General features: G+C 71.9%; 47 protein-coding genes and 3 tRNA genes (1 of these 50 running past the window's edge). 16 read left to right on the top strand and 34 right to left on the bottom strand.

The window, feature by feature from the left end:
- The 17 genes from CRP51_RS08225 to CRP51_RS08145 all read right to left on the bottom strand — a co-directional run.
- On the bottom strand, window positions 1-428 hold the 5' portion of the coding sequence (locus CRP51_RS08225; protein WP_097230383.1) for a DUF485 domain-containing protein. Its footprint begins 4 nt before the window's first position; only the first 428 of its 432 coding nucleotides appear in the window; the start codon lies at window positions 426-428; the stop codon falls past the left edge of the window.
- A 245-nt stretch (window positions 429-673) separates the two neighbouring features.
- Window positions 674-1,867, bottom strand: a complete 1,194-nt coding sequence (gene tuf / locus CRP51_RS08220; protein WP_097230382.1) for an elongation factor Tu — start codon at window positions 1,865-1,867, stop codon at window positions 674-676.
- Window positions 1,868-2,037: 170 nt separating this feature from the next.
- Window positions 2,038-4,161, bottom strand: coding sequence for an elongation factor G (gene fusA, locus CRP51_RS08215; protein WP_097230381.1), 2,124 nt, complete (start codon window positions 4,159-4,161; stop codon window positions 2,038-2,040).
- A gap of 39 nt (window positions 4,162-4,200) precedes the next feature.
- Window positions 4,201-4,671, bottom strand: coding sequence for a 30S ribosomal protein S7 (gene rpsG / locus CRP51_RS08210; RefSeq protein WP_049572475.1), 471 nt, complete (start codon window positions 4,669-4,671; stop codon window positions 4,201-4,203).
- A 2-nt stretch (window positions 4,672-4,673) separates the two neighbouring features.
- Complete coding sequence (rpsL, locus tag CRP51_RS08205) at window positions 4,674-5,045, bottom strand: 30S ribosomal protein S12 (protein ID WP_062207506.1); 372 nt, start codon at window positions 5,043-5,045, stop codon at window positions 4,674-4,676.
- 339 nt (window positions 5,046-5,384) lie between these two features.
- Window positions 5,385-9,284, bottom strand: a complete 3,900-nt coding sequence (locus tag CRP51_RS08200; protein ID WP_097230380.1) for a DNA-directed RNA polymerase subunit beta' — start codon at window positions 9,282-9,284, stop codon at window positions 5,385-5,387.
- A gap of 93 nt (window positions 9,285-9,377) precedes the next feature.
- Window positions 9,378-12,863 (bottom strand): DNA-directed RNA polymerase subunit beta, encoded by a 3,486-nt coding sequence (rpoB, locus tag CRP51_RS08195; protein ID WP_097230379.1) that lies wholly within the window; start codon window positions 12,861-12,863, stop codon window positions 9,378-9,380.
- Between the two features lie 485 nt (window positions 12,864-13,348).
- Window positions 13,349-13,735: a 50S ribosomal protein L7/L12 gene (rplL, locus tag CRP51_RS08190; protein ID WP_097230378.1), complete on the bottom strand. Its 387-nt coding sequence runs from the start codon at window positions 13,733-13,735 to the stop codon at window positions 13,349-13,351.
- A gap of 108 nt (window positions 13,736-13,843) precedes the next feature.
- Window positions 13,844-14,398: a 50S ribosomal protein L10 gene (gene rplJ / locus CRP51_RS08185; RefSeq protein WP_097230377.1), complete on the bottom strand. Its 555-nt coding sequence runs from the start codon at window positions 14,396-14,398 to the stop codon at window positions 13,844-13,846.
- Window positions 14,399-14,685: 287 nt separating this feature from the next.
- Window positions 14,686-15,612, bottom strand: a complete 927-nt coding sequence (locus CRP51_RS08180) for an SCO4651 family lipoprotein (protein ID WP_097230376.1) — start codon at window positions 15,610-15,612, stop codon at window positions 14,686-14,688.
- A gap of 152 nt (window positions 15,613-15,764) precedes the next feature.
- Window positions 15,765-16,481, bottom strand: coding sequence for a 50S ribosomal protein L1 (gene rplA / locus CRP51_RS08175; protein WP_097230375.1), 717 nt, complete (start codon window positions 16,479-16,481; stop codon window positions 15,765-15,767).
- A gap of 83 nt (window positions 16,482-16,564) precedes the next feature.
- A complete protein-coding gene (gene rplK, locus CRP51_RS08170; RefSeq protein ID WP_097230374.1) occupies window positions 16,565-16,999 on the bottom strand; it encodes a 50S ribosomal protein L11 in 435 nt (144 codons plus the stop codon).
- Window positions 17,000-17,156: 157 nt separating this feature from the next.
- The gene (locus CRP51_RS08165; RefSeq protein ID WP_170970467.1) at window positions 17,157-18,860 is read right to left on the bottom strand and encodes a VWA domain-containing protein; all 1,704 of its coding nucleotides are present in this window, start codon (window positions 18,858-18,860) and stop codon (window positions 17,157-17,159) included.
- A complete protein-coding gene (locus CRP51_RS08160; protein WP_097230373.1) occupies window positions 18,857-20,077 on the bottom strand; it encodes an AAA family ATPase in 1,221 nt (406 codons plus the stop codon). Before CRP51_RS08160 ends, CRP51_RS08165 begins: the two co-directional genes overlap by 4 nt.
- Before the next feature lie 234 nt (window positions 20,078-20,311).
- The gene (nusG, locus tag CRP51_RS08155) at window positions 20,312-21,100 is read right to left on the bottom strand and encodes a transcription termination/antitermination protein NusG (protein ID WP_097230372.1); all 789 of its coding nucleotides are present in this window, start codon (window positions 21,098-21,100) and stop codon (window positions 20,312-20,314) included.
- 42 nt (window positions 21,101-21,142) lie between these two features.
- Window positions 21,143-21,406: a preprotein translocase subunit SecE gene (gene secE, locus CRP51_RS08150; protein WP_245880473.1), complete on the bottom strand. Its 264-nt coding sequence runs from the start codon at window positions 21,404-21,406 to the stop codon at window positions 21,143-21,145.
- A gap of 81 nt (window positions 21,407-21,487) precedes the next feature.
- Window positions 21,488-21,560: transfer RNA gene (locus tag CRP51_RS08145), tRNA-Trp, on the bottom strand.
- Between the two features lie 176 nt (window positions 21,561-21,736).
- Here CRP51_RS08145 and CRP51_RS08140 point away from each other — a divergent pair.
- Both CRP51_RS08140 and CRP51_RS08135 read left to right on the top strand, forming a co-directional pair.
- Entirely contained in the window at window positions 21,737-22,987 is a 1,251-nt protein-coding gene (locus CRP51_RS08140) for a pyridoxal phosphate-dependent aminotransferase (protein WP_097230370.1), read from the top strand.
- 107 nt (window positions 22,988-23,094) lie between these two features.
- Window positions 23,095-24,114, top strand: a complete 1,020-nt coding sequence (locus CRP51_RS08135) for an adenosine deaminase (RefSeq protein WP_097230369.1) — start codon at window positions 23,095-23,097, stop codon at window positions 24,112-24,114.
- 150 nt (window positions 24,115-24,264) lie between these two features.
- On the opposite strand, the gene CRP51_RS08130 is transcribed toward CRP51_RS08135, so the two are convergent.
- From CRP51_RS08130 to CRP51_RS08095, 8 genes are all read right to left on the bottom strand, one after another.
- Entirely contained in the window at window positions 24,265-25,320 is a 1,056-nt protein-coding gene (locus CRP51_RS08130; RefSeq protein WP_097230368.1) for a UDP-N-acetylmuramate dehydrogenase, read from the bottom strand.
- 74 nt (window positions 25,321-25,394) lie between these two features.
- Window positions 25,395-26,867 carry an MFS transporter gene (locus tag CRP51_RS08125; protein WP_097230367.1) on the bottom strand — a complete coding sequence of 491 codons (1,473 nt, stop codon included), beginning with the start codon at window positions 26,865-26,867 and terminating at the stop codon, window positions 25,395-25,397.
- A 91-nt stretch (window positions 26,868-26,958) separates the two neighbouring features.
- Entirely contained in the window at window positions 26,959-27,555 is a 597-nt protein-coding gene (locus CRP51_RS08120) for a TetR/AcrR family transcriptional regulator (protein ID WP_245880445.1), read from the bottom strand.
- A 76-nt stretch (window positions 27,556-27,631) separates the two neighbouring features.
- On the bottom strand, window positions 27,632-28,087 hold the full coding sequence (locus CRP51_RS08115) for a MaoC family dehydratase (RefSeq protein WP_097230365.1): 456 nt from the start codon (window positions 28,085-28,087) through the stop codon (window positions 27,632-27,634).
- Window positions 28,084-28,560, bottom strand: coding sequence for a MaoC family dehydratase N-terminal domain-containing protein (locus tag CRP51_RS08110; protein ID WP_097230364.1), 477 nt, complete (start codon window positions 28,558-28,560; stop codon window positions 28,084-28,086). Before CRP51_RS08110 ends, CRP51_RS08115 begins: the two co-directional genes overlap by 4 nt.
- Window positions 28,561-28,718: 158 nt before the next feature.
- Window positions 28,719-28,883, bottom strand: coding sequence for a 50S ribosomal protein L33 (gene rpmG / locus CRP51_RS08105; RefSeq protein ID WP_097230363.1), 165 nt, complete (start codon window positions 28,881-28,883; stop codon window positions 28,719-28,721).
- Between the two features lie 94 nt (window positions 28,884-28,977).
- Window positions 28,978-29,050: transfer RNA gene (locus CRP51_RS08100), tRNA-Met, on the bottom strand.
- A gap of 47 nt (window positions 29,051-29,097) precedes the next feature.
- Window positions 29,098-29,170, bottom strand: a tRNA-Thr gene (locus tag CRP51_RS08095).
- Window positions 29,171-29,357: 187 nt separating this feature from the next.
- Here CRP51_RS08095 and CRP51_RS08090 point away from each other — a divergent pair.
- From CRP51_RS08090 to CRP51_RS08080, 3 genes are all read left to right on the top strand, one after another.
- Window positions 29,358-30,566, top strand: coding sequence for an amidohydrolase family protein (locus CRP51_RS08090; RefSeq protein WP_097230362.1), 1,209 nt, complete (start codon window positions 29,358-29,360; stop codon window positions 30,564-30,566).
- A gap of 51 nt (window positions 30,567-30,617) precedes the next feature.
- Window positions 30,618-31,274, top strand: a complete 657-nt coding sequence (locus CRP51_RS08085) for an NAD(P)H-binding protein (RefSeq protein WP_097230361.1) — start codon at window positions 30,618-30,620, stop codon at window positions 31,272-31,274.
- 679 nt (window positions 31,275-31,953) lie between these two features.
- The gene (locus CRP51_RS08080) at window positions 31,954-33,105 is read left to right on the top strand and encodes a sialidase family protein (RefSeq protein WP_170970502.1); all 1,152 of its coding nucleotides are present in this window, start codon (window positions 31,954-31,956) and stop codon (window positions 33,103-33,105) included.
- 111 nt (window positions 33,106-33,216) lie between these two features.
- On the opposite strand, the gene CRP51_RS08075 is transcribed toward CRP51_RS08080, so the two are convergent.
- Genes CRP51_RS08075 through CRP51_RS08055 form a run of 5 tightly spaced genes read right to left on the bottom strand, consistent with a single transcriptional unit; the run spans window position 33,217 to window position 39,836 of the window.
- Entirely contained in the window at window positions 33,217-34,152 is a 936-nt protein-coding gene (locus CRP51_RS08075) for a dihydrodipicolinate synthase family protein (protein ID WP_097230359.1), read from the bottom strand.
- Window positions 34,149-35,168: an oligopeptide/dipeptide ABC transporter ATP-binding protein gene (locus CRP51_RS08070; RefSeq protein WP_097230635.1), complete on the bottom strand. Its 1,020-nt coding sequence runs from the start codon at window positions 35,166-35,168 to the stop codon at window positions 34,149-34,151. The genes CRP51_RS08075 and CRP51_RS08070 overlap by 4 nt, the downstream gene beginning before the upstream one ends.
- Before the next feature lie 17 nt (window positions 35,169-35,185).
- Window positions 35,186-37,231, bottom strand: coding sequence for a dipeptide/oligopeptide/nickel ABC transporter permease/ATP-binding protein (locus tag CRP51_RS08065; RefSeq protein WP_097230358.1), 2,046 nt, complete (start codon window positions 37,229-37,231; stop codon window positions 35,186-35,188).
- A complete protein-coding gene (locus CRP51_RS08060) occupies window positions 37,228-38,187 on the bottom strand; it encodes an ABC transporter permease (RefSeq protein ID WP_097230357.1) in 960 nt (319 codons plus the stop codon). The genes CRP51_RS08065 and CRP51_RS08060 overlap by 4 nt, the downstream gene beginning before the upstream one ends.
- Complete coding sequence (locus CRP51_RS08055; RefSeq protein WP_097230356.1) at window positions 38,184-39,836, bottom strand: ABC transporter substrate-binding protein; 1,653 nt, start codon at window positions 39,834-39,836, stop codon at window positions 38,184-38,186. Before CRP51_RS08055 ends, CRP51_RS08060 begins: the two co-directional genes overlap by 4 nt.
- 221 nt (window positions 39,837-40,057) lie before the next feature.
- Between CRP51_RS08055 and CRP51_RS08050 the strand changes: the two genes are divergently transcribed.
- Window positions 40,058-40,756: a FadR/GntR family transcriptional regulator gene (locus tag CRP51_RS08050; protein ID WP_097230355.1), complete on the top strand. Its 699-nt coding sequence runs from the start codon at window positions 40,058-40,060 to the stop codon at window positions 40,754-40,756.
- 150 nt (window positions 40,757-40,906) lie between these two features.
- On the opposite strand, the gene CRP51_RS08045 is transcribed toward CRP51_RS08050, so the two are convergent.
- Window positions 40,907-42,445, bottom strand: coding sequence for an MDR family MFS transporter (locus tag CRP51_RS08045; protein WP_097230354.1), 1,539 nt, complete (start codon window positions 42,443-42,445; stop codon window positions 40,907-40,909).
- 285 nt (window positions 42,446-42,730) lie between these two features.
- The gene (locus CRP51_RS08040; RefSeq protein WP_097230353.1) at window positions 42,731-43,207 is read right to left on the bottom strand and encodes a DUF2000 domain-containing protein; all 477 of its coding nucleotides are present in this window, start codon (window positions 43,205-43,207) and stop codon (window positions 42,731-42,733) included.
- 50 nt (window positions 43,208-43,257) lie between these two features.
- Here CRP51_RS08040 and CRP51_RS08035 point away from each other — a divergent pair, with 50 nt between their 5' ends.
- The 5 genes from CRP51_RS08035 to CRP51_RS08015 all read left to right on the top strand — a co-directional run bounded on the left by CRP51_RS08035 (window position 43,258) and on the right by CRP51_RS08015 (window position 47,866).
- Window positions 43,258-44,094: an AraC family transcriptional regulator gene (locus CRP51_RS08035; RefSeq protein WP_097230352.1), complete on the top strand. Its 837-nt coding sequence runs from the start codon at window positions 43,258-43,260 to the stop codon at window positions 44,092-44,094.
- A 59-nt stretch (window positions 44,095-44,153) separates the two neighbouring features.
- Window positions 44,154-45,086: an ABC transporter ATP-binding protein gene (locus CRP51_RS08030; RefSeq protein WP_097230351.1), complete on the top strand. Its 933-nt coding sequence runs from the start codon at window positions 44,154-44,156 to the stop codon at window positions 45,084-45,086.
- Between the two features lie 38 nt (window positions 45,087-45,124).
- On the top strand, window positions 45,125-45,892 hold the full coding sequence (locus CRP51_RS08025) for an ABC transporter permease (protein WP_097230350.1): 768 nt from the start codon (window positions 45,125-45,127) through the stop codon (window positions 45,890-45,892).
- 62 nt (window positions 45,893-45,954) lie between these two features.
- A complete protein-coding gene (locus tag CRP51_RS08020) occupies window positions 45,955-47,202 on the top strand; it encodes a sensor histidine kinase (protein WP_097230349.1) in 1,248 nt (415 codons plus the stop codon).
- Window positions 47,192-47,866, top strand: coding sequence for a response regulator (locus tag CRP51_RS08015; RefSeq protein WP_097230348.1), 675 nt, complete (start codon window positions 47,192-47,194; stop codon window positions 47,864-47,866). Before CRP51_RS08020 ends, CRP51_RS08015 begins: the two co-directional genes overlap by 11 nt.
- 21 nt (window positions 47,867-47,887) lie before the next feature.
- Here CRP51_RS08015 and CRP51_RS08010 read toward each other — a convergent pair whose 3' ends face one another.
- A complete protein-coding gene (locus tag CRP51_RS08010) occupies window positions 47,888-48,613 on the bottom strand; it encodes a TetR/AcrR family transcriptional regulator (protein WP_097230347.1) in 726 nt (241 codons plus the stop codon).
- Window positions 48,614-48,914: 301 nt separating this feature from the next.
- Here CRP51_RS08010 and CRP51_RS08005 point away from each other — a divergent pair, with 301 nt between their 5' ends.
- Window positions 48,915-51,164: an MMPL family transporter gene (locus CRP51_RS08005; RefSeq protein WP_097230346.1), complete on the top strand. Its 2,250-nt coding sequence runs from the start codon at window positions 48,915-48,917 to the stop codon at window positions 51,162-51,164.
- A 137-nt stretch (window positions 51,165-51,301) separates the two neighbouring features.
- Here the strand turns inward: CRP51_RS08005 and CRP51_RS08000 are convergent, their stop codons facing one another.
- Window positions 51,302-52,228 (bottom strand): alpha/beta fold hydrolase, encoded by a 927-nt coding sequence (locus CRP51_RS08000; RefSeq protein WP_097230345.1) that lies wholly within the window; start codon window positions 52,226-52,228, stop codon window positions 51,302-51,304.
- Between the two features lie 679 nt (window positions 52,229-52,907).
- On the opposite strand from CRP51_RS08000, the gene CRP51_RS07995 reads away from it, so the two are divergent.
- The 4 genes from CRP51_RS07995 to CRP51_RS07980 form a co-directional block, all read left to right on the top strand.
- Window positions 52,908-53,567, top strand: a complete 660-nt coding sequence (locus CRP51_RS07995) for a response regulator transcription factor (RefSeq protein WP_097230344.1) — start codon at window positions 52,908-52,910, stop codon at window positions 53,565-53,567.
- A 216-nt stretch (window positions 53,568-53,783) separates the two neighbouring features.
- Window positions 53,784-55,079, top strand: a complete 1,296-nt coding sequence (locus CRP51_RS07990; RefSeq protein WP_097230343.1) for a sensor histidine kinase — start codon at window positions 53,784-53,786, stop codon at window positions 55,077-55,079.
- Window positions 55,080-55,147: 68 nt separating this feature from the next.
- On the top strand, window positions 55,148-56,896 hold the full coding sequence (locus tag CRP51_RS07985) for an alpha/beta fold hydrolase (RefSeq protein WP_141514566.1): 1,749 nt from the start codon (window positions 55,148-55,150) through the stop codon (window positions 56,894-56,896).
- Window positions 56,897-57,255: 359 nt separating this feature from the next.
- Window positions 57,256-57,671: putative T7SS-secreted protein (locus CRP51_RS07980; RefSeq protein ID WP_342749022.1), on the top strand; the 416-nt coding region annotated here is incomplete at its 3' end.

Below are 57,671 nucleotides of genomic sequence, written 5' to 3'. Positions count from 1 at the left end.
TCGTCGTCTCCCTTCCTGGCGCCCGGCACCGCCGGCTGGCCCTCCAACTCGTCCCGCAGCTCGTCGGCGAGCGGGTCGTAACGGCGGTTGGCGTAGCGCGAGTAGAGGATCGCGATGCCGAAGGTCGTGACGAACTGCAACAGGCCGAAGAGCAGCGCGATGTTGGCGCTGCCGACCACCTCGGTCTCCATCACCCCCCGCGCGTAGGCCGACATCAGCACGTACAGCACGTACCAGCCGAAGAAGGCGATGCTCGCCGGCACCACGAAGCGCAGCAGCCGGCGGCGCAGCTCGTGGAACCGGGGATCGTCGTGCATCGCCGCCGAACGCGCCTCCAGCTCGGATTCGGGCGGCAGGGTCGGCGGCGGGTCACCCCCCTCCGCGGGCTGGGGCGGCTCGCTGGCATCAGGGGCGGAGTGTGTCGCCATCGACGGCTCCTTACAAAGGCGGCCCGGGTCGGTTCTGGGGGACTGCCCCCAGAATGTAAGGAGCGTCACACCCTCCGGGCACGCCGCGGAGCGCGCCACTCGACGAACGGTCGAAATCCGCGCCGAGCGGGCGACGGGCAGTCCGCCTCATCGCCCAAGGCCAGGGGCCCCGGGCCCACCGCGCGATGCGGCGGGCCCGGGGCCCCTGAAGGAACAGCTCACGGCCGAGGCCGCGAACGGTCAGCTCACTTGATGATCTTGGTGACCTGACCGGCGCCGACGGTCCGACCACCCTCACGGATGGCGAACTTCAGGCCCTCCTCCATGGCGACGGGCTGGATCAGCTCGACGCGCATGTCGGTGTTGTCGCCCGGCATGACCATCTCGGTGCCCTCGGGGAGGTTCACCACACCGGTCACGTCGGTGGTACGGAAGTAGAACTGCGGACGGTAGTTGTTGAAGAACGGGGTGTGGCGACCACCCTCGTCCTTCGACAGGATGTACGCCGTCGCCTCGAACTCCGTGTGCGGGGTGACCGAGCCCGGCTTGATGATGACCTGGCCGCGCTCGACGTCCTCGCGCTTGATGCCGCGGAGCAGCAGACCGACGTTCTCACCGGCGCGACCCTCGTCCAGCAGCTTCCGGAACATCTCGATCCCGGTGACCGTGGTGGTGGTCTTCTCTTCCTTGATGCCGATGATGTCGACGGTCTCGTTGACCTTCAGGACACCACGCTCGATACGACCGGTCACCACGGTGCCGCGACCGGTGATGGTGAAGACGTCCTCGATCGGCATCAGGAACGGCTTGTCGACGTCGCGCTCCGGCTGCGGAATCGCGCTGTCGACGGCCTCCATCAGCTCCAGGACGGTCTTCGCCCACTCGGCGTCGCCCTCCAGCGCCTTCAGCGCGGAGACCTTGACCACGGGGACGTCGTCGCCGGGGAACTCGTACTCCGTGAGCAGCTCACGGACCTCGAGCTCCACCAGCTCCATGATCTCCTCGTCGTCCACCATGTCCGCCTTGTTGAGGGCGACCACGATGTACGGCACGCCGACCTGGCGGGCCAGGAGCACGTGCTCCTTGGTCTGCGGCATCGGGCCGTCGGTGGCGGCGACCACGAGGATGGCGCCGTCCATCTGGGCGGCACCGGTGATCATGTTCTTGATGTAGTCCGCGTGACCCGGGCAGTCGACGTGCGCGTAGTGGCGGTTCTCCGTCTGGTACTCGACGTGCGCGATGGAGATGGTGATACCACGCTGACGCTCTTCGGGCGCCTTGTCGATGTTCTCGAACGCGAACGTCTCGTTGAGCTCGGGGTATGCGTCGTGCAGCACCTTGGTGATCGCCGCGGTAAGCGTCGTCTTGCCGTGGTCGATGTGACCGATGGTGCCAATGTTGACGTGCGGCTTAGTCCGCTCGAACTTCGCCTTCGCCACTGGGGTCCTCCTGTGGACTGGTGCTGTACGCCCCCCGCGACTTGCGGGAGGTTTTCAGATATCGACCGAACCGGTCAGGACCCCGAGGGGGACGCCCTTGACCGCTTCGCTAAAGGGCCGGGCATCGGGGGCGGAATTGCCCCCGAATGCCCTTTGCTCCAGCTTAAGGGCTACTCGCCCTTGGCCTTCGCGATGATCTCCTCGGCGACGCTCTTGGGAACCTCACCGTAGGAATCGAACTGCATGGAGTAGCTCGCACGACCGGAAGTCTTGCTGCGCAGGTCACCGACGTAGCCGAACATCTCCGACAGCGGCACCAGGCCCTTGACGACCTTGTTGCCGCCCCGGTCCTCCATGGCCTGGATCTGGCCACGGCGGGAGTTGATGTCGCCGATCACGTCGCCCATGTAGTCCTCGGGCGTGGTGACCTCGACGGCCATCAACGGCTCCAGGATGGCCGGGCTCGCCTTGCGGGCGGCCTCCTTGAAGACCATCGAGCCGGCGATCTTGAACGCCATCTCGGACGAGTCGACGTCGTGGAACGCGCCGTCGAGCAGGGTCACCTTCACACCGGTCAGCGGGTAGCCGGCGAGCACGCCGAACTCCATCGCCTCCTGGCAACCGGCGTCCACCGAGGGGATGTACTCCTTGGGGATGCGGCCACCGGTGACCTTGTTCTCGAACTCGTACCCGTCGCCTTCCAGCGGCTCCAGGCTGATCTGCACCTTGGCGAACTGACCGGAACCACCGGTCTGCTTCTTGTGGGTGTAGTCGACCTTCTCCACCGCGCGACGCAGGGTCTCGCGGTAGGCCACCTGCGGCTTGCCGACGTTGGCCTCGACCTTGAACTCGCGCCTCATGCGGTCGACGAAGACGTCGAGGTGCAGCTCGCCCATGCCGGCGATGATCGTCTGGCCGGTCTCCTCGTCGGTCTTGACCTGGAAGGACGGGTCCTCCTCGGACAGCCGCTGGATGGCCACGCCCAGCTTCTCCTGGTCGCCCTTGGACTTGGGCTCGATGGCGACCTCGATCACCGGAGCCGGGAAGTCCATCGACTCCAGGATGATCTGGTGGGTGGCGTCCGACAGCGTCTCACCCGTGGTGGTCTGCTTCAGCCCCATCACGGCGACGATGTCGCCCGCGCCCACGCGGTCGATCTCCTCGCGCTTGTTGGCGTGCATCCGGTAGATCTTGCCGATCCGCTCCTTGCGGCCCTTCACGGCGTTCAACACCTGGGTGCCCGCCTGGAGCACACCGGAGTAGACGCGGATGAAGGTCAGCTTGCCCAGGTGCGGGTCGCTGGCGATCTTGAAGGCCAGGGCCGACAGCGGCTCCTCCTCGGAGGGCCGGCGACGGATGACCTCCTCCGCGTTCTTCGGCGAGTGTCCCTCGACGGCCTCGACGTCCAGCGGCGACGGCAGGTACCGCACGACCGAGTCGAGCAGGGGCTGCACGCCCTTGTTCTTGAACGCGGTGCCGCAGAAGACGGGGGTGATCGTGGTGGAGCCCTCGGCGCCGGTGGAGGCGAGGGTGATCCGACGGATCGCGGTGCGCAGCTGCTCCTCGGACGGCTCGGTGCCGTCGAGGTACAGCTCCATGAGCTCCTCGTCGTTCTCGGCGACGGCCTCGACGAGCTTGGTGTGCCACTCCTCGGCCTGCTCGCGCAGGTCCTCGGGGATGTCCACCGTGTCGTACATCTCGCCGAGCTTGGTCTCCTCGGACCAGACCAGCGCCTTCATGCTGACCAGGTCGATGACGCCCTTGAAGCCCGCCTCGGCACCGATCGGCAGCTGCATCACCAGCGGGGTGGCCTTCAGCCGGTCGACGATCATGTCGACGCAGCGGAAGAAGTCCGCGCCCGTGCGGTCCAGCTTGTTCACGAAACAGATGCGCGGAACGCCGTAACGGTCCGCCTGACGCCAGACGGTCTCCGACTGCGGCTCGACGCCGGCGACGCCGTCGAAGACGGTCACCGCGCCGTCGAGCACCCGCAGGGAACGCTCGACCTCGACCGTGAAGTCAACGTGACCGGGGGTGTCGATGATGTTGATCGTGTGGTCGACCTCATCGAGCGGCCAGTGGCAGGTGGTGGCCGCGGAGGTGATCGTGATCCCCCGCTCCTGCTCCTGCTCCATCCAGTCCATCGTGGCGGCGCCGTCGTGGACCTCACCGATCTTGTAGCTCACGCCGGTGTAGTACAGGATCCGCTCGGTCGTGGTCGTCTTGCCCGCGTCGATGTGAGCCATGATCCCGATGTTGCGGACCCTGGCCAGGTCAAGTGAAGTGGTAGCCATCTGGCTTCAGTCTTCTCTCGGTCTCGATAGGGGTTGCGACTACCAGCGGTAGTGCGCGAACGCCTTGTTGGACTCGGCCATCTTGTGCGTGTCCTCACGCTTCTTCACGGAGGCGCCGAGGCCGTTGGAGGCGTCGAGCAGCTCGTTCATCAGACGCTCGGTCATGGTCTTCTCGCGACGGGCGCGGGAGTAGCCGACCAGCCAGCGCAGGGCGAGCGTGGAGGAACGCCCGGGGCGCACCTCGACCGGCACCTGGTACGTGGCGCCGCCGACGCGGCGGGAGCGCACCTCGAGGGTGGGCTTCACGTTCTCCAGGGCGCGCTTGAGGGTGATGACCGGGTCGTTGCCGGTCTTGTCCCGCAGGCCCTCCATGGCGCCGTACACGATGCGCTCGGCGGTGGAACGCTTGCCGTTCAGCAGCACCTTGTTGATCAGGGAGGTCACCAGCGGAGAACCGTAGACCGGGTCGATGTGGACCGGTCGCTTCGGGGCAGGGCCCTTACGAGGCATGGTTACTTCTCCTTCTTGGCGCCGTAGCGGCTGCGGGCCTGCTTGCGGTTCTTGACGCCCTGGGTGTCCAGGGAACCGCGGATGATCTTGTAACGAACACCCGGCAGGTCACGCACCCTTCCACCGCGCACCAGCACGATGGAGTGCTCCTGAAGGTTGTGGTTCTCACCCGGGATGTAGGCGGTGACCTCGATCCCGTTGCTCAGCCGGACACGCGCCACCTTGCGGAGCGCCGAGTTCGGCTTCTTGGGCGTGGTGGTGAACACACGCGTGCAGACACCACGACGCTGGGGCGAACCCTCAAGCGCGGGTGTCTTGTTCTTCTCGACCTTGTCCTGCCGGCCCTTGCGGACCAGCTGCTGGATCGTTGGCACCGTATCTCCGGTTTCTCTGTGCCGATCTCAATGAAGCTAACCTGGAACACCCTCCGACCCACGCGGTCGGGCGTGTCGAAAACCGCGGACTTCCGTTCTCCCGCCGGGAGCGTCAGGAAGTGGTTGCGGACCCCGGAGTTCCGACTGCCGCTGAAAAAGCGCAGGGAACACCCCAGGCACAAGGTCAGAGCGTACCCAGCGCGGTGCCCCGGGTCAAAACGATCTAGGTTTGGTGATAGGGGGCCGGGCCCGGCCGCCCCGCCGCCCCGGCCGAACGCCTCTTGACGGCCGGCGGCCGGGGCGAAGTACTCGCCCCGGCCGCCGGTCTGTTCGCCCGAATCAGCCCTGGTAGGGGCCGTAGTCGTAGTCCTCCAGCGGGACCGCCTGGCCGGAGCCGGTGCCGAAGGGCGAGTAGTCGATGTCGTCGTAACCGACGGCCGAGTACATCGCGGCCTTCGCCTCCTCGGTGGGCTCCACCCGGATGTTCCGGTAACGGGAGAGCCCCGTGCCGGCCGGGATGAGCTTACCGATGATCACGTTCTCCTTGAGGCCGATCAGCGAGTCCGACTTGGCGTTGATCGCCGCGTCGGTGAGCACCCGCGTCGTCTCCTGGAAGGACGCCGCCGACAGCCAGGACTCGGTGGCCAGCGACGCCTTGGTGATACCCATCAGCTGCGGACGGCCGGAGGCGGGGTGCCCGCCCTCGGCCACCACGCGGCGGTTCTCCGACTCGAACTTGGAGCGCTCCACCAGCTCGCCCGGCAGCAGCTCCGCGTCGCCGGACTCGATGATCGTCACCCGGCGCAGCATCTGCCGGACGATGATCTCGATGTGCTTGTCGTGGATGGCCACACCCTGCGAGTTGTAGACCTTCTGGACCTCGCCCACCAGGTAGACCTGCACCGCGCGCTGGCCGAGGATGCGCAGCACGTCGTGCGGGTTGGCCGCGCCGACGGTCAGCGGCTGGCCGACCGTGACGTGGTCGCCCTCGCCCACCAGCAGCCTGGAGCGCTTGGAGACCGGGTAGGAGGTCTCGTCGGAGCCGTCGTCCGGCGTGACGATGACCTTCTTGGTCTTCTCCGTCTCCTCGATCCGCACCCGGCCGGCCGACTCGGAGATCGGCGCGACGCCCTTCGGGGTACGGGCCTCGAACAGCTCGACCACACGCGGCAGACCCTGCGTGATGTCCTCACCGGCCACACCACCGGTGTGGAAGGTACGCATCGTCAGCTGGGTGCCGGGCTCACCGATGGACTGGGCCGCGATGATGCCGACGGCCTCGCCGATGTCCACCAGCTTGCCGGTGGCCAGCGAACGCCCGTAGCACATGGCGCAGGTGCCGACGGCCGACTCGCAGGTGAGCACGGAACGGGTCTTGACCGTCTCCACGCCGTGCCGGACCAGCTCGTCGATCAGCACGTCGCCCAGGTCGGTGCCGGCCGGGGCCAGCACCTTGCCGTCGACGGTGATGTCCTCGGCGAGGCAGCGGGCGTAGACGCTGCTCTCCACGTCCTCGGCCTTGCGCAGCACGCCGTCCGCACCGACGGAGGCGATCGTCAGCTTGAGGCCGCGGTCGCTGCCGCAGTCCTCCTCGCGGATGATCACGTCCTGCGAGACGTCCACCAGACGACGGGTCAGGTAACCCGAGTCGGCGGTCCGCAGCGCGGTGTCGGCGAGACCCTTGCGGGCACCGTGCGTGGAGATGAAGTACTCCAGCACCGTGAGGCCCTCGCGGAAGGACGCCTTGATCGGCCGGGGAATCGTCTCGTTCTTCGCGTTGGACACCAGACCACGCATACCGGCGATCTGACGCATTTGCATCATGTTGCCGCGCGCACCCGAGTCGACCATCATGAAGATCGGGTTGGTCTTCGGGAAGTTGTCGCTCATCGCGTCGGCGACCTCGGCCGTGGCCTTGGTCCAGATCGCGATCAGCTCCTGCGTCCGCTCGTCCTTGGTGATCAGGCCGCGCTCGTACTGCTTCTGGACCTTCTCGTCCTGGGCCTCGTAGTCGGCGATGATCGTCTTCTTCGCCTCGGGCACCACGATGTCGGAGACGGCCACGGTGACACCGGACCTGGTGGCCCAGAAGTAGCCGGCCGACTTGAGGTTGTCCAGCGCCGCCGCGACCACGACCTTGGGGTAGCGCTCGGCCAGGTCGTTGACGATCCCGGAGAGCTGCTTCTTGCCCACGGACTGGTCGACGAACGGGTAGTCCTCCGGCAGCAGCTCGTTGAAGAGCGCGCGGCCGAGGGTGGTGCGCAGGCGGAAGCTCTCCCCCTGCTGCCACTCCGGCTCGCCCTCCTCCGGCTCCGGCGGGGTCCAGCCGCGGGGCGGGACGGTGCCGAGCGGGAAGCGGATGTCGATCTTCGCCTGGAGCGACAGCTCGCCGGCGTCGAACGCCATGATCGCCTCGGCGGTCGAGGCGAACGACCGGCCCTCGCCGCGGATCTCGCGCTCCTCCTCGTCGGTGGTGAGGAAGAAGAGCCCGAGCACCATGTCCTGGGTGGGCATGGTCACCGGGCGGCCGTCGGCCGGCTTGAGGATGTTGTTCGAGGACAGCATCAGGATGCGGGCCTCGGCCTGCGCCTCGGCCGACAGCGGCAGGTGCACGGCCATCTGGTCGCCGTCGAAGTCCGCGTTGAACGCGGTGCAGACCAGCGGGTGGATCTGGATGGCCTTGCCCTCGACCAGCTGCGGCTCGAACGCCTGGATGCCCAGCCGGTGCAGGGTCGGCGCGCGGTTCAGCAGCACGGGGTGCTCGGCGATGACCTCTTCGAGGACGTCGTACACCACCGTGCGCTGACGCTCGACCATGCGCTTGGCCGACTTGATGTTCTGCGCGTGGTTGAGGTCGACCAGCCGCTTCATCACGAACGGCTTGAACAGCTCCAGCGCCATCGCCTTCGGCAGACCGCACTGGTGCAGCTTCAGCTGCGGGCCGACGACGATCACGGAACGGGCCGAGTAGTCGACGCGCTTGCCCAGCAGGTTCTGCCGGAAGCGGCCCTGCTTGCCCTTGAGCATGTCGGACAGCGACTTCAGCGGACGGTTGCCGGGACCCGTGACCGGGCGGCCGCGCCGGCCGTTGTCGAAGAGCGCGTCAACGGCCTCCTGAAGCATCCGCTTCTCGTTGTTGACGATGATCTCGGGCGCGCCCAGGTCCAGCAGGCGCTTCAGCCGGTTGTTCCGGTTGATGACGCGGCGGTACAGGTCGTTCAGGTCGGAGGTCGCGAAGCGGCCACCGTCCAGCTGCACCATCGGACGCAGGTCCGGCGGGATCACCGGGACGCAGTCCAGCACCATGCCGCGCGGGCTGTTGGAGGTCTGGAGGAACGCGGAGACGACCTTCAGCCGCTTCAGGGCGCGGGTCTTCTTCTGGCCCTTGCCGGTGCGGATGATCTCCCGCAGCCGCTCGGCCTCCTCGGTGAGGTCGAAGGTCTCCAGCCGCTTCTGCAGCGCGGCGGCGCCCATCGAGCCGTCGAAGTAGGTGCCGAAGCGGTCGCGCAGCTCGCGGTAGAGCAGCTCGTCGCCCTCCAGGTCCTGGACCTTGAGGTTCTTGAAGCGGTTCCACACCTCGTCGAGCCGGTCCAGCTCACGCTGGGCGCGGTCGCGCAGCTGCTTCATCTCGCGCTCGGCGCCCTCGCGCACCTTGCGGCGGACGTCCGCCTTGGCGCCCTCGGCCTCCAGCTCGGCGAGGTCCGCCTCCTGCTTCTTGGCCCTGCCCTCCAGGTCGGCGTCGCGGCGCTGTTCGATCTGCTGCCGCTCCACCGAGATGTGGGCCTCGAGGGACGGCAGGTCGCGGGTGCGACGCTCCTCGTCCACGTAGGTGATCATGTAGGCGGCGAAGTAGATGACCTTCTCCAGGTCCTTCGGCGCCAGGTCGAGCAGGTACCCCAGGCGCGAGGGCACGCCCTTGAAGTACCAGATGTGGGTGACGGGGGCGGCGAGCTCGATGTGGCCCATCCGCTCACGGCGCACCTTGGCACGGGTCACCTCGACGCCGCAGCGCTCACAGATGATGCCCTTGAAGCGGACGCGCTTGTACTTGCCGCAGTAGCACTCCCAGTCCCGGGTGGGGCCGAAGATCTTCTCGCAGAAGAGGCCGTCCTTCTCGGGCTTGAGGGTGCGGTAGTTGATGGTCTCCGGCTTCTTCACCTCGCCGTGAGACCACTGACGGATGTCGTCAGCCGTCGCCAGGCCGATCCGCAGTTCGTCGAAGAAGTTGACGTCGAGCACTCTCGTCAATCCCTCTCAGGGTCGTGTCAGTCAATGGTCTGTCGGGGTCCGGGGGGAGCCGGGGCACGCGGTGGCGCGCCCCGGCCTGGCCCGTCAGACCTCTTCGACGCTGCTCGGCTCCCGCCGGGACAGGTCGATGCCGAGTTCCTCCGCGGCGCGGAAGACATCCTCGTCGGTGTCACGCATCTCGATGGACATGCCGTCCGAGGACAGCACCTCCACGTTCAGGCAGAGCGACTGCATTTCCTTGATGAGCACCTTGAAGGACTCGGGGATCCCGGGCTCCGGAATGTTCTCGCCCTTGACGATCGCCTCGTAGACCTTGACCCGGCCGGTGACGTCGTCGGACTTGATGGTCAGCAGCTCCTGGAGGGCGTAGGCGGCGCCGTACGCCTCCAGCGCCCACACCTCCATCTCGCCGAACCGCTGACCACCGAACTGCGCCTTACCGCCGAGCGGCTGCTGGGTGATCATCGAGTACGGGCCGGTGGAGCGGGCGTGGAGCTTGTCGTCCACCAGGTGGTGCAGCTTCAGGATGTACATGTACCCGACGGAGATCGGGTCCGGGAACGGCTCGCCGGAGCGGCCGTCGTAGAGCCGCGCCTTGCCGGAGGGCAGGACCAGGCGGTCGCCGTCGCGGTTGGGGATGGTGGAGCCGAAGAGGCCCGCCATCTCGTCCTCGCGGGCGCCGTCGAAGACCGGGGTGGCCACGTTGGTGCCCGGCGCGACGTCGTCGGCGCCGATGGAGGCCAGCCGCCGCTGCCACTCCTCCTCCAGGCCCTCGACCTTCCAGCCCTGGGAGGCCAGCCAGCCGAGGTGGATCTCCAGCACCTGTCCCGGGTTCATCCGGGAGGGGACGCCCAGCGGGTTCAGGATGATGTCGACCGGGGTGCCGTCCTCCATGAACGGCATGTCCTCGACCGGCAGGATCTTGGAGATGACGCCCTTGTTGCCGTGGCGGCCGGCGAGCTTGTCACCGTCGGTGATCTTGCGCTTCTGCGCGACGTAGACCCGCACCAACTGGTTGACGCCGGGGGGCAGCTCGTCGCCCTCCTCGCGGTCGAAGACGCGGACCCCGATGACCTTGCCGGTCTCGCCGTGCGGCACCTTCAGCGAGGTGTCGCGGACCTCGCGGGCCTTCTCACCGAAGATCGCGCGCAGCAGCCGCTCCTCCGGGGTCAGCTCGGTCTCACCCTTGGGGGTGACCTTGCCGACCAGGATGTCGCCGGCCTCGACCTCGGCGCCGATCCTGATGATGCCCCGGTCGTCGAGGTCCGCGAGGACCTCCTCGGAGACGTTGGGGATGTCGCGGGTGATCTCCTCCGGGCCCAGCTTGGTGTCCCGGGCGTCGACCTCGTGCTCCTCGATGTGGATCGAGGAGAGGACGTCGTCCTGCACCAGACGCTGGGAGAGGATGATCGCGTCCTCGTAGTTGTAGCCCTCCCACGGCATGAACGCGACCAGCAGGTTCTTGCCGAGCGCCATCTCGCCGGCCTCGGTGGACGGGCCGTCGGCGATCACCTGGCCGGTGACCACGCGGTCGCCCTCCTCGACCAGGACCTTCTGGTTGAACGAGGTGCCCTGGTTGGAGCGGTGGAACTTGGCCAGCCGGTGGGTGACGTGGGTGCCGTCGTCGTTCTGCACCGAGATGTAGTCGGCGGAGACGTCGGAGATCACGCCGTCCTTCTCGGCCTTGACCACGTCGCCCGCGTCCACCGCGGAGCGGTACTCCATGCCGGTGCCGACCAGCGGGGACTCCGCCTGGAGCAGCGGCACGGCCTGGCGCATCATGTTGGAGCCCATGAGCGCGCGGTTGGCGTCGTCGTGCTCCAGGAACGGGATCATGGCCGTGGCGACCGACACCATCTGGCGCGGCGAGACGTCCATGTAGTCGACCTCGGTGCCGGCCACGTAGTCGATCTCGCCGCCGCGGCGGCGGACCAGCACCCGGGACTCGGCGAAGCGGTACTCCTCCGTCAGCGGCGCGTTGGCCTGCGCGATGACGAAGCGGTCCTCCTCGTCGGCGGTCAGGTAGTCGACCGAGTCGGTGACGACGCCCTCGGTGACCCTGCGGTAGGGGGTCTCCACGAAGCCGAACGCGTTCAGCCGGCCGAAGGCGGCCAGCGAACCGATCAGACCGATGTTCGGACCCTCGGGGGTCTCGATCGGGCACATGCGGCCGTAGTGCGAGGGGTGCACGTCACGGACCTCGAGGCCGGCCCGCTCACGGCTGAGGCCACCGGGGCCCAGCGAGTTCAGGCGGCGCTTGTGGGTCAGACCGGAGAGCGGGTTGGTCTGGTCCATGAACTGCGACAGCTGGCTGGTGCCGAAGAACTCCTTGATGGAGGCGACGACCGGCCGGATGTTGATCAGGGTCTGCGGCGTGATCGCCTCGACGTCCTGGGTGGTCATCCGCTCGCGGACGACCCGCTCCATCCGGGCCAGGCCCGTGCGGACCTGGTTCTGGATCAGCTCGCCGACGTTGCGCAGGCGCCGGTTGCCGAAGTGGTCGATGTCGTCGGTCTCCACCACGATGGTCTGACCGCCGGCGACGACCGTCTCGGTCTCGCCCGCGTGCAGCCGCACCAGGTACTTGATGGTGGCGACGATGTCCTCGACGGTGAGCACGCCGGCGTCCAGCGGCTCGTCACCGCCCAGCTTCTTGTTGATCTTGTAGCGGCCGACCTTGGCCAGGTCGTAGCGCTTCGGGTTGAAGTAGAGGTTCTCCAGGAGGGTCTGCGCGGCCTCGCGCGTCGGCGGCTCGCCCGGGCGGAGCTTGCGGTAGATGTCGAGCAGCGCGTCGTCCTGCCCCTGGGTGTGGTCCTTCTCCAGGGTGGCGCGCATGGACTCGTACTCGCCGAACTCCTCCAGGATCTGGTCGGAGGTCCAGCCCAGGGCCTTCAGCAGCACGGTGACCGACTGCTTGCGCTTGCGGTCGACCCGCACGCCGACCATGTCGCGCTTGTCGATCTCCATCTCCAGCCAGGCGCCCCGGGAGGGGATGATCTTGGCGGAGAAGAGGTCCTTGTCCGAGGTCTTGTCGATGCTGCTGTCGAAGTAGACGCCCGGGGAGCGCACCAGCTGCGAGACGACCACGCGCTCGGTGCCGTTGATGCAGAACGTGCCCTTGTCGGTCATCAGCGGGAAGTCACCCATGAAGACCGTCTGCGACTTGATCTCGCCGGTCTCGTTGTTGGTGAACTCCGCCGTGACGAACAGCGGGGCGGCGTAGGTGAAGTCCCGCTCCTTGCACTCGTCGATCGAGTTCTTCGGGGGCTCGAAGCGGTGGTCGCGGAACGTCAGGGACATCGAGCCGGAGAAGTCCTCGATCGGGGAGATCTCCTCGAAGATCTCCTCCAGACCCGACTTCGTCGGAACCTTCTGTCCACTCTCCAGCGCGGCCTCGACGCGGGCCTTCCAGGCGTCATTGCCGAGCAGCCAGTCAAAGCTCTCGGTCTGCAGCGCAAGGAGATTGGGAACCTCTAGCGGCTCCTTGATCTTCGCGAAAGAGACACGCAGCGGTGCCGTGCTGGTGCCGTTGTTCAGGTCGTTCGTCGAGGCGTTGCGCGAGGCGGCCAAGAGGGGGTCCTTCCGAGGGCTCGGACTCTCTGCGCGCGTGCCGGCCCCCAAGGTGACGGGCAGGAGGCAGCTAGGCAGCGCAAAGGGTCAGTGTAGCCACAAGACCCACTGATGTCCAACGCCCCTACCTGTCAAACGAGGAGCCACCCTCATCCTTCTTCTTCTGCACCGCCGCCGCCGGCCGCCTCGAAGGCCGGCAACGAACCCGTCTGCCGCATCACTTCCCGCCTCGCCACGGTTCCATGCCTCGGATCACGGATCGATCGGCGCGCGACCAGAGAATCGCGCGAGTGCCCCGGTTCGTCAAGGCCCCTACTCCACCGCCACCCGACACGGGCATCACCCGGAGGAGGCCGAAGATCACCATACCCGTCGCGGCGCCTCGGGCAAGGAGGCGTCCCGCGCGAACGCCAGAGGGCGACCACCCGTGCGGGTGGTCGCCCCTGGTAGGACCCTCTGCGAGGGAGGAGTGAGTGACGCGGAGGTCACTTCACCTCGACGGAGGCGCCAGCGCCCTCCAGCGACTCCTTGGCCTTGTCGGCGGCCTCCTTGTTGACCTTCTCCAGGACGGCCTTCGGGGTGTTGTCCACCAGCTCCTTGGCCTCCTTCAGACCCAGGGAGGTCAGCTCGCGCACGACCTTGATCACCTGGATCTTCTTGTCGCCCGCACCGGTCAGGACGACGTCGAACTCGTCCTTCTCCGGCTCGGCCTCGGCGGCGGCACCCGCGCCACCCGGGGCGGCGACGACGGCGGCCGGGGCGGCGGCCTCGACGTCGAACTTCTCCTCGAACTTCTTCACGAAGTCGGAGAGCTCGATGAGGGTCATCTCGGCGAACTGCTCAAGCAGTTCGTCCTGGCTCAGCTTCGCCATGATGGCGTCCTTCCACTTGAGTCGGCTGTCGCCGGTTGAACGTGTGACGCGGGCGGGCCGCCCGCGAGCGAGGCCCCCCGGGGACGGGGAGACACGTGCTCCCCGTGGTTACTCGGGGGCGTCGGTGGCCGCCGGCGCGCCGGCACCACCCTGCTCGACCTTGTCGCGCAGCGCGTCCGCGGTGCGGACGAACTTCGTGAGCGGCGCCTCGAAGGTGGCGGCGGCCTTGGCCATCGACGCCTTCATGCCGCCGGCGAGCTTGGCGAGCAGAACCTCGCGCGACTCAAGGTCGGCGAGCTTGATGATCTCCTGGGCGTCGAGCGGCTTCCCCTCGAGGACACCGCCCTTGATGACCAGCGCCGGGTTGTTCTTGGCGAAGTCACGCAGGCCCTTCGCCACGTTGACCGGGTCACCGGTCACGAAGGCGACGGCGGTGGAGCCCTTGAGGTGTTCGTCCAGCCCGCTGACCCCGGCCTCGTTGGCCGCGATCTTGGTCAGCGTGTTCTTCGTCACGCGGTACTGGGCGTTCTCACCGAGCGTGCGGCGCAGCTCCTTGAGCTGAGCCACGGTGAGCCCCGTGTAGGCGGTGACCACAGCCGCGTTGGACGCCTCGAAGCGCTGCTTGATCTCCTCGACGACCGCGCCCTTGTCGGAACCAGCCATAACCTCGGCCCTCCTTCCGGTTCTTCCGCAGGTGTACAGCAACCGCGGCAGAAGGGTCCGACAAACGAAAACGCCCTGGCGCAGGCGCTCAGGGCGGTCACGCACGGAACGAGCCCATGCGCGTACTTCCACGAAACACCTGCGCGGGTCGCCGCGTGAGCGGTCCTTCGGCCGCCCCGAACCCGAAGGGCTCGCGGCGACAACCAGCGGTCTCTGGCTTTACGTGGAGAGTACGCGAGGCGTTCTCCGTCAGGCAAATCCGGTCCGGGGCCGCCGCCCCGGGGGCCTCAGAGCTCGGCGCCCATGTCGGCCAGCAGCTCCATGAAGTCCAGGACCGCGTCGGCCGGCGGGGCGTCGACGGAGACGTCCGTGTTGAAGTCCGAGTAGCGGACCTCGTACTCGACCGGGCCCTCGACGGTGTCGTAGCTCTGCCGGACCTGCACCGGCATGTCGTCGCCGTCGATCCAGACGTCTATGTCGTAGCTCTCGATGCCCTGCTGCTCCATCGCCGCCACCAGCTGCTCGACCTCCTCCTCGGTCAGCAGCTCGGTGACGCCGCCCTGGTCGCCGGCGACGGCGTCCTCGATGGTGACGGTGCCGGCGTAGTGGCGGGTCTCGACGCCGTTCAGCGTCTCCTCGCCGACCTCCTCGATGCCCGGGGAGTTCAGCAGCAGGCCCATCTGCTGGGCGGGGTTCTGGTTGGTCGACTCCAGCCCCATGGTCATGGCGTCGGCCATGGCGGGGTCGCCGGCCTCACCGGCGATCTCGGCGACCGCGTTCAGGTCCATGGAGAGCCACTCCCGGCCGTCCATCTCGGCGCCGAACTCCGGGCCCATGTGCATGTACATGACGTCGTCGATCCAGCGGACCGCGACCTCCTCCGGGGCGCCGGGGGTGCTCGCCAGCTCGCCGCCGGAGGTCGTCATCTCCATGGTGAGCGTGGGGTCCCAACTCATCACGCCCTCCAGGGTCATCTGACCGCCGGCCGCCTCCGGGGCGTTCATCTCGCCCTCGAACCTGGCGGACCGCACGTCGGCGGTGTTCTCCGCCGCGGCCTGGAGCGCCTCGACGGTCCCGGCCCCGTCGCCGCCGCCGTCGGACCGGGAGTCGCCGCCGTGGGACGACTCCTCCTTCTCGTCCCCGCCGCAGGCGGCGGTCCCGGCGAGCAGGGCCACCCCGGCGACGCCGGTGACGATGCGGTAAGCGAAACGCATGGTTCCCCCAAGTGTGCGAAAACTGCGATCTGTTGCTGCTCCCCCGGTCCCCCCAGCCTAGGGAGCGGGCGGGTACACGCGAGACGTCCGCCCCGGTTCTGTGACAGAACCGGAACGGACGTCGAGGTCAGACACCACGCGGGTGCGCGTGCTCAGACGAGGGCGTCCTCGGCGAGCAGGTTCCGCGTGCGGTTGGGGTCGATCGGCACGCCGGGACCCATGGTGGTGGAGACGACGGCCTTCTTCAGGTACCGCCCCTTCGCCGCGGACGGCTTCAGGCGCATGACCTCCTCCAGCGCGGCGGCGTAGTTCTCCACCAGCTGCGTCTCGTCGAACGACACCTTGCCGATGACGAAGTGCAGGTTGGCGTGCTTGTCCACGCGGAACTCGATCTTGCCGCCCTTGATCTCGGTGACGGCCTTGGCGACGTCGGGGGTGACGGTGCCGGTCTTCGGGTTCGGCATCAGACCGCGGGGGCCGAGCACCCGGCCGAGGCGGCCGACCTTGCCCATGAGGTCGGGGGTGGCCACGACGGCGTCGAAGTCGAGGCGCCCGCCGGCGACCTCGTCGATCAGCTCGTCCGAGCCGACGATGTCGGCTCCGGCGGCCTCCGCGGCCGCCGCACGGTCACCAGTGGCGAAGACCAGGACCCGGGCGGTCTTGCCGGTGCCGTGCGGCAGGTTGACGGTGCCGCGGACCATCTGGTCGGCCTTGCGGGGGTCGACACCCAGCCGCATGGCGATCTCGACGGTCGAGTCGAACTTGGCGGTCGCCGTGTCCTTGGCGAGCCGAACGGCCTCGAGCGGGCTGTAGACGCGGGTCTTGTCGACCTTGGCGTCCGCGCCACGGAGGCTCTTGCTGCGCTTCACTGCTGCTCCAGGGAAAGTCGTGTGGTGTGGAGTCGTGGTCCGGGCCAGCGCCTGGCCCTGCCACGGATCGAACGGGCGGTGCGTCAGCCCTCGACGGTGACGCCCATGGACCGCGCGGTGCCGGCGATGATCTTCGCGGCGGCGTCCAGGTCGTTGGCGTTGAGGTCGGGCATCTTGGTGGTGGCGATCTCGCGGACCTGGTCGGCCGTGATCTTGGCGACCTTGGTCTTGTGCGGCTCGCCCGAGCCCTTCTCCACACCGGCGGCCTTGAGGATCATCTTGGCGGCGGGCGGGGTCTTGGTGACGAAGGTGAAGGAACGGTCCTCGTAGACCGTGATCTCCACCGGGATCACCCAGCCACGCTGCGACTCGGTGGCCGCGTTGTAGGCCTTGCAGAACTCCATGATGTTGACGCCGTGCTGGCCGAGCGCCGGACCCACGGGCGGCGCGGGGTTGGCCGCGCCGGCCTGGATCTGGAGCTTGATCAGCCCGGTGACCTTCTTCTTCTTGGGAGGCATGTGCTCTCTCCGGGTCCTTGACGAGAGGTGATCGGCCCACGGCCGCCGCCGTCGGAACGGGCCGGACCGGCAGGGACCGGCGGTGGGCATACCGCACCACGGTAGCGGGTGGCACCCCGGGCCCAAAATTCGGGCCCGCGCTCCCGACCTCCGACGTTCAGATCGCGCGGAAGAGGTCGGCGGCCGAGTGGACGTCGGTGAGGTCCTCGACGCGGCGCAGGTTGTCGCACAGCGCGTCCAGCACCGAGTCGGCCCCGGCGGCTCCCGGGGCGCCGACGGCCACGCCGAAGAGGCGGAAGCCCAGTCGGCGCTTGGCCTCGCGCCACTCCCGCGTCCACTCCTCGGTGACGGCGCACTCGTCGTCGGTGATCAGCACGATGTCGCCGCGTGCGCGGGCCACGTCGTCGTACTCCCGCTCCAGCTCCTCGACGGCCGCGGTCAGCGGCGTCCGGCAGTCGGTGCCCCCGCCGAGGAAGGTCTCGGCGAACTCCACGACCAGGCCGGTGGCGACCCCGGCGTCGGCCGGGAAGCGGAAGACCCGCACCTGGTCGGCGGCGGAGAACACGATGCCGACGAAGTCGCGCCGGGCGTGGCGGGCCTGGTCCAGCAGGGCGAGGGCGCATCCCTTGGCCCACGCCTCCCTGGTGACGCCGCCCGGCCCGGCGGTGTACATGGAGTGCGAGGTGTCGACGCAGGCGACGATCGCGCCCCGGCCGGTGGGCGCCTCGCCCTGGTGGTCGTAGAGCATCAGCTCGCCGGCGGCGTAGCGGGCGGCGAAGACCGCGCGCAGCGCGGGCAGGCCGAGGTTGGCCAGCTCGGAGGGGAGGACGCGGGACAGGTCGTCGCCGAGGGTGACGCCGACGAGCTCGCCCGAGGTGTCGCGCACCCGCTGGGCGCGCTCGCCCTCGGCCATCCGCCGGAAGCGGCCGATCAGGTCGGCCCACCGCGCGAGCCGGCTGGTGCCGAGCCGGCCGGCGAGGCGCAGGCGCTGGTCGAACGGCATCCGCGCGCGCTCCGCCGGCTCGACGCCCCACGCCCGCAGCAGCGCGGCCTCCTCGCGCGCGAGCGCGACGGCCCGCGCGGTCGCGGCGTGGGTGGCGGCGCGGACGCCGGGCGCCACCGCCTCCAGCGCCCGCGCGGCGCGGCGGGCCGCCTCCAGGGAGGCGGCCTCGGCCGCCTCGGCCGCCTCGACGGCCCGCCGCACGGCGTCCCGCGCGGGGTCGGCGTCATCCCCCTCGACCGCGCCGGCTCCGTCCGCGCCGTTCGCCTCCCCCGCGCCGGCTCCGTCCGCCGGACCGTTCTCGTCCACCGCGCGCCTTTCGCCCGCCGCGCCGGCGGCCTCCCGGAGGGCGTCGGCCACGGCGGCGGCCGCGTCCCCGGCGCTCCGCCCGGCCTCGCCCGCCCGCTCGGCCAGGCTCCGCGCCTGCCGGGTGTGCTCCAGCATCCGGCGCAGCTCCGGCGCCAGGGCGAGCACGGCGAGGGCGGCGGCGTAGGGGTCGCCGGCCGTCGTCCGGCGCAGCTCGTCCAGGTCGGGCGCCTCCGTCAGCGCGGTGACGACCTGGTGGTTGACCCAGCGGGACGGGTCCATCTCGCCGCGCTCGCGCAACCGGGGCCTGGTGGCCTGGTAGGCGGCCAGGAAGACGTCCGTCAGCAGGTCGTCCGCGCCCTCGTGGCGTGCCTCCAGCTCCTCGGCCAGCTCGCGCGGCGCCGACGCCAGCGCGCGGGTGTCGTGCCAGGTCATGAGGTCGAACCGGTCCGCCACCACGACGCCGGTGTGCCGGGGCGCGGTGGCGGCGGAACGCGCCAGCCAGATCCCGCACCCGGCGACCAGGGGGTCGCCTCCGGCCGGGGTCCGGCTCACGGTGCCTTCCCGTTCCGCCCGGACTCGGCCCGCACCATGCTCGTGTCCAGGCCCAGGGCCTCGGTGAGCACCCGGGCCCGGACGGCGTGCTGGCGGTCGGTGACCCGGTCGACGGTGGCGGTGGAACGGCCGGCGCGCTCGGCCTCGCCGCGCAGCCGCTCCAGCCGCTTTCCCGCGACGGCGAGCTTGTGGTGGGCCTCCCTGATCACCCATTCGCTCAGCGCCTCGCGGGACTGTCCGGCCATGGACTCCAGCCTGGCCTCCAACGCGTCGAGGCCGGCGGCCACGTCGAGCGCCTCCCGGGCGTCGGGGTTGACCAGCTGGAGCACCTCGCGCTCGACGGTCGGGCGTTCGTCGGGGGAGTTCCACAGCACATGGGTCAGCACCGACAGGTCGGCCTCGGCGGCCGTCGGGCGGCCGTCCAGGTAGGCGGACGCCTGGACGAGGCGCACCGCCTGCCGCCAGCGGCGGTCGGAGGCGACCAGTTCCCGGCGGCGCAGGGCGGCGCGCAGCGCGCAGAACGCGTCCACGACCGTGTCGGGGACCTCGACGGCCGGGACGTCCTCCGTCACGGCGTGCTGTAACGCGGCCAGCTCCACCGTCGTCCGCGCCGGCGGCGCCGGGCGGCTGACGGCGGAGCGGACCAGCGCGGCGAAGTGCGAGGGGTCCTCCAGGTAGCCGACCTCGATGCGCACCAGCAGCCGGTCGTAGATCGCCGCCGCGTCGTCGCCGCCGGGCAGCTCGTTGCTCGCCGTGATGGCCGCGATCAGCGGGCAGCGGATCGGCTCGCCGCCGTTCTCCGGGTGGTAGATGCGCTCGTTGAGATAGCCCAGCGTCTCGTTCAGCGCCGCGGTGGAGCACTTGAAGATCTCGTCGATGAACGCGACGTGCGCGGTGGTGGCGCGGCCGTCGTAGACCTGGCGGTACTCGCCGCGAGCCAGCGCGGCGACGTCGATGGGGCCGAACATCCGTGTCGGAGCGGTGAACTTCGACAGGAGGATCTCCCAGTACGAGGCCCCCTCGACCCGGCCGGTGAGCTCGCGGGCGAGCTCGGACTTCGCCGTTCCCGGCGGCCCGAGCACCAGCGAGTGCTGCCCGGCCAGCAGCGCCACCACCAGCGTCCGCACGACGTCGTCGCGCTCGTAGAACCGGTCCGACAGCTCACCGGTGATCGCCCGCAGCCTGGCGGCCGTGTGCCGCGTGTCCTGTGCGTCCAACGCCTCGACTCCCTCCTCGCCCCTGCCCTCTCGGGCCGCCGGGGCGGACCGGGCCCCGGGCCGGGGCGAGCGGAGGGGACACCGCTCGCGTCGACCGCGCCGGTCCGGCACCAGCCGGCCAGCAGCGATCATGCCCGCAGCGGTGTGTGCGGCGGAAGAACGGGTGCCTCTCGGAACGGAGGAGGGCCGGGGCGCTCCGGCCCGGAACGCGCGACGGGCCGGAGCGGCGCGACGTCAGTTCTTCTGGATCTGGTCGAAGCTCAGCTCGACCGGGGTCTCGCGGCCGAAGATCTCCACCAGGCCCTTGACCTTCTTGGAGTCGGCGTTGATCTCGTTGATCGTGGCCTGGAGGGTGGCGAACGGGCCGTCGGTGACCGTGACCGAGTCGCCGACCTCGAAGTCCAGGACCTGGACCTCGACGCGGCGGCCGGCGCTGGGGGCGCCCTCTGCCGCGGCCTCGGCGGCGGCCTGCTGCTCGACCTCGGGGGCGAGCATCTTGACGATCTCGTCGAGGGTCAGCGGGTACGGGTCGTAGGCGTTGCCGACGAAGCCGGTGACGCCCGGGGTGTTCCGCACGACGCCCCAGGACTCGTTGGTCAGGTCCATGCGGACCAGCACGTAGCTGGGGAGCTTGTTCTGCTTGATGGTGCGGCGGTCGCCGTTCTTGATCTGGACGACCTCCTCCTGCGGCACCTCGACCTGGAAGATGTAGTCCTCGACGTTGAGCGAGACGGCGCGCTGTTCGAGGTTGGTCTTCACGCGGTTCTCGTAGCCCGCGTAGGTGTGGATCACGTACCACTCGCCGGGGAGGGTCCGCAGCTCCTCGCGGAGCGCGGCGACCGGGTCGACCGGCTCCGGGGCGGCCTCCGCCTCGGCGGGCTCGTCCTCGGCGGGCTCGGCAGCCTCTGCCTGCTCGACATCGCCGGGCGCGGCGTCCGCCTCGACCTCGTCGCGGACCTCGTCGCGCGCGGTGGCCTCGTCCTCGGTCTCGGGGGAGGCGTCGTTCAGGTTCGGGTCAGACACGGTAGCTGCTTCTTCCTGACTTTCGTTACGAGGGATGGCGCATCAGCCGAAGACGTACTCGATGACTCGGCTGAATCCCCAGTCAAGCACGGTCAGGATGCAGATGACGACGACGACGAAGACGATCACCGCTGTCGCGTACGTCGTCAGCTGCCTGCGGGTGGGCCAGACGACCTTGCGCAGCTCCGCGACGACCTGCCGGTAGAAGAGCGCGAGCTTGCCCAGCGGACCCCTCTTGGCCCGCCGGCCACGACGGCCGGCGCCGCCCTCGCCCCGGGGTTCCGGCGCCTCAACGGAGTCCGTGATCCCAGCCACTCGTCCTCACCCGATCCCGGTCATGGTCATAAGCCGCCCGGCCACCCGGACGGCTCTTTCACTTTCGTGCAGCAGGGCCGGAGGGACTTGAACCCCCAACCGCTGGTTTTGGAGACCAGTGCTCTACCAATTGAGCTACGACCCTTTACCGTGTGGCCCGGACAACCTACCGCATCCGGCGCCACCGCTGAGGAGTGTACGTGCTCAAAGGCCGGGCGTCGACCGGGAAGTGCCGGGCGTTCCGGTGCGACGGGTGTGACGTATGGGGCATCCCGCGCAACTCACGTGCCGCCCCGCGCGGCCGTCTGGAACGATGCACCCATGAGTGCCGCAACCCCACCCCCTGCCCAACCGCCCGTCGCACCGCCGGCCCAGCGCCGGGTATCCGCGCGGATCGGCGCCATCTCCGAGTCCGCGACGCTGGCCGTCACCGCCAAGGCCAAGGCGCTGCGCGCCGCCGGGCGGCCCGTGATCGGATTCGGTGCCGGCGAGCCGGACTTCCCGACCCCCGACTACATCGTCGCCGCGGCCGAGGCCGCCTGCCGGGAGCCGCGCTTCCACCGCTACACCCCGGCCGGTGGGCTGCCGGAGCTGAAGGACGCGGTCGCGGCCAAGACGCTGCGGGACTCCGGTTACCAGGTCGAGGCCAGCCAGGTGCTGATCACCAACGGCGGCAAGCAGGCGATCTACGAGGCGTTCGCCACCCTGCTCGACCCGGGCGACGAGGTGATCGTCCCCGCGCCGTACTGGACCACCTACCCGGAGTCGATCCGGCTGGCCGGCGGCGTGCCGGTCTTCGTGGACACGGACGAGACCAGCGGCTATCTGGCGACCGTCGAGCAGTTGGAGGCGGCCCGCACGCAGCGCACCAAGGTGCTGCTCTTCGTCTCGCCGTCCAACCCGACCGGCGCGATCTACTCGCCCGAGGAGACCAGGGCCATCGGCCAGTGGGCGGTCGACCACGACCTGTGGGTGCTCACCGACGAGATCTACGAACATCTGGTCTACGGGGACGCCCAGTTCAGCTCGATGCCGACGCTGGTGCCCGAGCTGGCCGACCGCTGCGTGATCGTCAACGGCGTCGCCAAGACCTACGCCATGACCGGCTGGCGGGTGGGCTGGGTCGTCGGCCCGCGCGACGTGATCAAGGCGGCGAGCAACCTCCAGTCGCACGCGACCTCCAACGTGAGCAACGTCGCCCAGGCCGCCGCGCTGGCCGCCGTCTCCGGTGACCTGGACGCGGTGGTGCGGATGCGCGAGGCGTTCGACCGGCGCCGCACCACCATCGTGCGGATGCTCAACGAGATCGAGGGCGTCGACTGCCCCGAGCCCAAGGGCGCGTTCTACGCCTACCCCTCGGTCAAGGCACTGCTCGGCCGCGAGATCGGCGGCCAGCGGCCCTCCACCACGCTGGAGTTGGCCGAGGTGCTGCTGGAGAAGGCCGAGGTCGCCGTGGTGCCGGGTGAGGCGTTCGGCACCCCCGGGTATCTGCGGTTCTCCTACGCGCTGGGCGACGACGACCTGGTCGAGGGCATCTCCCGGATCCAGAAGCTGCTGGCCGAGGCCCGCTGAGGCCCGGCGGGGGCCGGCCCGAACACGGGCTCGGGCCGGCCCCCGCGCGGTGGACCGGCGCGGCGCCCGGGTTTGGGCGCGCCGGCCTGGTACGGCAAGATCCTGGGATGGCTCGTGTTCGTGATCTGAAGTCCCTCCCGAAGGCGCATCTGCACCTGCACTTCACGGGGTCCATGCGGCCCGCGACCCTGCTGGAACTGGCGGACAAGTACGGCGTCCACCTGCCCGAGGCGCTGCGCGGCGGGGAGCCACCGCGGCTGCGGGCCACCGACGAGCGGGGCTGGTTCCGCTTCCAGCGCCTCTACGACCTGGCCAGGTCGTGCCTGCGCGAGCCGGAGGACATCCAGCGGCTGGTGCGCGAGGCGGCGGAGGAGGACGTGCGGGACGGCTCGCGCTGGCTGGAGATCCAGGTCGACCCGACCTCCTACGCGCCGCGACTCGGCGGGCTGATCCCGGCGCTGGAGATCATCCTGGACGCGGTGCGCACCACCTCGCGGGAGACCGGCCTGGGGATGCGGGTGCTGGTCGCGGCGAACCGGATGAAGCACCCGCTGGACGCGCGCACCCTGGCGCGGCTCGCGGTGCGCTACCGCGACCAGGGCGTGGTCGGGTTCGGGCTGTCCAACGACGAACGCCGGGGGTTCGCCCGGGACTTCGACCGCGCCTTCACGATCGCCCGGGAGGGCGGGCTGCTGGCCGCCCCGCACGGCGGTGAGTTGGCGGGACCGGTGAGCGTGCGGGACTGCCTCACCGATCTGGGCGCGGCGCGGGTGGGGCACGGGGTGCGGGCGGTCGAGGACCCCGCCGTGCTGACCAGCCTCGCCGAGGCGGGGGTGGCCTGCGAGGTCTGCCCGGCGTCCAACGTGGCGCTGGGGGTGTACGAACGCCCGGAGGACGTTCCGCTGCGGAGGTTGTGGGACGCGGGGGTGCCGATGGCGCTGGGCGCCGACGACCCGCTGCTCTTCGGCTCGCGGCTGGCCGCGCAGTACGAGATCGCGCGGCTGCACCACGCGTTCACCGACCACGAACTGGCCGAACTGGCCCGCCAGTCCCTGCGGGCCTCGGCGGCTCCGGAGGACGTGCGGGCGAAGACGATGGTCGAGATCGACGCCTGGCTGGCGGGGTGATCCGCTGACCGGCCCGGTCGGCCTTCCCTCAAGCCGCCCACCGACGTGGCAGGGGCGCGGGGAACCGCGCGGGCAATCACCCGCCGGGGCGCGCACGACAACCCGCCCGCGCGACGCGCACGCGTGGTCGCCTCCTCCAAGCGCCGCGGGTCAGAGCGATGTGCCCACCAGGACCGGTTCGTTGACCAGGGTGACGCCGAACGCGGCGTGGACGCCGTCGCGGACCTCGCGGGCGAGGGCGAGGAGGTCGGCCGTCGTGGCCTCGCCCCGGTTGGTCAGCGCCAGCGTGTGCTTGCCGGAGATGCGGGCCGGACCGGTGCCGTAGCCCTTGGTGAAGCCGGCGCGGTCGATCAGCCAGGCGGCCGAGGTCTTGGTGTGGCCGTCGGGGGCCGGGTAGGCCGGCGGCTCCGCCTCGGGGCCGAGCCGCTCGACCGCGCGGCGGCGGAAGGCGGCGAAGGCGTCGGCGTCCAGCACCGGGTTGGTGAAGAAGGAGCCGGCGGACCAGGTGTCGTGGTCCTCCGGGTCCAGCACCATGCCCTTGCCGGTGCGCAGCTTCAGCACGGCCTCCCTGGCGTTGGCCAGCGGCACCCTGCCGCCCTGCTCGACACCGAGCAGCCGCGCGGTCTCGGCGTAGCGGATGGGGGCCGAGAGGCCGCCGGCGTCCTCCAGCTCGCAGCGGACGCGCAGCACGACGAAGCGGTGCGGCTCGGCCTTGAAGCGGCTGTGGCGGTAGGCGAAGCCGCACTCCTCGCCGGTGAGCGTGACGGTCTCGTCGGTCTCGCGGTCGTAGGCGACGACCTCGGTGATCACCGAGGAGACCTCCTGCCCGTAGGCGCCCACGTTCTGGATCGGGGTGGCCCCGGCGGACCCGGGGATGCCGGCCAGGCACTCGACGCCGGCCAGGCCGGCCTCCACCGTGCGGGCGACGGCCGCCGACCAGTTCTCCCCGGCGGCCAGCTCCAGGCGGGTGCCGTCCAGCCGGACCCCGGTGGTGGCGAGGCGCAGCGCGGTGCCGCGGAAGCCGCTGTCGGCGACGACCAGGTTGCTGCCGCCGCCGATCAGCAGCAGCGGTCGGCGCTCGGCGTCGGCCCGGCGGACGGCCTCGACGATCTCCTCGTCGGTGGTCGCGGTCAGCAGCCGGTCGGCGGGCCCGCCGAGGCGGAGGGTGGTCAGCGGCGCCAGCGGGGCGTCAGGAGTCTCCAGCACCCCGCCACCATACGAGACCGTCCCGCCCGTGACCGGCCCCCTCCGCCGGGCACGGGCGGGACGCCCGCCCGCCGTCAGGCGGCGGCGGCGACCGGAGCGGGGGCGTCCGGCTCGGCGGGCGTCGCCGGAGGCTTCGCGGAGCGGCGGGGCACCAGCAGCATCAGGACCGCCGCGGCGAGCAGCAGGACGGTACCGACCCAGAGCGCGGGCACCAGCCCGTCGGTGAACACCTGGTGCGTCTCGTACCCGCCCCGGCTGGCGAAGACCGAGGCGAGCACGGCGACTCCGAGGGCGCCGCCGACCTCGCGGAGCGCGTTGTTCACCCCGGAGGCGATGCCCTCCTCCTGGGGGCGGACCGAACTCATCACCATGGCGCCGGTCGGGGCGAAGAACATGGCCATGCCCGTGCCGCTGAGGACGAACGCCGGTATCTGGGAGGCGTAGCTCACGCCCGGCTCGGCCAGGACGGCGAGCCAGCCGAGACCGACGGCCATCAGCGTCATGCCGGTGGCGACCACCGTGCGGCCGCCTATCCGGTCGGTGAGGGCGCCGGCCAGCGGGGCGACCAGCAGGGTCATCCCCGTCCACGGCAGCATCCGCAGCCCGGCCTCGGTGGGCGAGTAACCCTGGACCAGCTGGAGGAACTGGGTGAGCAGGAAGATCGAGCCGAACATGCCGGCGAACATCAGCAGGCTCGCCCCGTTGACCGCGCTGAAGGCGCGGGAGCGGAAGAGGCGCATGGGCAGCATCGGGGTCGCGGTGCGCAGCTCCCAGCGGACGAAGGCGATCAGCAGCAGTCCGCCGAGGACGAAGCCCGCGAGCACCGGGCCCGAGGTCCAGCCGTGTTCGTGTCCCCGCACCAGGGAGAGCACGACGCCGAAGAGGCCGCCGCTGACCAGGGCCGTGCCGACCAGGTCGAGCCGGCCGTCGCCGCCCCGGCTCTCGGCCAGCCGGTGGTGGGCCAGCGGGATCAGGGCGAGGCCGATCGGGACGTTGAGCCAGAAGATCCACTGCCAGGTGAGGTGCTCGGTGATGGCCCCGCCGACCAGCGGGCCCGCGGCGACGGCCAGGCCGTTGACCGCGCCCCAGATCCCGAACGCGGCGCCGCGCCGCTCCCTCGGGACGGCGGCCGAGATCAGGGTGAGGCTGAGCGGCATCAGGATGGCGGCGCCGGCGCCCTGGAGGGCGCGGGCCGCGATCAGCTCGCCCGTCGAGCCGGCGAGCGCGGCGCCCGCCGAGGCGGCGGTGAAGAGGGCGACGCCGATGCCGAAGACCCGTCGGCGCCCGAAGCGGTCGCCGAGCGCGGCGCCCAGCAGCAGCAGGCAGGCGAACGGCAGGGTGTAGCCGTTGACGATCCACTCCAGGTCGGAGAGCTTCCCGCCGAGGTCGTCCCTGAGCACCGGCAGCGCGGTGGTGACCACCAGGTTGTCCAGGGCGGCCATGAAGGTGGCCGCGCCCACGATCAGCAGCGTCCATCCGACGCTGCCCCGGCCTCCCGCTCCCGGTGGCCTCTTCCGCTCCTCGTCCCGCGCGACGTCGTGCGCCATGATCCCCTCCGAGTGGAAAATTAGTGATCGGTCAATAAGTTTTGAGGACACACGTGTCCCCGGCCCTGGAAGGACTCAACGGGACGCCGGGTCAGCCGGCCGCGCCGGACCCGCCCTCCTCCGCGCCGGAGAGATGGTCGAAGACGGTCAACGTGTCCCAGACCCGGTGCCCCTCGGGGAACCCCATCGAGAGGGTCACGTTGATCAACATGCCGACACTGAAGAAGTCCCTGGTGAGAACGGGGTCACCACCGAAGCGGCCCTGTATCCCGTCCCACAGCTCCGCCCACAGGTCGCGGATCTCGGAGGCGAACTCCTCGTCCCCCTCCGCCTCCCGCGCGCTGACCGCGACATACATCTGCATCTGGAAGAGCAGGTCGCTGCGGTCGGAGATCATCGGGAAGTACGCCTTGCACATGGCGGCGTGGGCCTCCTCGGGCCCCAGCCCCCCGGCGGCCTCCTCGAACCGCCGCCGCAACCGCTCGATGGAGTGGCGCGCGGCGGCCAGGAAGATCGCCCGCTTGTCCGGGAAGAGCCGGAAGAGATACGGCTGGGAGACCCCCACCCGCTTGGCGATGGACGCCGTCGTCGTGCCCACGTACCCGGCGCGGCCGAACTCGACCACCGCCGCGCGGATCACGCTCTCGCGCCGCTCCTCGGCCGACATCCGGCCGCTCTCCCGTGCCATACGAGTAAGTTATTGAGCAATCACTAGCCTGTCAACCCCGGGCCGGAGCACCCGCGTTCCGGCCCGGGGCGCCCGCTCAGGCCAGGCGGACCACGGCGCGGGCCATGCCCAGCACCTTCTGCTCGGCGCTGACCGCCGTCAGATCCACCCGAACGGTGCGCTGTTCGTCGTCCAGCTTGACGGCGACCTTGCCGCCGACGGTGATCTCCGCCGCGATCTCGCCCTCCGGCACGTCCGGGACGACGACGGGCTTGGTGAACCGCACCCCGTACTCCAGCACCGCGCCCGGGTCGCCGGCCCAGTCGGTGACCACGCGGCCGGCCTGGGCCATCGTGAACATCCCGTGCGCGATCACGTTCGGCAGCCCGACCTCGACGGCGAAGCGCTCGTTCCAGTGGATCGGGTTGAAGTCGAGCGAGGCGCCCGCGTAGCGCACCAGCGTGGCGCGGTCCACGGGGAAGGTCCTGGACGGCAGTTCGGTGCCCACCTCGACGTCGGCGTAGGCGACGCGGCGCGCGGTCTCCTGGGTCATCGCTCCCCCTCCCCGGCGGGCGCGTCGTCGCCGCCGCTCCTGGCCACCAGCTTGGTGTGGGCGGTCGCCACCAGGGCGCCCGTCTCGTCGTGCAGCTCGCCGCGCACGGTCAGCACGTCGTTGCCCATCAGGGACTTGATGGACTCGATGGTCGAGCTGACCGAGAGCCGGTCGCCGGCGCGCAGCGGCCGGACATACGAGAACTTCTGTTCGCTGTGCACCACCCGGCTGTAGTCGAGGCCCAGCTTCGGGTCGGAGATCACCTCGAAAGCGGCGCGGTAGCTGACCAGGAAGACGAAGGTCGGCGGGGCGATCACGTCCGGGTGGCCGAGCGCCCTGGCCGCCTCGGGGTCCGCGTAGGCGGGGTTGTCGTCCCCGATCGCCTGGGCGAACTCGCGGATCTTCTCCCGGCCCACCTCGTACGGCTCGGTGGGCGGGTAACTCCGCCCGACGAACGACTGGTCGAGGGGCATCGCGGACTCCTCACATCCGGGGACAACGGCCGTGGTCAGGGCCGTGGAAAAGCGTGAAGCCGCCCCCGGCGACGACCGGGGGCGGCTTCTTCAAGCGTTTCGCGTACCGCGACGTCGCACGCGCGCCACGCGAACGGGGCGCCGAGCGCGGGAACGCGTCAGCGGGTCTCGCGGTGCGCGGTGTGCGAGTTGCAGCGCGGGCAGTGCTTCTTCATCTCCAGGCGGTCCGGGTCGTTGCGCCGGTTCTTCCTGGTGATGTAGTTCCGCTCCTTGCACTCCACGCAGGCCAGCGTGATCTTCGGGCGGACGTCGGTGGCAGCCACGTGAGTGCTCCTTGACGGATGGACGGGTGAAACCTAGTTGAACACAGAGAGAGTAGCCGATCGGAGGACCGACCCCGCAATCGGCTACTGTGAGTAGCGGCGACCGGACTTGAACCGGTGACACAACGATTATGAGCCGTTTGCTCTACCGACTGAGCTACGCCGCCATAGGGCTTGCCGCCCCCACCCGGAGGGTGAGAGCCAGGCACCCCAGAGCCCCAAAACGGAATCGAACCGTTGACCTTCTCCTTACCATGGAGACGCTCTGCCGACTGAGCTATTGGGGCGAGCGCTCAAGAGATTACACGGTCCCCGGCGGAAGGCGAAATCCATTGCCCCGCCGCCCCGGTGGGCGCGGGTCGGACGTTTCTTATGACTTTCCCCGGTCGCCGGGTGCTTCCCCGTTCCGGCGCCGGCCGGGACCTACGCTCGCCGCGCAGTCGTCGCACAGTAGTCGCCCGAGTGGGGAGCGCGATGTCCCGTTCCGCGAGAGGGGAGCCGGCGCCGGCCACGGGCGCCGGGCAGCTGGTGCTGCGCGGGCCGCGGCTGGCGGACGGGCGGACCGTGGACGTGGCGCTCGCCGACGGCCGTGTCACCGCCGTCGCCCCGGCCGGCTCGCTCCGGCCGCGCGCGCCCGGCGACCTGGTCGCGCTCGACGGCTATCTGCTGCTGCCCGCCCCCGCCGAGCCGCACGCGCACCCGGAGACCGCGCTCACCGCGCGCGACGCGGCCCCCCGTCGCCCGCTGCCCACGCGTGTCGCCGAGGCGGCGCTGATCCAGCTGGGGCACGGGGCGACCGCGCAACGCTGCCATGTCGCGATCGACGAGGGACTGGAGGCGTGGGTGAGCGTGCTGGAGGCGGGCCGGGCACTTGCCGGGCTGGCCGAGGTGAGCGCCGTGCCGCTGCCGGGGCCGCTCACCGGCCGGGCCGGCGCCGACCAGCGCGCGCTGCTGCGGGAGGCCGTGGCCATGGGCGCGGGCGCGGTGGGGGGCGCGCCGGACCGCGACCCGGACCCGGCGGGTCATCTGGACGCGGTGCTGGAGCTGGCCGACGAGCTGCGGCTGCCCGTCGCGCTGCATACCGAGGCCGCGGAACCCGCCTGGCTGGCGCGGCTGGTGGCCGCCGCGGGCGACGGCGGGCGGGCGCTGTGCCTGGGGCCGGCCGGCGGGCTGGCCCGGCTGGCGCGGCCGGTGCTGCGCCGGGTCGCCGAGGGGCTCGCGGCGGGCGGGGTGCGGGTGGTGTGCGTGCCCCGGGGCGGTTGCGGGGCGCGGGCGTTCGGCCCGGCGCCGGTGCGGGAGCTGACGGCCGCCGGGGTGACGGTGGCCGCCGGGAGCGGGGCGTTGCGGTCGGCGACCGACCCGGTCGGCGGCGGCGACCCGCTGCGGGCCGCGTTCCTGCTGGCCACGCGCGGGGAGCGGACGCCGGCGGCCGCCTGGGCCGCCGTGGGACCGCTGGCCAGGGCGGCGCTCGGACTGCCGGCGCCGGCCCGGGTGGCCGTGGGCTCCCCCGCCGAACTGCTCGCGGTGCGCGGCGGTTCGGTGGCCGAGGCGCTGTCGCTCGGGTACAGCAGGGTGGTCTTCCACCGGGGCCGGATCGTGGCACGCACCAGCGCGGTGCGGGAGTACGCGGCGGACGGGCCGACCGCGGCCGGTCTCGAACTGCCGCGTCAGCAACCGGGTTGAGGCCGGGGCGCGTCCTCGGGCCGGGGCGCGGCGGCGCGTTACGGTCGGGGTATGCGCACTGTCATCGCTGGTGGACACGGCAAGATCGCCCGGCGGCTGGAGAAGCTGCTGTCCGGGCGTGGCGAGCAGGTGGCCGGGCTGATCCGGAAGCAGGAGCAGGCGGGAGCCCTCCTGGCGGCCGGGGCCGAGCCGGTGGTCTGCGATCTGGAGGAGGCGGCCGTCGAGGAGGTCGCCCGGCATCTGGCCGGCGCCGACGCGGCGGTCTTCGCGGCCGGCGCGGGGCCGGGCAGCGGAATGGCGCGCAAGGAGACGGTGGACCGGGCGGCGGCCACGCTCTTCGCCGACGCGGCGGAGCGCGCGGGGGTGCGGCGACTGGTCGTGGTGTCGGCGATGGGGGTCGACGACGAGCCGCCGGCGGGAACGGACCCGGTCTTCGCGGCCTACCTGCGCGCCAAGGGCGCGGCGGACGCGGACATCAGGGCGCGGCACGGACTGTTCTGGACCATCCTGCGGCCCGGTCGGCTGACGGACGACCCGGGAACGGGGCGGGTGCGGCTGGCTCCCGACCTCGACTACGGGTCGGTGACCAGGGACGACGTGGCCGGGGTGCTGGCCGCGCTGCTGGAGAGGCCGTCGGCGACCGGTTTGACGCTGGACCTCGTGGGCGGGGAGACGCCGATCGCGCGGGCCGTGGCCGACGTGACCTGACGGCCGCGGCCCACCTTGCCGGTGCGGCACCGTGGTCGGCTGCGGCCGCCACGGTTGCCATGTGCCCCAAGCCGCCCACCGGCGTGAAGGGGCGCGGGGAACCCACCACGGTTGGCAGACGACAACCCACCCAGCCACGAAGCTCCGTAGTCGTCTGCGGCCCGCCACCCAGCAATCGCGCAGTTCCCCGCGCCCCCAAAACCGCCCACCGGCCGAAAAGGGGCGCGGGGAACGGCGCGAGCAACCCACCACGGTTGGCAGACGACAACCCACCCAGCCACGAAGCTCCGTAGTCGTCTGCGGCCCGCCACCCAGCAATCGCGCAGTTCCCCGCGCCCCCAAACCGCCCACCGGCCGAGAAGGGGCGCGGGGAACGGCGCGAGCAACCATCCACCGGGGCGCGGGCGACAACCCGCCCAGGCCGGTAAGGCGCACCCCTTGTCGGCGCGCGGGGCGCGCCCTACCGTGTGGGACATCCTACGTCCGACGTTGGGCGACCGACCGCCCGCGCGACGCGTTCGAAGGAGCCGGCATCGTCATGTCTCACGAGAACCCGACACCGACACAGACCCCCACCCCGAGACGCGTCCGTCGGGGCACGGCGCGGAAGCGAACGACCCTGTGGCTGGCCGCCGTGACCGGCACCGCCGTGCTCGGGTTGCTGGCCGCCTCGCCGGCGATGGCCGCCGGCCCCGGCACCGGCACCGGCGGCGGCGTGGAGCCGACCGACGACTGCCTCTCCTCGGTGCCCTTCGTCGCCGGCACCGACGGCTACGACACCTTCCGGGTCCCGGCCGTGGTGACCGCGCCCTCCGGGACGCTGCTGGCCTTCGCCGAGGGCCGGGTGGCCGGCGCCGGCGACAGCGGTGACATCGACGTGGTGCTGCGCCGTTCCTACGACGGGGGCTGCACCTGGGGCGAGCTGACGCTGGTGGCCGCCGGTGACGGCGACACCCGGGGCAATCCGTCGCCCGTCTTCGATCCGGCCACCGGGCGGCTGGTGTTGGTGACCTGCTTCAACGGCGGCGACGTCAGCGAGGAGGAGATCCGCGGCGGCGAGGCGACGCCCGAGCAGAGCCGACGGGTGTTCGTGCAGTTCAGCGACGACGAGGGCACCAGCTTCAGCACGCCGAGGGAGATCACGGGCACGGCCAAGCGCCCCGAGTGGCGCTGGTACGCCACCGGCCCGGGGCACGCCATCGCGTTGACCAAGGGCCCGCACGCCGGCCGGCTGATGGTGCCGGCCAACCACTCGACCTCCCCCGCCGCCGGCTCGCCCGACGACGGCACCGAGGACCGCTACTACGGTTCGCACGCGCTCTACAGCGACGACGGGGGCGAGAGCTGGGAGCTGGGTTACGTCGACCAGTCCTACGAGGGCGCGTGGAACGCCAACGAGTCCAGCGTCGCCGAACTCCCCGACGGCCGGCTCTACTTCAGTGTCCGGGACCAGAACGGCACCGACCCGGGCAACCGGCTCGGCGCCTACTCCTCGGACGGCGGCCAGAGCCTGGACGGCCCGCTGGTGCCGCAGCCCGGGCTGGAGGACGTGCCGGTCGTCCAGGGCAGCGTGCTGCAACTGCCGGGGCGTCAGGGGCCGCTGCTCTTCTCCGGCCCCTCGGAGCCGGACGCCAGGCGGTCGTTGACGATCTACCGCAGCGACGACGGCGGGGGCACGTTCCGCCCCGAGGCGCAGGTCTCCGCGCAACCGGCGGCCTACTCGGACCTGGTGGAGCTGGACCGCCGGACGGTGGGGCTGCTCTACGAGACGGGCCACGAAGGGCCCTACGAGACCGTCGAGTTCCGGCGGATCCGGATCGGCAGGGGCTGACGCCCCCCGGCTCAGGGCCACCCCGGCGCCGGACCACCCCGGCGCCGGGCCGCTCCGGCGCCCCGGCTCAGAGCAGCCCCGGCTCAGAGCGCCCCGCTCAGAGCGCCCCGCTCAGAGCAGCCCGGCGCCGGCGAGGTGCTTGGCGACCCGTTCGGTCTCCGCCTCGTCGAGCGGCACCTGTGGGGCGGCCGTGGTCGGGTGGTCGATCCAACCGCGCAGGTAGAGCGCGGTCTTGAAGCCGCCGATGGCCGACGAGCCGCGCCCCATCCGCCCCGGGTCGCCCGCGTCGACCAGCGCGAAGAGCCGCGCGAGCCGGTCCTGTTCGGTGCGGGCGCGCGCCCAGTCGCCCTCGGCGCAGGCGGCGAACAGCCGCACATAGCCGTGCGGGTCGACGTTGCCCAGGCCGGGCACGACGCCGTGGGCGCCGATCAACAGGGCGGCGTCCACGACGAGTTCCGAGCCGGTGAAGACGGCGAAGCCGTCCCCCGCCGCACCCTCCCGCACGCCCGCCAACACGTCGCGCAGCACCGCCAGTTCGGTGCTGGAGTCCTTGAGTCCCGCGAGCACCCCGTCGGCCGCCAGCGCCAGCACCAGCTCCGCGCCGAGCTTGGTGCCGACCGCCGACGGCAGGTCGTAGGCGAGGACCGGCGCCCGGACCCGTTCGGCGAGCGCCCGGAAGTGCCGTTCCACCTCCTGCTCCTGCACCCGGGTGTAGAACGGCGCGGTCGCCACGACGGCGTCGGCGCCGGCGGCCAGCGCGGCCCTGGCGTGGTCGACGACGCGCGGCGTCGTCATGTCGATGGCGCCCGCGAGCACCGGCAGCGCGCCGTCCACCCGGGCGGCGACGGTCTCCACGACGGCGGCTCGCTGCCGGTCGGTGAGGAACGCGGCCTCCGAGGTGGAGCCGAGGACGAACAGCCCGTCGACGCCGGCGCCCACGAGGTGGTCGACGAGCCGGGTCAGCGAGACGGTGTCCACCTCGCCCTCCGGCGTCAGCGGGGTGCAGACCGGGGGGATGACCCCGGTGAGGCGGGCGGGCAGGCTCATGGGCGCTCCTTGGCCTCGGTCGCCTGGGCGACGAGCTGGTGGGTGGTCTCCTCGGCCGCGACCGGGTGGTGGCAGCGGAAGCGGTGTCCCCCGGGAGTCTCGCCCGCAGCGCCCTGGAAGTCGGGCATCGACTCGGCGCAGCGCCCGTCGGCCTTCCAGCAGCGGGTGCGGAACGGGCAGCCGCTGGGCGGCCGGACCGCCGACGGCAGCGGGCCGGTGAGCGGGATGGGCTCGATCGGGTCGAGCAGCCCGGGCGTCGCGGAGAACAGCGCCCGGGTGTAGGGGTGCCGGGCGTGGCGGGAGACGCGTTCCGCCGGGGACTCCTCCACGATCCGGCCGAGGTACATGGTGACGACCCGGTCGCTCATCCGCCGCACGGTCTGGATGTCGTGGGAGACGAAGACCATGGCGAGGCCGAGGCGGGCGCGCAGGTCGAGGAGGAGGTTCAGGATCTGGGCGCGCACCGAGACGTCGAGCGCGCTGGTCGGCTCGTCGGCGACCAGCAGCGCGGGCTCCAGAGCGAGCGCCCTGGCGATGGCGACGCGCTGCCGCTGGCCCCCGGACAACTGTCCTGGCAGCGCGTCGGCGGCGTGCCGTGGCAGCCCGACCAGGCCGAGCAACTCCCGTACGCGGGCGTCCCGTTCGGCCGGGGTGCCGCGCCGGTGGACGTCGAGCGGGTCGCGCAGCAGGCGGTGCACGGACAGCCGGCGGTTGAGGGCGGTCGAAGGGTCCTGGAAGACCATGCCGACGCCGGTGCCGATCGCCGCGCGGCGTTCGGCCGGCTCCATCGCCCACAGTTCGCGGCCCCGGTGGGCGACGGTGCCGGCGGTGGGACGGGCGATGCCGACCAGGACCTTGGCGAGCGTGGACTTGCCGCAGCCGGACTCGCCGACCACGCCGACGGTCTCGCCGGGCGCGAGGGTCAGGTCGGCGCCGACCAGGGCGTGGACCCGGTCGCGGCGCAGCAGCCCGGAGCCGCGCGCCGGGTAGTCGAGGTGGACGTCGGACAGCTCCATCAGGGGGGTCGGGTCGGTCACGGGCTGACCTCGCTCTCGGAGGGCGCGGGTTGTGCGTCGCCCGGCGCGGGCGCCGGGTGGTGGCAGGCGACGTGGTGCGCGGTGCCGGCGGCCCGGACCAGGGGCACGGGCGCGGCGCAGTCGTCGTCGGCCAGCGGGCAGCGGTCGGCGAAGCGGCAGCCGGCCGGGAAGTCGGCCGGCGCCGGCACCACGCCCCTGATCTGCGTCATCCGCTCGGCGCCCGACTCCAGGGAGAGCACCGAGCCGAGCAGCCCCCGGGTGTAGTGGTGGGCGGGGGCGCCGACCAGGTCGGCGGTGACGCCCTGTTCCGCGATCTGCCCGCCGTACATCACGACGACCCGGTCGGTGACGTCGGCGATCAGCGCCAGGTCGTGGGAGACCAGCACCAGCGCGAAGCCCAGCTCGGCGCGCAGCCGCAGCAGCAGCTCGATGACCTGCGCCTGGATGGTGACGTCGAGCGCGGTGGTCGGCTCGTCGGCGACGATCAGCTTCGGCTCGCGGGAGAGCGCCATGGCGATCAGCACCCGCTGCCGCTGGCCGCCGGACAGCTCGTGCGGGTAGGCGCGGAGGGTGCGTTCCGGGTCGAGGCCGACCATCCGCAGCAGCTCGGCCGGGGAGCGCCGGCCGCCCCTGCGGACGAGCTGGCGGAGCTGGGCGCGAATGGTCATGGCGGGGTTCAACGAGGAGAGCGCGTCCTGGTAGACCATCGCCATCTGGTGGCCGAGGAGTCCCCGGCGGGCGCGGGGGCTGAGCGCGTTCAGCTCGCGGCCGGCGAAGTGGACGGTGCCGCCGACCTCGGCCTCGCGCGGCTGGAGGCCCATCACGGTCAGCGCGGTCAGCGACTTGCCGCAGCCCGACTCGCCGACCAGGCCGAGGACCTCACCCGGCCGGACCTCGAAGGTGACGCCCGAGACGACGTCGACGCCGCGGTGGCGTTCCGGGAAGCGGACGGTCAGGTCCCGGACGGTGAGCACCGGTTCCGCGGTGACCGGCGGCCTGGCCAGGGCGCGCAGCCGGGCGCCGGCGCGTTCGAGGCCCGGCAGCGGCAACGGGACGCGCGGCGCGTCGTCGCCCGCGGCCCGCGCGGCCGGGACGGTCGCGTCGTCGGCCTCCCGCGCGTCGCCGTCGGGCCCCTCGTGGGGGCCGGGCAGGTCGCGGGTGGGGCGGGGCGCGGCCCAGGAGTCGGAGGCGCCCTCGGCGAGGATGTTCAGCGCCAGCACGGTCGCCAGCATCAGCAGCCCGGGGAAGACCGTGGCCCACCAGCCGCCCAGCAGCACCAGGTTCTTGCCGTCGGCGATCACGCTGCCCCAGGACGGCTCGGGGGGCCGCACGCCGGCGCCGACGAAGGAGAGCGACGCCTCGAAGACGATGGCGTCGGCCACCATCACCGTCGCGAAGACCAGCACGGGCGCGGCGCAGTTGACGGCGACGTGGCGCACCAGGATGAACGGGGTGCGCGCGCCGATGACGCGTTCCGCCGTCACGTAGTCCTCGCCGTACTGGGCCAGGACGTTGGCGCGCACCACCCGGGCGATCGGCGGGGTGTAGAGGAAGGCGATCGCGCAGACCAGCACGGTGACGCCGCCGCCGAAGACGGAGATCAGCACGGCGGCGAGCGCGACGCCGGGGAAGGCCATCACCACGTCGAGCGAACGCATCAGCGTCTCGTCGACGGCCCGCCGTGAGGTGGCGGCGACGGCGCCGACGACCGCGCCGACGGCGAGGGCGAGCAGCGTCGCGCCGAGTCCGATGGCCAGTGACCAACGCGCTCCGTGCAGCAGCCTGCTGAGGATGTCGCGGCCGAGGCTGTCCTGCCCCATCCAGTGGTTGGCCGAGGGTCCCTCGGAGGTGCCGGCCTGGGCGTACGGGTCGTGCGGCGCCAGCCAGGGCGCGAGCAGCGCGGCCAGCACCACCAGCAGCAGCAGGCCGAGCGCCACCCGGGAGAGCAGCGGCAGCCGCGCCGGTCCGCGCAGCCGGCGGGTGAGGACACCGGTCAGCCTGCTGCGGCCGCCCTGTGCGCGGCCGGTCTCACTTCGCGTCATGTGGCGCTCCTCAGCCGGGGGTTGACCAGCAGATAGAGGATGTCGATCAGCAGGTTGACCAGTACGAAGCCGACCGCGGTGGTCAGGACCACTCCCTGGACGACGGCCGGGTCCCCGTTGCGCACCGCGTCGATCATCAGCTTGCCCATGCCGGGCAGCGCGAAGATGGTCTCGATCACGACGGCGCCGCCGAGCAGGTAGCCGACGCGCAGGCCGAGCACCGTCAGCGGGTTGATCAACGCGTTCCGCAGCACGTTCCGGCCGACCACGACCACCGGCGGGAGGCCGCTGCCGACGGCGGTGCGGACGTAGTCGCGGTCCAGCTCCTCGACCATCGCGGTGCGCACCACGCGGGTCAGCTGCGCGGCCACCGGCATCGAGAGCGCCAGGGCGGGCAGCGTCAGGGAGTTGAGCCAGCCGCTGACGGAGTCCTCCGGGTTGATGTAGCCGCCGGTCGGGTACCAGCCCCGGTCCACGGCGAGGTACTGGATCATCAGCAGCGCCAGCCAGAAGGCGGGCGCGGCGACGCCGACCAGGGAGACCACCCGGATCAACTGGTCAGGAAGCCGGTCCCGGTAGACGGCGGCCAGCACGCCCAGCGGCAGGGCGAGGGCGACGGCGATCCCGAGGCCGAGGAAGGTGAGTTGCAGCGTCAACGGCAGCGCGGTGACCACCTGGTCCCAGACCGGCGCTCTGGTCAGCACGCTGATCCCGAGGTCGCCGGTGACCAGTTCCCCGACGAAGTCCAGATAGCGCACGGGCAGCGGGTCGAGCAGCCCGTTCTCCTCGCGGAACTCGTGCAACTGCTCCTGGGTCGGGTTGGTGCCCTGGAAGTAGGCGGACGCGGGGTCCATGTCGGAGAACCGCATGACCAGGAAGACGAAGAGGATGATGCCCAGCAGCAGCGGCACCAGCAGCAACAGCCGGCGGGCCACCATCCGCAGGACCACCGTCATGAGGTGACCGCCCCCGTCTGGAGCACGTTGATCCCGGGGTACGCCTGGGCGCGCACGCCGGTGATCGCCCGAGGGTCCCACGCGGTGAGCAGCTCGTTGTGGACCACGGGGTAGAGCACCGCCTGCTCGGCGACCAGGTCGAGCGCCTGGTGGGTCAGTTCCAGTCGGCGTTCGGGGTCGGACTCCTCGGTGGCCCGGTCCATCAGCGCGAACAGCTCGTCGGCCGCCTCGCTGCCCTCCCAGCCGGTGTAGCTCATCCACAGGCCGCCGCGCGTGTAGTTGTAGCGGAGGATGAGGTCGGCGTCGAGGCCGAACTGGTTGGGGTTGGAGACGGCGGCGACCGCCTGGTAGGCGCGGTCCTGGTCCATCTTGGTGAAGAGCGCGGAGGTCTCCTGCGGCTCCAGCGTGGTGGGCACGCCGATGGCGTCCCACGACTCCTTGATGGTCGGCAGGCAGTCGACGGCCCAACTCACGTTGACCGCCATCAGGTTGATCGACAGGTCGGTGACGCCGGCCTCGTCGAGGAGCTGGCGGGCGCGGTCGGGGTCGTAGGAGTAGACGGTGGCCGCGGGGCGGTGCGCCGGGTTGGCGGTGTCGAGGAACGAGGTGGCGGGGCGGCCGTAGCCCTTGAGGCCGACCTCGATCAGCTGCTCGGTGTCGATGGCGTGCAGCAGCGCCTGGCGGACCCTGACGTCGTCGAACGGCGGGTTCTCCGTGTTGAACATCATGAAGAGGTGGTTCATCCCGGCGCCGCCCTCCACCTGGAGGCCCTCGTCGCGCAGTTGCCGGACGTTGGCGTAGGGGATGTTCTCCGCGATCTGGGCCTCCGCGCTGTTTCCCGAGACGGCGGCGACGCGGGGCGCCGCCTCCACGACGGAGCGCCAGTTCATGGTGCGGAAGGCGGGGTGGCGCGGGCCGTTGTACTCCTCGAACGCCTCGAAGGTGGTGTTGGACTTCGGGTGGTGCGCGCTCTGCCGGTAGGGGCCGGAGCCGACAGCGAGGCCGCCGGTGGCGCGATCCCAGGCGCCCTCCTCGCCGAAGACGTGGCGCGGCATGATCTTGGCGATGGTCAGCCGGGGCGCGGCGTCCGGGAAGGGGAAGCGGAAGTCCAGCTCGACGGTGGCCTCGTCGACCGCGCGGACCCCTTCCAGCCAGCTGGCGAAGAAGGACCGGGCGAGGGTGTTGACCTCGGGGTCGAGGACCCGCTCGAAGGTGAACAGCACGTCCTCGACGGTGACCGGCTCCCCGTCGTGCCAGGTGGCGCCGGGCCGCAGGGTGAACGACCAGGTGGTGGCTGTCGGGTCGGCCGGCAGCGCGGTGGCGAGCGCGGGGTAGGGGACCCGGCTGATCGGGTCGGTGTCCAGCAGTCCCTCGTAGATGTGGTGGTTGGCCGCCATGGAGAACGCCGAGGCGGTCTGCGTCGGGTCCCAGCTCTGGTCGTTGCCGTAGCCGATCACGGCGGTGAGCGAGTTCAGCGCTCCCCCGCTGTGGCCCCCGCCGGTGCCGATCGTGGACGGCGGCCCGCAGGCGCCGAGCCCGGCGGTCAGGGCGCCGGCGGCGCCGAGCGCGCCGCCGTAGCGGAGGAACGCCCTGCGGTCGAGGGAACGGCCAAAGGAACGCCCGGAACGGCGACCGGATGGATAGGTCACTCTGCCTCCAAGTGCGGCTCATGAGAGGAGGTTGTGCGGTGGTTGCCGGACGCTCTCGACGCTTTCCCCAAGACGTCCTACGTTGTACGTCCTAGGAACGTAGGGACCGGGAGCGCGTCGGGTCAAGGGGTAAGACATCCCATGTCCTATCTCCGGGTCCCACCGGTGGCAGAATGTGAACTCCAGGTCAAGTCCAGGTGATTCGGAGAGGGAGGGGCTTCATGGCCCGCCGCATGATGTCGGACGAGGTGCAGGGGCAGATCAGGGAGCTGATCCTCACCCGCCGGCTCGCACCGGGCGACCCGCTGCCCACCGAGAGCGAGTTGATGAGCCTCTTCGAGGTGAGCCGCAACTCGGTGCGGGAGGCGCTGAAGGCGCTCCAGGCGGTCAACGTCGTCGACATCCGGCACGGCTTTGGCACCTACGTGGGGAGCCTGAGCCTGGACTCCTTCGTGGACGGCATGGTCTTCCGCGCCGCCGTGCGGCACCGCAGGGGCGAGGCGAGCCTGGCCGAACTCCTGGAGGTGCGCGAGGCGTTGGAGGCCGGGCTGATCGGCAGCGTGGCCGGCGACATCCCGGAGGCCGACCTCGGCCGGCTGCGCGAGCTGATCAGCGCGATGGAGCGGGAGGCCGACGAGACGGGCCGGGTCAGCGCGGAGACGGACCGCGCGTTCCATCTGGCGCTCTACCGCTCGCTCGGCAACCACCTGCTGAGCGAGGTGCTGGACGCGTTCTGGGCCGCCTTCCACCGGGTCCGCGAGGAGCTGCGGGAGGAGCGGCAGGACGAACGCGTCACGCTCGCGCGGCACCAGGCGATCGTCGTCGCGCTGGAGGCCGGCGACACGGCGGGCGCGGTCACCGCGATGCGCGACCACTTCGCCGGCATCCGGCAGGTGCTTCGGCGCAGCGCGCGGGACTGAGCCCGCCGGGCGCGCACGGCGCGGCCCCCGGCGCGCGCGTCAAGGGAACGCGCGCTCCGGGGGCCGGGGCGGACCGGGTCAGCGGGGCCGACCGGGTCAGTGGAGCGGACCGGGTCAGTGGAGCGGACCGGGTCAGTGGAGCGGACCGGGTCAGTGGAGCGGCGCGGGGACCGCCTCGTCGTCGCTGTCGCGTCCGGTGGCGCCGCCCGCCTCCGGCGGCCCGGCCGGGGCCGGGGGACGGCGGATCAGGAAGGACAGCCCCGTCGCGACCAGCGCCAGCACCGCGCCGCACAGGAACGCGTCGTGGATGCCGGACGCCTGCGCCGTCAACGGGTCGACGCCGCTCTCGACCTCGCTCGTCGCGCTGCGGGTCATCACGGTGATGAACAGCGCCGTGCCGGCGGCGCCCGCCAACTGCTGGAGCGTGTTGAGGATGGCGCTGCCGTGCGAGTACAGCTCCGCCGGGAGCGACCCGAGCGAGGAGGTCATCAGCGGCGTCATCAGCAGGCCGAGCCCGACGCTGAGCACCACGTGCACCGCGATGGCCAGGCCGACCGAGCTGTCGGTCTCCAGCAGCTGCATCGACGCCAGCGCGCCGGCGACCACGAAGGCGCCGGGCACCACCAGCGGACGCGGCCCGACCCGGTCGTACATCTTCCCCGCCAGCGGCGCGATCAGCCCCATGACCAGCCCGCCCGGCAGCAGCACCAGACCGGTCTCCAGGGTGGAGAGGTCCCGCACGTTCTGGAGGAAGATCGGCAGCAGGATCAGCGTGCCGAAGAGCGCGCCCATCGACACCAGCAGCATGACAAGACCGACGGTGAACGACCTGTTGCGGAACGGCCGCAGGTCCAGCAGCGGCTGGCGCTCGCCACCGCGCTGGAGGCTCAGCTGGCGGAAGGTGAAGAGCGCCAGCGCCACGAAGCCGACCGCGATCGGCAGCGCGGGCGGCAGCGGGGTGTCGCCCTCGGCGGACTCGCCGATGCTGCTCAGCCCGTAGACCAGGCCGCCGAAGGCGACCGCCGACAGCGCGATCGAGACCAGGTCGAAGCGCGCCTCGGCCGGGGTGGTGATGTTGGTGATCTTCATCGAGCCGACGATCAGCGCGACGACGGCGACCGGCAGCACGAACAGGAAGATCCAGCGCCAGCTCAGCTCGGAGAGGATCAGCCCGGAGAACGTCGGCCCGACGGCCGGCGCCACGGCGATCACGATGGAGATCAGGCCCATGGTGCTGCCCCGGCGCGTCGCGGGGACGAACGTCAGCACCGTCGTGATCAGCAGCGGCAGCATCACCGCCGTGCCGGCGGCCTGCACGATGCGGGCCACCAGCAGCACCGGGAACCCGGGCGCGGCGGCGGCCAGCGCGGTGCCGGCGGTGAACAGCGACATCGACGTCATGAAGACCGCGCGGGTGGTGAACCGCTTGAGAATCAGACCCGTGGTGGGGATCACCACGGCCATGGTCAACATGAACGCGGTGGTCAGCCACTGGCCGGTGGCGGCGGAGATCTCCAGGTCCTCCATGAGCCGCGGCAGCGCCACGCCCATGACGGTCTCGTTGAGGATCATCACGAACGCGGCCGCCAGCAGCAGACCTATGACCAGCACCACCGTGCTGGGTATCGACTCCCCGTCCGGATCGGGCGGGCCGGTGTCGGGGTCGGATGGCTTCGAGAGCTGTTCCATGGTGTCCCTTGGGGCGACGGACGGCAGGCGACTTCAGTGACGGACCGGGGCGGGCTTGACGGCGGCCAGGCAGGAAGAAAGCCGGGAAACGACACAGAGCGTCCCCGGCCATGCCAGCTTACGTCCTGCCCGTCAACGGCGGTCAAACAATATGGCCGGCGTCACTCCCCCGAGCGAGCTCGCGGCACCGCCGCCCCACCTTCGAGGCCCGGCCCTCCGCCGGGGCGCGGCCCGGCGTGCCCCGGCGGCGCCCTCCGTCGCTCCGCCGAGAGCACGGGGTCCCGCTCAGGGGTGCATGTGCGCGCCCTTGAGGACGCGGTCGACCGCGTTGCGGGGGCCATGGAGGGCGAGGCCGACCAGGTCCAGTTGGTTTCCGGGCACCGCGCGAACCGCCGCGCGGTTGTCATGGTCGTTTCCGGTGGCAAAGAGGTCGGAGGTGAACACCGCCAGCGGCAGCGCGCGGGTCAGCGCCCGGGAGCGGGCTGCGGTCAACGTCTCCTCGGTGCCCTCGAAGACCAGCACCGGCTGACGGAACATCGGCAGATAGGGGGTGCCCTCGGCGTCCGCGTACGGTTCGCCGATCACCTCGGGCCGCTCCCGCCCCAGGCCGCTGACCAGGAAGGCCGTCACGTTCAGTCGCTGCCAGGACGCCAGGTCCTCGCGGAGCAGCACCGCGATCTTGGTGTCGAACCGCGCGGGGGCGCCGTTCCCGTTCCCGGCGCCGCCGCCGTGCGGGTCGTGGTGGTGGTTGTCACGTGCCATGGGCGCCAGACTGCCGCCGCCGGTGCCGCGCGCTCTTGTACGTTCTTGGCATGGTGCCGGGAACGCGGGTCTCCGCGTGGCGGCCCGGGGTCCCCGGCGTCGTCGAGATCCTGCACGCGCGCTTCACCGAGCACGCCTACCCGATGCACGTCCACGACGCGTGGACGCTGCTGCTGGTCGACGACGGCGCGGTCCGCTACGACCTGGAACGCCGCGAGCACGGCACCCCGCGCGACACCGTCACGCTGCTCCCGCCCGGGGTACCGCACAACGGGGCGCCCGCCACCGCGCGGGGGTTCCGCAAGCGGGTGCTCTATCTGGACCTCAGCCGGCTCGACGAGCGGTTCATCGGACCGGCCGTGGACTCCCCCAACCTGGTCGACCCGCTGCTGCGACGCCGCGTCGGCCAACTGCACGCCGTCCTCGACCACCCCGGCGACGAGCTGGAGGCGGAGAGCCGGCTGGCGCTGGTCGGCGAACGGCTCCGCCACCATCTGCGCCCCCGCCCGCACGCGCCGCCCGCCGCGCCGCGGCCGCGCCTCGCCGACCGGCTGCGGCAGCTCCTCGACGAACGGCTGCTGACCGGCGTCGGTCTTGAGGAGGCGGCCGGGCTCGTGCACGCCCACCCCACCCATCTGGTGCGGGCGTTCACCACCGCGTTCGGCATCGCGCCGCACCAGTACCTGACGGCCCGCCGCGTCGACCGCGCCCGGCGTCTGCTGCTGGCCGGCCTGCCGGCCGCCGAGGTCGCGGCGGCCAGCGGCTTCTACGACCAGTCCCATCTGACCCGGCACTTCCGGCGCCACCTGGGCGTCACCCCGGGCCGCTACGCCCGCGCGGGCGGACGCGGGAACCGACGGGTGGAGGGGCATCAACCGATCGGTTGATGGCGGGCGGAGCCCGTCGGGGGATGTGGCGGGGCGGGGCGGTCCGCGAGGCTCGTCCCATGACCACCCACGGCATGGCGGGGGCCTCCGAGCCCGTCGTCGAAGTCAGCGAGCTGCGCAAGTCCTACGGCGGGCGGAACGTCGTCGACGGCGTCTCGTTCTCCGTCGACGAGGGCGAGATCTTCGGGATCCTCGGCCCGAACGGCGCGGGCAAGACCACCACCGTCGAGTGCCTGGAGGGCCTGCGTGTCCCGGACTCCGGCCGGGTGCGGGTCGCCGGGCTCGACCCGCGCGCCGACCACGACGCGGTGACCCGGGTGCTGGGCGCGCAGCTCCAGGAGAGCGAGCTCCAGCCGAAGCTCACCGTGCGGGAGGCGCTGGAACTCTACGCCTCGCTCTACCCGAGCCCGTTGGACTGGCGCCCGCTGGCCGAACGGCTCGGGCTGACCGGAAAGCTGACCACCAGGTTCAGCGGGCTTTCCGGGGGGCAGAAGCAGCGGCTGTTCATCGCGCTGGCGCTGGTCGGGGCGCCGAGGGTGGTGGTACTCGACGAGTTGACCACCGGTCTGGACCCGAGGGCGCGGCGGGACACCTGGGAGCTGATCGAGGACGTCCGCGCCGGCGGGGTCACGGTGCTGCTGGTCACCCACTTCATGGAGGAGGCCCAGCGGCTGTGCGACCGGATCGCGGTGATCGACGGCGGCCGGGTCACCGCCCTGGACACCCCCAGCGGGCTGGTCGCGCGGATGGCCAGGTCGACGGTGATCTCGTTCACCCCGTCCACGCCGCTGGACGACGAGGAGCTGTCGGCGCTGCCCGCGCTCGCCTCGGTCGAGCGGCGGGACGGCCGGATCACGCTGGGCGGCACGGACGAGACGGTCAACGCGGTGGTCTCGCTGCTGGCCAGGCGCCGGATCACCGCGCACCAGCTGCGGGTCACGGACGCCACGCTCGACGAGGCGTTCCTCGACCTGACCGCCGCGCGCGACTGACCACGGACCCCCTTCGACACCCCTCTGGGAGCTGCGAGATGACCACCGTCACGGCCTCGCCCACCGCCTCCGCCCGCGTCGCCGTGCTGCGGGCCGAGGCACGGCTCTTCCTGCGGGAGCCGGGCACCCTCTTCTGGGTGCTGGGCTTCCCTCCGCTGCTGCTGGCGATCCTCGGCCTGGTGCCGGCGTTCCGCGAGGCCGACGACGGGCTCGGCGGGCTGCGGCCGATCGACGTGTACGTCCCGGTGACCGTGCTGGTCGCGGTGATCGTGGTCGGCGCGCAGGCCATGCCGCCACTGCTGGCCGGCTACCGGGAGCGCGGCATTCTGCGGCGCATGTCGACCACGCCCATGCGGCCCTCGGCGCTGCTGGCCGCGCAGATGTGGCTGCACGGCGCCGCCGCGCTGGTCTCGGCGGCGCTCTCCCTCGCCGTCGGCCGGCTCTGCTACGACGTCGGGCTGCCGGACCACGCGCTCGGCTACGCGCTGACGCTGCTGCTGGCCGTCGCCGCCGCGCTGGCGCTGGGGGCGCTGCTCGGGGCGCGGGTGCGCACCGCGCGGGTGGCGACGGCGGTGGGCTCGGCCGTGTTCTTCCCGATGCTGTTCTCCACAGGGCTGTGGATGCCGGTGCGGTCGATGCCGGACGTGATGGCCGCGGTCGTGGAGCGCACCCCGTTCGGGGCGGCGGCCCGCGCGCTCGACCAGGCGCAGGCGGGCGGCTGGCCGGACGCGGCGCACCTGGCCGTGGTCGCCGGCTGGGCGGCTCTGCTGACGGTCGCGGCGGTACGCTGGTTCCGGTGGGAATAGGTACCCGCGGGAGCATCGGGTCCCCTCCGCGGGCGGGGACGCAGGCGGAGCCGCGGCCGCCGATGGCCGAAAAGGACCGGCGGCGGCACGAGTTCTTTCGCAAGTGGCAGCCGTGCGGGCTGCTGCTGTTCTCGCTGCCGCTGGCTCTCATCACCCTGGACCTGCTGACGCCGGACGCCGGGGAGCAGACCGCCGTCGCCGGGCTGGTCACGGGCGCCGTGCTGTTCCAGCTGTGGTGGGTGCGCGTGATGCCGGCCCACCCGGGTCCCGACGGCACGACCTTCGTCTACTACTCGGTCCGCTGGGCGCTGGGGGTGGCGCTGACCTGGCTCAACCCGTTCTTCGCCTTCTACTCCGCCAGCGGCTACTTCGACGCCGACGAGCTGCTGCCCCGCCGCTGGTGGCGGATCGGGCTGGTGGCGTGTTCGCTGCCGGTGGCGGCCTCGCAGGCCGGCGGGCCGCCGTTCCACTCGGCGACCCAGTGGGCGATCTTCGGCGGTCTCGTGGTGGCGAACAACGTGCTGCTCGCCGTCGTCAGCCACTTCGCGCTCCTGGAGGAGCGGCGGGCGCGGGCGCAGGCGGCGACGATCGCCGAGTTGGAACGCACCAACGCCGCCCTGGAGCGCGCCCTGGCGGAGAACGCGGCGCTCCACGACCAGCTGCTGGTCCAGGCGCGGGAGGCGGGCATCGCCGACGAGCGGCGGCGGCTGGCGGCCGAGATCCACGACACGATCGCGCAGGGGCTGACCGGGATCATCGCCCAGCTGCGGGTCGTCGCCGCCGGGCCCGACCCGGCCTCCGCCAGGGAACATCTGGAGCGCGCCGCCGACCTGGCACGCCACAGCCTGGGCGAGGCCCGCCGCTCGGTGCACAACCTGGCGCCGGTCGGGCTGGCCACGGACGGGCTGCCGCAGGCGTTGCGCAAGACGGTCGCCGAGTGGGGCGAACGCACGGGCGTGCGGGCCGAGTTCACCCTGACGGGCCGGGCGCGGCAGCCGCACGGCGAGGTGTCGGCGACGCTGCTGCGGATCGCGCAGGAGGCGCTGTCGAACGTGGCCAAGCACGCCTGCGCTGGCCGCGTCGGCGTGACGCTCAGCTTCATGGACGGCGAGGTCACGCTGGACGTGCGGGACGACGGCCGGGGCTTCGACGCGTCGGCGCTGCCGGGCCGCACCGGCACCTCCGGGTTCGGGCTCGACGGGATGCGGGCGCGCGCCGAGCGGATCGCGGGCACGTTGACCGTCGAGGCCGAGCCGGGAGGGGGCACGGCGGTGTCGGCTCGCGTACCGTTGGTGCGCGATGAGCGCTGACGGGGCCGAGCGGTCGGCCGAGGAGCCGGTGATCTCGCTGCTGCTGGTCGACGACCACCCGGTGGTGCGGGACGGACTGCGCGCGATGTTCGACTCCGCGCCGGGGTTCACCGTGGTCGCCGAGGCGGCCGACGGGGTGGAGGCGGTCGCGCGGGTCGCCGCGCACGACCCGGACGTGGTGCTGATGGACCTGCGGATGCCGGGCGGCGGGGGCGTGGACGCCATCACGGAGCTGACCCGGCGCGGGGCGCGCGCGAAGGTGCTGGTCCTGACGACCTGGGACACGGACACCGACACGCTGCCGGCGATCGAGGCCGGGGCGACCGGCTATCTGCTCAAGGACGCGCCGCGCGAGGAGCTGTTCACGGCGGTGCGCGCGGCGGCCGAGGGCCGCACGGTGCTCTCCCCCGCCGTCGCCTCCCGGCTGGTCTCGGCCGTCCGGACGCCGGCGGCCGGGCCGTTGACCGCGCGGGAGCGCGAGGTGCTGGCGCTGGTGGCGCGGGGCACGTCGAACCGGGAGATCGCCCGCGAGCTGTTCGTCAGCGAGGCCACGGTGAAGACCCATCTGACGCACGTCTACGCCAAGTTGGGCGTGAACGACCGCGCCGAGGCGGTGGCCAGGGCCTACGAGCGCGGCATCCTCGGCGGCTCCGGCCGTTCCTGAGGGGCCCTCGGGACCCGGCGGTCAGCCGCCCTCGCCCGCGATCCGCGCCCGCAGCGACTCGGTGAGGTCCAGCATCGCCATCCGGAATATCTCGCCCCGCTCGTCACCGACGAACGTGGTGTGCCCGAAGACCTCGAGCACCACCAGGCCGTGCATCTGGCCCCACGCGCTCAGCATCAGCGCGGTCGCCGGCGCCGGCAGCTCGCCCAGCGCGTCGAGGCGGGCGAGGAACGCGTCGGAGAGCGGCCCGATCCGGGCCGAGGCCAACTGCTCGGTGGTGTAGCCGCCGAACATCAACCCGAAGAAGATCGCGCTCATCCGCTGGAGCGCCTGGGTCGTGGGGCCGTCGACCGGCGCCGCGTAGTGGCGCAGCGGGGTGCCGTAGATCAGCTGGAAGCGCTCCGGATGGGCCACCGCCCAGCGGCGGTACGCCTCGCCCGCCACCACCAGGCCCGGCAGCGGCGGCTCCTCGGCGGGCGGCGCCTCGACGGCGGCGCGCACGGCGTCGGCGAGGTCGTCGTAGGTCCTGGTGATGAGCGCGGTGACGAGCGCGTCGCGGCTGGGGAAGTAGTGGTACAGCGCCTGCACCGTCATGCCGAGGTCGCGGGCGACCGCGCGCAGCGAGAGCGCCGCCGGGCCGTGCTCGGTGATGTGGCGCTCGGCGGCCTCGACGATCTCCCGGGTGGCGGCGGCCCTGCGCCGCTCCCGCAGGGAGGGCCGCGGCCGCGCCTGCTGCTTGGCGGACATGCGGCGACCCTACGACGGCGGCCGCGCCGGGACACCCCCGCCCCCCACCTCCGTCAGAAAATTCTCACACTGCCAAATCTTCCGGCACCCCACTAACGTCAAGCCCCGGCGACGAGGGGCGCGTTCCACCTCCCCCTCCCGTTCCTCTTCCACCTCCGCACGGCTTCCGAGCCGGGCCACCGAACGGGGCGAGCGGCCCGCGCGGCGATCCGCGCTGGCCACTCACGGTCAACTCCTCCCACTTCGCCCGCTTTTCACCCATCGCAAGGACGCAAGTTCAAGGACACGAAGGAGTCCGTCCGTGTTTGACCGCATAGCCGAACTGGCGATTCGCCGGGCCCGGCTGGTACTGATCGTCGCCACCGTGGCGACGGTCCTCCTGGGGGCCGTCGGCATGGGCGCGTTCGGGAAGTTGGTGGGGGGCGGCTTCGACGACCCGTCCTCCGAGTCGTCCCGGGCCAACGAGGTCATCGAGGAGAAGTTCGGCGGCGAGACCAACCTGGTGCTGCTGGTCGACGCCCCCGAGGGCGGCGTGGACACCCCGGAGGCCGAACGCGGCGGCCGGGCGCTGACCGCCGCGCTGGCCGACGAGCGGAACGTCGCCAACGTCGTCTCCTACTGGGGCACCGAGAGCCCCGCGCTGCGCTCGGCCGACGGCGACCAGGCCCTGGTCCTGGCCCATGTCGAGGGCGAGAACAAGGAGTTGGAGGAGAACGTCCAGGCCGTCGTCGACGCCCACACCGGCGAGCTGGACGGCGGACTCACCGTCCGCGCCGGCGGCGGCGCCGCCGTGGGCAACGAGATGAACGGGCAGGTCACCGACGACCTGCTGCTCGCCGAGGGCATCGCCATCCCGTTGACGCTCCTGCTGCTGCTCGTCGTCTTCGGCAGCGTGGTCGCGGCGCTGCTGCCGCTGGCCATCGGCGTGCTCGCCATCCTCGGCACGTTCGCCCAGCTGTACCTGCTCGGCACCGTCACCGACGTCTCGATCCTCGCCACCAACCTCACCACCGCGCTCGGCCTCGGACTCGGCATCGACTACGCGCTGCTGATGGTCAGCCGCTTCCGCGAGCGACTGGCCGCCGGCGCCTCCGTCGAGGGGGCCGTCCGCCACACGGTGCGCACCGCGGGCCGCACGGTCGCGTTCTCGGCGGCCACGGTCGCCGCCGCGCTCGGCGCGCTGATGGTCTTCCCGCAGTACTTCCTGCGCTCCTTCGGCTACGCCGGTGTCGGCGTCGTCGCCATCGCGGCGCTGGCCACCCTCTTCGTGCTGCCCGCGCTGCTGAGGGTGCTGGGCCACCGGATCAACGGGGGCCGGATGCCGTGGGTCGGACGCGGGCGCGGCGGGGGTCGCGAGTCCGGGTGGGGCCGGACGGCCCGCGCCGTGATGCGCCGCCCGGCGCTCACCGCGCTGCCGGTGCTCGCGGTGCTGCTCGTCGCGGCGAGCCCGCTGCTCGGCATCACCTTCGGCACCGCCGACGAGCGGGTGCTGCCGGAGAACGCCGAGAGCCGCCGGGTCTCGGCCGCGCTCCAGGAGAACTTCGAGGGCAACGACGACAGCGCCCTGCGGATCGTCGTCGACGCCCCGGTGGACGCGCCCGCGCTGGACTCCTACGCCACCGAACTCGCCGGTCTCGACGGCGTGGTGCGCGTCGAGACCAGCGCCGGCACCTACGCCGACGGCGCCCCCGCGGGCCCCGGCAACCCCGGCCTCGGCCGCGACGACGCGCAGCGGATCAACGTGGTCAGCGTGCTGACCCCCAAGTCGGACGAGGCCCAGGACCTGGTCCACGACGTCCGCGAGGTGGCCTCCCCCACGACGGCCGAGCCGCTGGTGGGCGGGACGGACGCCGCGCTGGTCGACTCCAACGCCACGATCGGCTCCTGGGTTCCGCTGGCCGCGACGCTGGTGGTGCTCACGACGTTCGCGCTGCTCTTCCTCTTCACCGGCAGCGTGGTGCAGCCGGTCCGCGCCCTGCTGCTGAACCTGGTGAGCATGGGCGCCGCGCTCGGCGTGGTGACCTGGATGTACCAGGAGGGCAACCTGGACTCGGTGTTCGGCTTCACCGCGCAGCCGATGGACACCTCGATGGTGGTGCTCGTCTTCTGCATCGCCTTCGGCCTGTCGATGGACTACGAGGTCTTCGTCACCAGCCGCATCAAGGAGCTGCACGACCAGGGCGCGGACAACGAGACCGCCGTCGCGGGCGGCCTCGGCCACACCGGGCGGATCGTCAGCGCGGCGGCCGTGGTGCTCGCGGTGAGCTTCTTCGCCTTCGGGACGTCGCAGATCAGCTTCATGCAGATGTTCGGCATCGCCACCGGGCTCGCGATCCTCATCGACGCGGTCGCCATCCGGGGCGTGCTGGTGCCGGCCGCGATGCGGGTGCTGGGGCGTAACGCCTGGTGGGCGCCGGGTCCGCTGCGCCGGTTCCACGACAGGTTCGGCCTGAGCGAGGGCGGCGGGGACGAGGAGCCGGTGCCCGCGCTGATCGGCACGGACGAGCGGCCGGCGGCCGTCGCACGCGCGAAGGACCCGAGCGGCGTGTGAGGTCCGGACCCTCCGCACGACGACACGACCGCCGGGCGCCCACGGAGGGGGTGGGCGCCCGGCGGTCGGCGTCGTCCCGGCGGCGCGCGGTCGGCCGACGGCGCCGTCCGGCCGGCGCCCGGTCAGCCGGCGGCGGGTCAGCCGGCGGCGCGGGCGACGACGTCCGAGATCGCCTCGACGGCGGCCTCGGGCGCGTCGGTGTGGATGTAGTGGCCGGCGTTCTCGACCACGGTCCGCTCGCTGTCGCTTGAGAGGCTCAGCCACTCCTCCTGCGCGGCGGTCCAGTCCTCCTCCAGGCCCTCGCCGTACTCGGGGTCCAGCTCCGCGAGGTACTGGACGCCGTGCTGGAGCACCCGCACCGGGATGTCGCCGGCGGGCACGACGTCGCCGTCGGCGAAGACCAGCTGCTCCGGGTTCTGCCCCTCGAAGACCGCGAGCTGGGCGGCGCGCAGTTCGGCCGCGGGGCCCTCGACGTCCTCGGGGATGCGCTCGGCGAAGTCGGCAGCCGCGTTGGGCCCGGTGGCGTCCAGCAGGACGACGCCCGCGACTTGCTCGTTCTCCGGCGCGTAGCGGGCGGCGATCAGCCCGCCCATGGAGTGCCCGGCCAGCACGACCGGCTTGCCCGAGGCGACCTCCTCGATCACGCCGCCGAGGATGGTGCCGGTGTCCTCGAAGTCCTGCGGGCCGAGCGGCGCGTCGCTGCCGCCGGCGCCGAGCCTGTCGTAGGAGCAGACCTGCCCGTCGGCGCTCAACGTCTCCTGGAGGTCGGCCATGTTGGTCAGGTCCTCGCCGCCGCCGTGCAGCAGGAAGACGACCGGCTGGCCCTCGGCCGACTCGCCGGCGCAGTGGATGTTGACGTCGACGGTCTGCCCGTCGAGCTCGATCTGCTCGACGCCCGCGCCCCCGGGCGTGCCCGCCTCGTCGGTCTCCTCGTCCGACGCCGCGCTGTCCGAGGACTCCGACGACTCGGCGGGCTCCGCCTCGTCGTCACAGCCCACGAGGCCCACGCCCGCCAGGGTGCAGCACAGCGCGGCGGCGGCGGTCGTACCGATTCTGCGTATCACGGTTCCTCCGAGAGATGGGGCGGCGCGTGCGTCCCGAACGCGGGGCCGCGGGAGCCGACTTCGCACAACGGAAGCGCGGACCGCCCGGTTCGCCGCTGCTCGCGGTCGCCTGGTCCTGACAACGGCTCACAGACTAGGGCGGCCGGCGAGGGCCCTCCGAGGGCCGTGGCCCCCCTCCCTCTCCGGACCTCCGGCCACTCAGCGAGGGGGGCCGGCTACACCCCGCACGGCGCCTCCGCCCACCCCCGGGCCTCGGGCGACCCCCAGGGCACCGCGCTGACCTGCGACGGGACGAGGGAGGGCGGCGCGGCTCCGGCGACTCGGCGCGGCGGGGGGCGCGCGGGGCGACGCGAACGGCGCACACATGGGACGCGAACCCGTACGACCCAGTACGTTCGCGTCGCGAACCTCCCGAGGAGCCCCGGGCGCCGATCCTCCACGGAATCTCCAGGAAACTTTACTCGCCGGTCGCGGACGGGAGGGCTCTGGCGGAACATCGGGGGGAACGGTGCCCTTCGGGGCACGGTGCCGAGGAGCCGTCGGCGCGGACAAACGGGGCGCGCGCAGGGGCTTTTGACGTGGTTTCGACTTCCACGGCCCCCTTTACATTCTCGGAACATGGCGCGTGGTTGGGTGCTTGCGGGGCGTGGTGGAGCGGTGCCGAGCGAGGAGTCCAGTCATGCGTGTACTGATCGTCGAGGACGAGCCGTACCTCGCCGACGCGATCCGGGCCGGGCTGCGCCGGGCGACGATCGCCGCCGACGTGGTCCACGACGGCGAGGCCGCGCTGGAGGCCATCGCGGACGGCGACTACGAGGTGGTGCTCCTCGACCGGGACCTGCCCGGGGTGCACGGCGACGAGGTGTGCCGGCGGATCGCCGCCGAGCATCCCCGGCTGCGGGTGCTGATGCTGACGGCGGCGGGGTCGCTCTGGGACCGCGTCTCCGGCTTCGAGATCGGCGCCGATGACTATCTGCCGAAGCCCTTCGAGCTGCCAGAGCTGGTCGCGCGGCTGCGCGCGCTGGAGCGCCGCGCCCAGCCGGCGCGTCCGCCGGTGCTGGAGTCGCTGGGCGTGCGGCTCGACCCGTTCCGGCGTGAGGTGGCGCGCGGCGGGCGCGAGGTGCGGCTGAGTCCCAAGGAGTTCGCGGTGCTCCAGGTCCTGATGAAGGCCGAGGGCGGGGTGCTGAGCGCGGAGGCGATCCTGGAGCAGGCGTGGGACTCCAACGCCAACCTCTTCACCAACTCCCCCCGCGTCACCATCTCCACGCTGCGCAAACGCCTTGGCAAGCCCTGGGTGATCCAGACCGTTCCGGGCGCGGGCTATCGCTTCGGACGCTGAGGCCTGACGAGGCGGCGAAGCGCGGCGAAGCGCGGCGAAGCGCGGCGAAGCGATGAGGGACGGTGACGCGGTGAGGGACGGTGACGCGCGGCGAGGCGATGAGGGACGGTGACGCGGTGAGGGACGGTGACGCGCGGCGAGGCGATGAGGGGCGGTGACGCGTTGCGGGAGCGAGGCGTGGCGAACGTGAGGCGTGGCGGACGTGAGGAGGCCGGGATGACGCCCCAGGAGCTGACGGAGCGGTCGGAGCAGTCGGAGCGGTCGGCCGCGCGAGGGGAGTGGGCGGCGGAGTGGCACACCCCCTCGCGGCCGGCGCTCCCCGACGGACCCGCCGCCAGGCCCCCTCGGCTCCCCGGAGAGTGGCTGCGGCCGCCGTTCCGGTCGGGGCTGCCGATCCGGGCGCGGCTGGCCCTGAGCTACGCGGGCATGGTCACCGGCTCGGTGGCCGTCTTCATCCTGATCGTCTATCTCTTCATGCGGTACGTCCCGGCGTTCCAGCTCACCGAGGCGTTCGGCGGGGCCACCCCGTTCGAGCGGGTGGACCCGGGCGCCGGCGGGGCCGTCGAGATCCGGAGCGCGGACGACTTCCTCGACACCTTCCTGCTGGTCTCGGGGATCGCGCTGGCGGCGCTCGCCCTGCTCGGCGCCGCCGTCGGATGGATAGTCGCCGGCCGGATCATCAAGCCGCTGGCCGCGATCAACCTCGCGGCCACCCGCGCCGCCACGGGGAATCTGGACCACCGCGTGGGCCTGGAGGGTCCCAGGGACGAGGTCAGCGACCTCGCCGACACCTTCGACCGGATGCTCGCCTCCCTGGAGCGTTCCTTCGCCTCGCACCGGCGCTTCGCGGCCAACGCCTCGCACGAACTGCGGACCCCGCTGGCCACGACGCAGACGATGATCGACGTGGCGCTGGACGACCCGGAGACGGACGCCGCGGAGTTCCGCGCGCTCGCCGGGCGCGTCCGCGAAATGAACCGCGCCAACATCGAGACGGTCAACGCGCTGCTCGACCTCTGCGACGCGGAGGGCGGCGTCCGGGTCCGCGAGCCGGTGGAGCTGTCGGCGCTGGCCCGTTCCGTGATCGAACGGCACCGCGCCGAGGCCGAGGCCGCCGGCGTCGAGCTGCGCCGTGCCGAGGGAAGGTCGGTCTGGGCCCTTGGCGACCCGGTGCTGATACGCCAGGCCCTGTCGAACCTGGTGCGCAACGCGCTCCGTCACAACCACCGCGGTGGCCACGCCGAGGTGCGGCCGTCGACCGAGCACGGCGCGGCGCGGCTGACCGTGGTCAACACGGGCCCGGTGGTGGCGCCCGAGCGGGTCCCCTCGCTGGTCGAGCCGTTCGTGCGCGGGGACGGCCGGGTCAAGCGGCGGGGCGCGGGCCACGGACTCGGGCTCGCCCTGGTGACGGCCGTCGCCACCGCGCACGACGGCACGCTGCGGCTCGGCGCGCCGCGCGAGGGCGGACTCGCCGTGCGGTTGGATCTGCCGCTCGCGGACCCCCCTTTCTGAACGTTCTCGCAACGTCCCGCTCCCTAGCGTTGCTCCCGTCTTGTTGGACGACGACGGGAGCACCGGTGGTGCGTGGGAGAAGAGCGGTTCGGCGCGGCGGAGGAGTCGCGCTCGCCTTCGGGATGACGGCGCTGGTCGCGGTGGCGGTCGGAGCACCGGCCCACGGCGCGGAGGACGGCGAGTTGGCGGAGTTCTACGGCCAGGAGCTCGACTGGGCCCCGTGCCCGGAGTGGGAGCAGCCACCGCCGTCGGAGCAGCCGGAGGACGGCATCATCGTCGATCCGTGGCAGGGCCAGTGGAAGTACATGGAGTGCTCCACGGTGCTCGTCCCGTTGAACTACGAGGCGCCCGAGGAGGGTTCGCTCCGCATCGAGGTCAGCCGGATCAAGGCGAAGGACGGGAAGCGCCGGCAGGGCGTCCTGATGTTCAACCCGGGCGGCCCCGGCGGGGGCGGTCTGGCGATGCCGCTCGGGGCACGCGACTACGAGGTCGCGGAGAGCTTCGACCTGATCGGCTTCGACCCGCGCGGCGTCGGCCGCTCCAGCCAGCTCATGTGCGAGACGGTGGAGGAGCGGCGGCCGGACACCACGCGGCCCACCGACGAGCAGTTCGCGGAGTACACGGCGTACGCGCAGGCGCGTGAGGAGGCGTGCGAGCGCGCGGGCGGCGGCATCCGCCCCCACATCAACACGGCCAACACCGCGCGCGACATGGACGTGATCCGCGCCGCGCTCGGCGAGGAGAAGATCAACTACCTGGGCTACTCCTACGGCACCTATCTGGGCGCGGTCTACGGCAGCCTCTTCCCCGAGGGGCTGAACCGCAGCGTGCTGGACTCCTCGATCCACCCGGACTGGCTGTGGCGGGAGCAGGCGCTCCAGCAGTCCGTCGGCGTCCGGGCCAACGTGGAGGCGTGGGCCGAGTGGGTCGGCGAGCGCGACGACACCTTCGGGCTGGGCGCCTCCCAGGAGGAGGTGCTGGCGACCACGGAGGCGCTGGCCGCCGAGCTGGCCGAGAGCCCGGTGGTGATCGACCGTGAGCGGCCGGAGGACTGGCCGACCTACTGGCCGAGGGAGTTCGACCGGGACGCGCTCGACACCTTCCTCGCCCTGGGCACCCAGCCCCGCACGGTGTGGGACGTGGTCGCCGAGGTCATGGTCGAGCTGCGCGCGGCCTCGGCCGAGGACGTCCCCCTGTCGCACGACGCGGGCGCCGCGGCGGCGAACATCCTGACCGAGCAGGGCATCCCGCGGGTCGACTCCGGGGTGTACGACACGGTCACCTGCGAGGCCGACTGGCCGACCGACCTGGCCACCTACCACGAGGACATGCGGGAGTACCGCGAGCGGTACCCGTACTACGACATGAACGGCAGCGGAGTGGTCGGGGCCGCGCCGACCACCTGCACCTTCCGGAGCTTCGACCCGCCGGAGCCGCTGGTGGAGCTGGAGCGCGACGGCTACCCGACGGGGCTGGTGATCCAGGCCGACGGCGACCCGGCGACGCAGTACGAGGGCGGCCCGGCGATGGCCGACACCCTGGACAACCAGCTGATATCCGTCCGCGACAGCGGCACCCACGGGCTCTTCGGGCTGAACGAGTGCGTGACGGAGAAGGTCACCGACTACCTGGTCAACGGCGTGCTGCCGCCCTCCCGTTCGGAGTGCGACGCCGCGCCGCGCCCGGACGTCCCGGCGGACGACGCCCCGCCCGCCGAGCGCGGGGCCGAAGGCGCCGAGGAGCGGGGGTCCCTGGAGGACCGCGCCCGGGATGCCCTCGCCGACCGCTCCCTCTGGGGGACCCCGGCCCGCTCCTGACGGCCGGTTCCTCACCGGACGCGGAGCCGCCCGCCCGTGGGGGGCGGGCGGCTTCGCCCCCGCCTTACCGTTTTCGAGGCCGTCCTGACGGCTTCTCAGCCCACTGGGTCCTCCTCCGGCGCCGGAGGAAGCAGTGCGGCCAGCCCGAACGGTACAAGCGCATCACCCCACTCACCGGCAAACGCGCCTTCGACTGCGGTCGGAAGACCGGCGGTTGTCCGACGCGGCGTCCCCGATGTACCCCTTTGCCACATCTGGGCACGGCGTCACCCCAGGTGTCGACCGGTGACGCATTGCTCACCCTTCTCTCGTCGGCTAGTGTTTTTGTCTACTTTGGGGAGCGCGACCGTGGGGGGATCATGGCGCGACCGTCTGACTGGTCACCCGTGGAAATGGACCGGGACCCGACGCCGGGTGATCCGGACAGCGTCCGGGAACTGGCCGACGAATTGGAGGAGTTCGCCGACGATGTCGGCGAGGCGCTTGGCAAGATCCGGGGCATGGCGGGCGAGCGCGCCATGCTGGAGTGGGCGGGGTTGTCGGCGGAGGCGTTCCGCCGTGAGTTCGACGGTGTTCCGGACAACCTGACGAAGCTGGAGGATTCGTATTCCCTCTGCTCGCAGGCGCTGCACACCTACTGGCCGAAGTTGCAGACCGCGCAGGGCATGGCCGACCGGGCCTTGGACCGCGCGATCACCGCGCAAGCGGATCTGGCCTCCGCGCAGTCCGCGCTCGGCGACGCCACCGACTGGGTGGGCCGCGCCGGCGACGAGGC

This window comes from Streptomyces zhaozhouensis, from assembly GCF_900230195.1.
Lineage (GTDB): Bacteria > Actinomycetota > Actinomycetes > Streptomycetales > Streptomycetaceae > Streptomyces > Streptomyces zhaozhouensis.
The sequence above is the reverse complement of the archived record's forward strand: the minus strand, read 5'-3'. Positions and strand labels throughout refer to the sequence as shown.

Excerpts from the sequence above, each read along its gene's own strand:
- fusA (WP_097230381.1), bottom strand. The coding sequence starts at position 4,161 with ATGGCTACCACTTCACTTGACCTGGCCAGGGTCCGCAACATCGGGATC.
- rpsG (WP_049572475.1), bottom strand. The coding sequence starts at position 4,671 with ATGCCTCGTAAGGGCCCTGCCCCGAAGCGACCGGTCCACATCGACCCG.
- rplL (WP_097230378.1), bottom strand. The coding sequence starts at position 13,735 with ATGGCGAAGCTGAGCCAGGACGAACTGCTTGAGCAGTTCGCCGAGATG.
- rplJ (WP_097230377.1), bottom strand. The coding sequence starts at position 14,398 with ATGGCTGGTTCCGACAAGGGCGCGGTCGTCGAGGAGATCAAGCAGCGC.
- CRP51_RS08180 (WP_097230376.1), bottom strand. The coding sequence starts at position 15,612 with ATGCGTTTCGCTTACCGCATCGTCACCGGCGTCGCCGGGGTGGCCCTG.
- rplK (WP_097230374.1), bottom strand. The coding sequence starts at position 16,999 with ATGCCTCCCAAGAAGAAGAAGGTCACCGGGCTGATCAAGCTCCAGATC.
- CRP51_RS08140 (WP_097230370.1), top strand. The coding sequence starts at position 21,737 with ATGAGTGCCGCAACCCCACCCCCTGCCCAACCGCCCGTCGCACCGCCG.
- CRP51_RS08135 (WP_097230369.1), top strand. The coding sequence starts at position 23,095 with ATGGCTCGTGTTCGTGATCTGAAGTCCCTCCCGAAGGCGCATCTGCAC.
- CRP51_RS08125 (WP_097230367.1), bottom strand. The coding sequence starts at position 26,867 with ATGGCGCACGACGTCGCGCGGGACGAGGAGCGGAAGAGGCCACCGGGA.
- CRP51_RS08120 (WP_245880445.1), bottom strand. The coding sequence starts at position 27,555 with ATGGCACGGGAGAGCGGCCGGATGTCGGCCGAGGAGCGGCGCGAGAGC.
- CRP51_RS08115 (WP_097230365.1), bottom strand. The coding sequence starts at position 28,087 with ATGACCCAGGAGACCGCGCGCCGCGTCGCCTACGCCGACGTCGAGGTG.
- CRP51_RS08110 (WP_097230364.1), bottom strand. The coding sequence starts at position 28,560 with ATGCCCCTCGACCAGTCGTTCGTCGGGCGGAGTTACCCGCCCACCGAG.
- CRP51_RS08090 (WP_097230362.1), top strand. The coding sequence starts at position 29,358 with ATGTCCCGTTCCGCGAGAGGGGAGCCGGCGCCGGCCACGGGCGCCGGG.
- CRP51_RS08085 (WP_097230361.1), top strand. The coding sequence starts at position 30,618 with ATGCGCACTGTCATCGCTGGTGGACACGGCAAGATCGCCCGGCGGCTG.
- CRP51_RS08080 (WP_170970502.1), top strand. The coding sequence starts at position 31,954 with ATGGCCGCCGGCCCCGGCACCGGCACCGGCGGCGGCGTGGAGCCGACC.
- CRP51_RS08075 (WP_097230359.1), bottom strand. The coding sequence starts at position 34,152 with ATGAGCCTGCCCGCCCGCCTCACCGGGGTCATCCCCCCGGTCTGCACC.
- CRP51_RS08070 (WP_097230635.1), bottom strand. The coding sequence starts at position 35,168 with ATGGAGCTGTCCGACGTCCACCTCGACTACCCGGCGCGCGGCTCCGGG.
- CRP51_RS08065 (WP_097230358.1), bottom strand. The coding sequence starts at position 37,231 with ATGACGCGAAGTGAGACCGGCCGCGCACAGGGCGGCCGCAGCAGGCTG.
- CRP51_RS08060 (WP_097230357.1), bottom strand. The coding sequence starts at position 38,187 with ATGACGGTGGTCCTGCGGATGGTGGCCCGCCGGCTGTTGCTGCTGGTG.
- CRP51_RS08050 (WP_097230355.1), top strand. The coding sequence starts at position 40,058 with ATGGCCCGCCGCATGATGTCGGACGAGGTGCAGGGGCAGATCAGGGAG.
- CRP51_RS08045 (WP_097230354.1), bottom strand. The coding sequence starts at position 42,445 with ATGGAACAGCTCTCGAAGCCATCCGACCCCGACACCGGCCCGCCCGAT.
- CRP51_RS08040 (WP_097230353.1), bottom strand. The coding sequence starts at position 43,207 with ATGGCACGTGACAACCACCACCACGACCCGCACGGCGGCGGCGCCGGG.
- CRP51_RS08035 (WP_097230352.1), top strand. The coding sequence starts at position 43,258 with ATGGTGCCGGGAACGCGGGTCTCCGCGTGGCGGCCCGGGGTCCCCGGC.
- CRP51_RS08030 (WP_097230351.1), top strand. The coding sequence starts at position 44,154 with ATGACCACCCACGGCATGGCGGGGGCCTCCGAGCCCGTCGTCGAAGTC.
- CRP51_RS08025 (WP_097230350.1), top strand. The coding sequence starts at position 45,125 with ATGACCACCGTCACGGCCTCGCCCACCGCCTCCGCCCGCGTCGCCGTG.
- CRP51_RS08020 (WP_097230349.1), top strand. The coding sequence starts at position 45,955 with ATGGCCGAAAAGGACCGGCGGCGGCACGAGTTCTTTCGCAAGTGGCAG.
- CRP51_RS08015 (WP_097230348.1), top strand. The coding sequence starts at position 47,192 with ATGAGCGCTGACGGGGCCGAGCGGTCGGCCGAGGAGCCGGTGATCTCG.
- CRP51_RS08010 (WP_097230347.1), bottom strand. The coding sequence starts at position 48,613 with ATGTCCGCCAAGCAGCAGGCGCGGCCGCGGCCCTCCCTGCGGGAGCGG.
- CRP51_RS07995 (WP_097230344.1), top strand. The coding sequence starts at position 52,908 with ATGCGTGTACTGATCGTCGAGGACGAGCCGTACCTCGCCGACGCGATC.
- CRP51_RS07990 (WP_097230343.1), top strand. The coding sequence starts at position 53,784 with ATGACGCCCCAGGAGCTGACGGAGCGGTCGGAGCAGTCGGAGCGGTCG.